Here is a 46,150-nt window from a genome sequence, read left to right on the forward strand (position 1 = left end):
CCGCGGTCGCCGACGAACTGGCGGCGCTGCGGGTCGCGCTGGAACTCCGGGCCCCGCCGCGGACGCTGTATTGCCGGGTCGACCCGCCGCGCTTCGAGCAGGCGCTGACCAACCTGCTGCGCAACGCCGCCCAGGCTAGTCCCGGCGGGCGCGTGCGGCTGAGCTGGTGGCGGCAGGCCGACGAGCTGCTGCTGCAGGTCGAGGATGACGGTCCGGGCATCGCCGACACGCATCGCGGCGCGCTGTTCGAGCCCTTCTTCACCACCAAGCCGGTGGGCGAGGGCAGCGGCCTGGGCCTGGCGGTGGCGCATGGTGTAGTCGGCGAGTGCGGCGGGCGCATCGAACTGGTGGAAGGCAGCCTGCCGGGTGCGGCGTTTCGCATTGCACTGCCGCTGAGCGAAGAGGAGTCGGAACATGAATGAGTTGGTCGCCGAACGGGTCCTGCTGGTCGAGGATGACGACAGCCTGCGCCAGTTGCTGGTCGAGGAGCTGGAAGACCGCGGCCTGCAGGTGCGCGCGCTGGCCAGCGCGGAAGAAGCGGTGGGCTCGCTGGAAAGCTGGGAGCCGGCACTGGTGGTCAGCGACCTGCGTCTGCCCGGTGCCGACGGCATGGCGCTGCTGCGGCGGGTCAAGGCGATGCAGGCGGCACCGGCGTTCCTGGTGATCACCGCGTTCGGCAGCATCCAGCAGGCGGTGGCGGCGCTCAAGGAAGGCGCCGACGAATTCCTCACCAAGCCGCTGGATCTCGAGCACTTCGCCCTCGCCGTCGAGCGTGCGCTGGAGACCCGCCGCCTGCGCGACGAGGTGCGGCGCTTCCAGCAACTGCTCAGCGACGACCGCTTCCACGGCATGCTCGGCCGCAGCCGGGTGATGCGCGGGCTGTTCGACCAGATCCGCCAGCTGGCGCGGGCCGAAGGGCCGGTGCTGGTGATCGGCGAGAGCGGCACCGGCAAGGAACTGGTGGCGCGGGCGGTGCACGCCGAGAGCGAGCGCGCCGGGCGGCCGTTCCTGGCGATCAACTGTGCCGGGTTGCCGGCCGAGCTGCTGGAAAGCGAATTCTTCGGTCATGTCGCCGGCGCCTTCACCGGTGCCAGCCGCACACACAAGGGCCTGTTCCAGCAGGCCGACGGCGGCACGCTGTTCCTCGACGAGATCGGCGAGATGCCGCTGCCATTGCAGGCCAAGCTGTTGCGCGTGCTGCAGGAAGGCACCATCCGCCCGGTGGGCGCCGAGCGCGAACAGACGGTGGACGTGCGCATCATCGCCGCCAGCAACCGCCCCCTGGAAACCGAGGCCGGGCGCGAGGCGTTTCGCGAGGACCTGTTCTTCCGCCTGGAAACCTTCATCCTCCAGGTGCCGCCGCTGCGCGAGCGCGAGGAAGACCTGGAACTGCTCGCCGCCGCCTTCGTCGCGCATTTCGCCGCGCGCGGCGGGCGCCCGGTGCGCGGGCTGTCGCGCGCGGCGCTCGAGCAACTGCGCCGCTATCCCTTTCCCGGCAACGTGCGCGAGCTGCAGAACGCCATCGAGCGCGCCGTCACCTTCTGCCATGGTCGCAGCATCGAGCTCGAGCACCTGCCCAGCCGTATCGCCGGCTACCGCGACGACAGCGCGCGCCACGCCGGTGCCGAATTGCTCGCCCAACTCAGCGACGGCCCGTTGCTGCCGACCCTGGATGAGCTGGAGCAGCGCTACATCGAGTACGTACTCGAGCAGGTGGATGGCAACAAGCGCCGTGCCGCGGCCCTGCTGGGCATCGGCCGGCGCACGCTGTACCGGCGGCTGGGCGAGCGGGAGGAGGGTTGAGGAATGAGCGCGGAGTTCCTGTAGGAGCGCCAGGCGCTCGAATCGCGGCGCGCCGGCTGGGTGTCAGTGTCATCTGAGCCGCGTTAGCTGAGAGCCGCCTCGGGTGGTAAAGCGCGAATTCGGCGCTACGCTCAACCTGCGTAGGCGCCGTTGTCGTTTCCGAATCGACAGGGCCCGCAGCGTTCCCCCGGGGCGCGGCACGGATGCCGTCGTGGCCGTGCCGAAACCTCCCAGAACAACAATAACGACCGCCCGACGAGGTGGTCCCTCTCGCCGAGGTGCGTATATGAACAGCCTTTCCCTGACATTGATCGCTTCGCTCACCCTTGTAACCGCGAGCGCCAGCGCCGCGCCGACCAGCGACGAAGCGCTGGAACGCATGCGCGCGATGAAGACCACCGGCCAATCGCTGGACATGAAAACCGTGGCGCAGGACGGGCCCACCGCCGACGCCATCCGTGAAAACCTCAAGCGCATCAAACTGCCCGACGGCTTTCGCATCGATCTCTACGCCATCGTCCCGGATGCCCGCCACATGGCAGTGGGGCCGTCCAGCGGCGTGGTCTTCGTCGGCACGCGCAAAACCGATCTGTGGGCGGTCACCGACCGCACCAAGAACCGCACGGCGGACGAAGTGAAACGCTTCGCCCCGGCGATTTCCTTCACCCAGCCGGGGCCCTGCTTCAGCCCGGACGGTTTCCTCTTCGTCGCCGAGCACAACCGCGTGCTGGTCTTCCCCGCCGCGGAGTTCTTCTACGAGGGGCCGGACGTGGCGGCGGACATCGTCGTGCCGACCGGCGAGCTGATCCCGCGGGAGGAGGAAAGCTACAACCACGGCGCGCGGGTCTGCGCCATCGGCCCGGACGGCAAGCTGACCGTCTCGCTCGGGCAGCCGCACAACGTGCCGCCCAAGGACAAGCTGGATCTCTACGCCCAGCACGGCATCGGCGGCATCGTGCGCATGGAGCGCGACGGCAGCAAGCGCGAGGTGTTCGCCAGCGGCGTGCGCAACTCGGTGGGCATCACCTATCACCCGACGACCAAGGAGCTGTGGTTCACCGACAACCAGGTCGACGGCATGGGCGACGACATCCCGCCGGGCGAGATCAACCATGCACCCAAGGCCGGCCTGCAGTTCGGCATGCCCTGGTACGGCGGCGGCCAGGTGCGCACCAACGAGTATGCCGACGACACGCCGCCCGAAGGCCTGACCTTCCCGGTGGTGGAAACCGTGGCTCACGCCGCGGACATGGGGCTGACCTTCTATACCGGCAAGATGTTTCCCGAGCAGTACCGCGGCGGCCTGTTCAGCGCCCAGCGCGGCAGCTGGAACCGCACCGTGCCGGCCGGCGCGCGGGTGATGTTCACCCCGTTCGCCGCCGACGGCAGCGGCCCGTCCGGCGAAACCGTTCCCTTCGCCGAAGGTTGGCTGGACGAGGACACCGGCGAGTACTACGGTCGCATCGTCGACGTCGCCCAGCTCAAGGACGGCTCGCTGCTGGTCAGCGACGACACCGCCGGTGCGATCTATCGCATCTCCTACCAGGGCAACTGAGCCGTCGCGCCGCCCGCTCAGCAACCCTGGGCGGGTGGCGCCTACCTCGAGGAGAACGCCATGCCGATTGCCGGATACGACCGCCAGCGGTTCCGTCGCTATGCGCTACTGGCACTGCTGTGCCTGGCCTGGCCGGCGCAGGCGGACCTCGCCGAGGGCAAGGCCCGGGCGAAGATGTGCGCCGCCTGCCATGGCATCGACGGGCTGAGCAAGGTCGCCGACGCGCCGAACCTGGCCGGCAACGGCGAGCTCTACCTGAGCCGCCAGTTGCAGGCGTTCCGCTCCGGCGAACGCAAGCATCCGCAGATGAGCGTCATCGCCGCTGGCCTGAGCGAGCAGGACATCGCCGCGGTGGCGGCCTGGTATTCGGCGATCAAGGTGAGCGTCGAGCTGCCGGAATGATGCCGGCGCGCGGCTGCTGGAGCGGAATCAAGACCCTTGGGCGCCGGCCGCACAGGCCGAACGCCCTTCGGCCCGCCTAGCGGCCGGCCAGTCGGCTCTGATAATGCGGCGAACGCGGGCCGCTGAGAATGCCGTTGGGAATGCCTGCGCTGAGCAGGCGACGGCTGGTGATGCCGGCTATTTCATGGCCACGGTCACTGAGCGTGTTGACGATCTGATTGACCGCGGCGGTGATGAGCATGCCCACCAGACCGCCACTGCTCTGGTTCTGGTTTTCCGCCGAACTGGCCAGTGCCCGGCCCTCCCAGAGCAGTTGGCCGCTGCGCAGGTCGATGAGCTTGCCGTGCGCTTCCACCGCGACTTCGCTGGTCAGCACCTTGTAGCTGCTGCCATAGCGCGTGATTTCGATATAGAGCGCCGCGTCCGCGCCGAAGATCTCCCTGAGCTTGGCCGGCGGGGCCATGTGCATCTCGTCGGCGTTCATCAGGCCGTTCTGCTTGAAGGTTTCGTCCACTACTGCGACCGGCAGCACGTAGTAGCCGGCTTCGGCGAGTGGGTAGGTCACCTGCGAAAGCACACTGTAGCTGGCCTTGATATCCGGTGATCGGTTCACCGGCGGCAGCACCAGAATGGAAGCGGGATTGCTCCGCTCGAACGCGGTGTAGTCGTATGGCGTCGGGGTGGCGCACCCGCCCAGCAGGCCGAGTGCGGCAAGCACCAGCAGGGTTCTCAGACCGATGTTTGACGTCATGACCTCTTACCTCTCGAAGTTGCGCATCAGGAAGTCCATGTACGCTGCGGACTCGGGAAACAGGGTTTTTTCCGTCTCGAACTGCTGCCTGACCTGATCGGCCTTGCCGACTTCGGCGTAGAGCATGCCGAGATGGGCGTGGAAGCCGGGTGCGGGAATCTCGTCGCGGGCGCGGGCTTGCTGAAGACTGGCTTCCAGCGCAGCGATCTGCTCGTGAGGGCCTTTCTCGTTCTTGAAGTGTTCGTAGACCTGCTCTTCGTAGCCGGTCCAGTGGTAGAGGGGTTTGGGCTGGCTGACGCAGCCCGCCAAAGCGCTGAGCAACGCCAGGGCGATAGTGGCCGCGCCGGCTCTGAAGGTGAGGCTCATCGGGGTCTTCCTTGAGGAGGGGGGTTATCGAACGGGACGCCAGGCGCCGCTGTCCACGCCGGACACCAGGTTGTTGACGGCTTCGCGGATGGCCAGGTCCAACACCTTGCCGTTGAGCGTGGAGTCGTAACTGGCCGTGCCACCGAAACCGATGACCTCACGGTTGGACAGGCTGTACTCGCCAGCGCCCTGCGCGGAGAAAATCACTTCGGATGTGCTGACATCGACGATGTTCAGGTTGACCTTGGCGTAGGCGATTTGCGATTTGCCACGCCCGAGAATGCCGAACAGCTGATGGTCACCGACCTCCTTGCGGCCGAATTCGGTGACATCGCCGGTGACGACGAAATCGGCACCGCGCAACTGTGCGCGCTTGTTGGCGATGGCGCTTTCCTGGGCGATCTCGGACATGTTGTCGCGGTCGAGCACGTTGAAACGGTTCGATTGCTGCAGGTGGGTGACCAGAATGGTCTTCGCCTGGCCGCCCAGGCGATCGACACCATCGGAGAACAGGCCGCGCATGTAGCTGGAGCGGTTGTCGAACTTGCCGACCGCGATCGGGCTGCGCTGACCGTGATAGACGCTCTGGGCGGAGGTCACCTTGGCGACTTCGAGGGTGCGCGACTGTTCGCTGGCGCAGCCGCCGAACAGGAGGCTCAGACCCATCAGGGTCGCGGCTATTGACTGCTTCTTCATATGAGACTTCTCGAGGGAAGGAGATGGCGATAGCGAACTGCGCGCTGTCCGAAGTCGTGCGCGGCGGCTGCGATTGGTGCCGGGGAATGTTGAGCAAGGTCGCGGGCGCGAACGCGCAGGAAATAGGTGTTCGGATGCATCCATGTCCGCCGAGTCGGTGTTGACGCCAGCCCGACGGTGATCGCCGGGCATGTTCAGGAACGCTGCATTGCCTTGCAGGGTACCGGGGCGGGAAGTGTACAAACGCGAAGGGCAATGTGCCAGCACTGGAATGGCGGCGAGTGGTAGATGTCACGGATCGGGGCGCATACCTGGCTGCGGCGACCGGCGGTTGCGATGATTGGTCGCAGACCGTCGGCCGGTGGTGGATTCTTGAGCCAGACTCCTAGCACCGAGCAGCACCGAGCAGCACCGAGGAGGCCATCGCATGTCCTTGAATATTCCCTTTCCCCACCGGCCCCGGGCCGGCCAGGCGCTGGCCGAGCGGCTGGCGCAGGAGCGCGGCGCAGCAATGCGGCTTGCGCCGAAGCGGGAACAGGCCCTGCCCATGAGCTGCAGCGACGCGAGCGGGCTTGTCGCGGTGATCGGCCGCGCCCCGCAATCCAGGATCGTGCCCTGGTGGACGACGGCCTGGCCCTGGAGCAGTTGCCCGGCCGCGTCGTCCGCCTGCATCAACCCCACGACCTGTATGCCATCGGGCGCCGGTACGTGAACATCGACCAGGCGTCCGACCGGCAGGTGATGGACCTGCTGCAACGCGTCTGGGCCAAGGGAGGAGAATCTGCATGAGCCAATACCCGTCGACACCGATGCGCTTCACCCTCGGCAAGGCCCGCCTGCATGGCGACCTCTGCGTGCCGCAGGGCGCCACCGGCCTGGTGGTGTTCGTGCACGGCAGCGGCAGCAGCCGGCACAGCCCGCGCAATCAGAGCGTGGCGTGCTACTTCAACGAGCTGGGCCTCGGCACGCTGCTGTTCGACCTGCTCACCGCGGACGAGCAGCCGATCGACGAGATCACCCGCCAGTTGCGCTTCGACATTCCCTTGCTCGGCCAGCGCCTCAGCGGGGTGGTGGACCAATTGGGCAACGAGGCGAGCCTGCGCGGCCTGCGCATCGGCCTGTTCGGCGCCAGTACCGGCGCCGCAGCGGCACTGATCACCGCGGCGTCGCGCCCGGCGGACATCGACGCCGTGGTTTCCCGCGGCGGCCGCGTCGATCTGGCCGACCAGTCGCTGGCGCGAGTCAAGGCCGCCTCGCTGTTCATCGTCGGTGGCCGCGACCTGGAGGTACTGGAACTGAACCGCGAAGCCGCCGCGCGACTGCAATGCGTACATCAACTGGTGATGGTGCAGGGCGCGACCCATCTGTTCGAGGAACAGGGCACGCTGGAGGCGGTGGCGCGGCTGGCGGGCGACTGGTTCCTGCGCCACCTTTCCCGCCATGCCGATTGAACCGCGCAGCGCCACGGGTCCGCGCGCTTCGGCCGCTGCCGTTCGGCGCTGCGCGACGGCAGGCCGGCAGCGTTCGATGAGGGTCATGACGAAATCTGTCGTACCGCGCTCATCGCATTCCCCATCGGCAAGCCCAGCGGCAATCTGTTGAAACAACGGATCGCCGCCGGCGGTTGGACAGCGGCGAACTCTTGGCCTCGACTTGCAACAAACAACGGAATGACCGGAGGAAGACGATGGATCAGGCCGCAGTACGTCGCGCATGTGCCGACGGGCTTCGCTGGACGCTCCTGCATGCCGCGCTCTGGGCGCTGTTCGCTGGCGGGCGCGGCTGGACGCTGGGCATCCCGACGGTGGCGCTGGCCGTCGCCCTGAGCCTGTGGCTGGGGCTGCGGCCGCCGACCATGCGCGCGGCAGCCTTGCCCGCGTTCCTCGGCTTCTTCCTCAAACATATGTGGCTCGGCGCCTGGGACGTGGCGCGCCGCGCCTTGCAGCCGCGTTGCCCGCTGCAGGCGGCCTGGCACGAGGTGCCCCTGGGCGATTCGTCGCCGCGCCAGCGCCTGTTGCTCTCGGCCATGGTCGGCCTGCTGCCCGGCACGCTGGCGTCGCGTATCGACGGCGATTGCCTGCGCATGCACGTGCTGGACGAACGCCTGCCCTGGCGCGCCACCGTCCATGAGCTGGAGGACCATCTGCAGCGCCTGCTGGGCGGGGCGGGCCGTTGATGGCGCTGTTCTCGGCTTTGCTGTTGCTGACCCTGGTGATCGGCCTCGGGCGCGTGCTGCGCGGTCCGAGCCGGGTCGACCGGTTGCTGGCGATCCAACTGCTCGGCACCACCGGCACCGCGTTGCTGCTGGTGCTGGCGCAGTGGCAGGCGGCGCCGGCATTGCGCGATGCGGCGTTGGTGCTGGCGCTGCTGGCGGCGATGGTCAGCGCGGCGCTGGTGCAATTGCTGCGGCGCAGCCGGCATGACTGAATGGCTCGCCGTGCTCAGCTGGCCGCTGCTGGCCGGCGGCCTGCTGTTCTTCGCCGCCGGCAGCATCGGCCTGCTGCGCTTTCCCGATGCGGTCAGCCGGCTGCATGCGCTGACCAAGGCCGATACCCTCGGCCTCGGCCTGGTGGTGGCCGGGCTCGCGCTGCGCGCGGACGATCTGCTGGAGGTCGGCCAGATGCTGCTGATCTGGCTGCTGGTGCTGGCCTCGGGCGCGACCGCCTGCCAGTTGCTGGCGCGGCAGATCGAGGAGCCTCCGGCCGATGACTGACTGGCTGCTCGATGGCATGCTCGGCCTGCTGCTGCTCGCCCTTGCCGGCGGCGCCCTGCACGTGCGCCAGCTGTATGCCGGGGTGTTGCTGTTCATCGCCTTCGGCCTGGTCCTGGCGCTGGTCTGGGCGCGGCTGGGCGCGGCCGACCTGGCGCTGGCCGAAGCGGCCATCGGCGCCGGGCTGACCGGCGTGCTGCTGTTCGCCGCGCTGGCCCGCCAGCCGCTGGAGGGCAGCGAGCCGCACCTTTCAGGGCGTCGCCGGCTGGCGGCCGTGCTGGTGCTGCTGCCGCTGCTGATCCTGCTGCTGCCGCAACTGGCGCCGCTGGCCGAGTTGCGGCCGTCGCTGCCGGCGCGTATCGACGCAGCCATGCCGCACAGCGGCGTCGGGCATCCGGTGACGGCGGTCCTGCTGAATTTCCGTGCCTGGGATACGCTGCTGGAGCTGACAGTGCTGCTGCTCGCGCTGCTCGGCGCTCGCCAGCTGGGCCCCGCGCGGCTGCAACTGAGCGAACCCTGGCCGTTGCTGCAGGCCTGGGGGCGGGCGTTGGCGCCGCTGCTGGTGCTGGCCGGCGGCTATATTCTCTGGCGCGGGTCCGACGCGCCGGGTGGCGCTTTCCAGGCCGGCGCGCTGCTGGCGGCGGGTATCGTCCTGCTGCGCCTGGCCGGCGCGCTGCCGGCGCTGCGCTGGACGTTCTGGCCGCTGCGTCTGCTGGTTCTGCTCGGCCTGCTGCTGTTCGTCGCCGTGGCAGCGTTCGGCGCCTGGCTCGGCACGGGCTGGCTGAGCTATCCGACGGGCTGGGCCAAACCGCTGATCCTCGTCGTCGAGGCGGCGGCGACCCTGTCCATCGCCGCCAGCCTGAGCCTGCTGGTGATCGGCGACCAGCCGGAGCCGCGCCCATGAGCGCCACCGCGTTCTGGATCGGCGTCGGCCTCGCGCTCTGGCTGCTCGGCCTGCACGGGTTGCTGGTCCTGCGCCATCCGCTGCGGCGGATCATCGCCATCAACCTGATGGGCAGCGGCGTGTTCCTGGTGATGATCGCCCTGGCGGCGCGCAGCAACCCGATCGACCCGCTGCCGGTGGCACTGGTGGTGACCGGGCTGGTGGTCGCGGTCAGCGCCACGGCGCTGGCGCTGCGCCTGGCCGGCGCGCTGGCGCGGCGGCAGGGGGCGGACGAATGAATGCGGCGCTGCTCAGCCTGCTGCTGCCGCTGGGCGGTGCGCTGCTGCTGATTCTGCTGCGTCCGCGCCACGCGGGACGCTGGGTGATCGCGCTGACCTTCGCCAGCCTGCTGGCCGCCGCCATGGCCTTGCAGGTGGCGATGGAGCAGGGTGTGCAGCAACTGCGGATCGGCGGCTGGGAAAGCGGCCTGGCGATCCGCTTCCAGCTCACCTCGCTGGCGGCGCTGCTGCTGGTATTCAGCGCCGGGCTGCACCTGCTGGTGGCGCTATACGCGGCGCGCATCCCCCATGCCGCCGGAGGCGAGGATTTCTGGCCGCTGGCCTGCCTGCTGCACGCGGCGCTGGCGGCGTTGTGGCTGTCGGCGGATCTGTTCAATCTCTACGTGTCGCTGGAGCTGCTCAGCCTGGCGGCGGTGGCGTTGGTAGCCCTGGCCGGGCGCAAGGCCTGGCGGCCGGCGCTGAACTACCTGCTGCTGTCGCTGGCCGGCTCGCTCGCCTACCTGCTCGGCGTGGCGTTGCTCTACGGACGCTACGGGCTGCTGGACATCACGCTGCTGGCGGCGCTGGCCGAGGCCGACGCCGCGACCCGCCTGGCGCTGCTGCTGATGAGCCTGGGGCTGATGCTCAAGGCCGCGCTGTGGCCGCTGCACCTGTGGCTGCCGCCGGCCCATGCCGCGGCACCGACCGCGGTCAGTGCGCTGCTGTCGGCGCTGGTGGTCAAGGGCCCGCTGTACATCCTCTGGCTGCTCTGGAGCGAGATCGCGCCGGCGCCGCTCGGTCGCGAAGCCGGCCCGCTGTTCGGCGCGGCCGGCGTGCTGGCGCTGATCGCCGGTGGCTGGTCGGCCCTGCGCGCGCCGCGGCTGAAAAGCCTGGTGGCCTATTCCACCGTGGCCCAGCTCGGCTATGCGCTGCTCGCCCTGGGCCTGCTGCTGCATCTGCAGGAGCCGCGCCTGCATGCGGCGTTGTGGCTGTTCGTGCTGGCCCACGGGCTGGCCAAGGTGTCGATGTTCCTCGCCGCTGGCGAGCTGCAGACGATTCTCGGCAGCACCCGCGTGCAGGGCATGAAAGGCGCCAGCCAGAACGTGCCGATCGCGCTGACGGCGTTCGCCGTGGCCGGCGGTAGTCTGATCGGCCTGCCGCCCAGCGGTGGCTTCCTGGCCAAGTGGTTGCTGCTGCAGCCATTGTTCGAGCGCCCGCAACACTGGCCATGGGCACTGGGCGTGCTGTTCGGCACGCTGATGTCCGCTGCCTACGTGTTCCGCGTGCTGGCCCACGGCTTCGACCGCGCGCGGCCGAACCCGCCGAGCATCCACGCCGACCGCCTGGCGCAATGGCTGGCGCTGCTGCCGGCGCTGCTGGTATGGGGGCTGGCGCTGATCAGCGAACCGCTGCTGCTCTGGCTCGGCGGGCTCGGTCGATGAACTGGAGCAGCCTGCTGCCGCTGGGCATCGTGCTCAGCTCGCTGCTGCCGGGGCTGGTGATCTTCGCCCTGCGCGAGGAGCAGCAGCGCCTGCGGGTTGCGCTCAATCTCTTCGGCGTGACGCTGAAGCTGCTGCTGGTCGGCAGCATGCTCTACGGCGTCAGCCAGGGCGCGGAGTTCCGCTTCAGCGTGCCGCTGTTGCCCGACGCACCGCTGGTACTGCAGGGCGATGCGTTGTCGTTGCTGTTCGTCGCGCTGTCGTCGCTGCTGTGGGCCGCAACCACCGTCTATGCCATCGGCTACCTGGAGGATTCCCCGCTGCGCTCGCGCTTCTTCGGCTATTTCAGCCTGTGCGTCAGCGCGACGGTGGGGCTGGCGTTGGCGGGCAACCTGGTCAGCTTCCTGCTGTTCTACGAGATGCTGACCCTGGCCACCTTCCCGCTGGTGGTGCACCGCGGCACGCCGGAGTCGCTGCGCGCGGGGCGGGTCTACCTGGCCTACACGGTGGGCGGCGGCGCGCTGGTGCTGATGGGCGTGGCGCTGCTGCACAGCCTGGCCGGCACCCCGGACTTCCAGGCCGCCGGCTATCTGCTGGAGCAGGTGGGCGAGCAGGATGCGGCGCTGCGCGTGGCGTTCGTCCTGCTGATCCTCGGCCTCGGGGTGAAGGCGGCACTGATCCCGCTGCACGGCTGGCTGCCCCAGGCGATGGTGGCGCCGGCGCCGGTCAGCGCGCTGCTGCATGCGGTGGCGGTGGTCAAGGCGGGGGCGTTCGGCATCGTGCGGGTGGTCTACGACGTGTTCGGCGCCGAGGCGCTGACCCGTCTGGACCTGACCGGCCCGCTGCTCTGGCTGGCGGCGGCGACCATCCTCTATGGCTCGCTGCGTGCGCTGCAGCAGCAGGAGCTGAAGAAGCGCTTGGCCTACTCGACCATCAGCCAGGTGTCCTACGTGACCCTTGGCGTGGCGCTGCTCGGGCCGATCGCCGCGGTCGGCGGGCTGGTGCACCTGGTGCACCAGGGGCTGATGAAGGTGACGCTGTTCTACTGCGCCGGCAACTTCGCCGAGACCCTCGGTATCCACCGCATCCGCGAGATGGACGGGGTCGGCCGGCGCATGCCCTGGAGCATGGCGGCGTTTTCCGTCGGCGCGCTGGGGATGATCGGCATCCCGCCGATCGCCGGCTTCATCAGCAAGTGGACCCTGGGCCTGGGCGCGCTGCAGGTCGGACAGGACTGGGTGCTGCTGGTGCTGCTCGGCTCGGCGCTGCTGAATGCCGCCTATTTCCTGCCGCCGCTCTGGCGCGGCTGGTTCGCCGAGCCGGCGCACTGGCACGAGGACCGCTGGGCCGGCGAGCGCTTCGAGACTCACTGGATGCTGCTCCTGCCGCCGCTGTTCACCGCGCTGCTGTCGCTGCTGGTCGGGCTGCTGGCCGCCACCGCGCTGAGCCCGCTGGGCTGGAGCCAACTGATCGTCGAGCGGGAGTTCGCCCTGTGAGCGCCTGGCTGTGGTTGCTGGTGCCGCTGGCGCCCCTGTTCGCCGGCGCGCTGTTGCCGCTGTTGCGGGCGCGGCTGCTGCCGTGGCTGTGGCTGAGCTGCCTGCCGGCGCTGCTGGTGGTGTGGCAGCCGCCGCCGACGCTGGAGCTGCCCTGGCTGTGGGAAGGCGTGCGCTGGGGCGCGGGCGACCAACTGACCCGCGCCTGGCTGGGCTTCACCGCGGTGCTCTGGGGTTGCGCCGCACGCTTCGCCAGCAGCAGCCTCGACGATGCCAGGCGCCTGCGCTTCTGGTCGTTCTGGCAACTGGCGCTGGCCGGCAACCTGCTGCTGGTGATCGCCACCGATGCGCTGAGCTTCTATCTCGGTTTCAGCGTCATGAGCCTGTCGGCCTACGGGCTGATCGTCCACCGCGGTGGGCCGGGGCCGCGCCGCGCCGGGCGGCTCTATCTGCAGTTGGCGATCTGCGGCGAGATGCTGCTGCTGGCGGGGTTGCTGCTGCGCAGCCACGCCAGTGGCAACACGTTCGACTTCGCCAGCTGGCAGGCGCAGCCGATCGACGGCCTGACCCTGGCGTTGCTGCTGCTCGGCCTGGGCCTCAAGGCGGGTTTCTGGCCGCTGCACGTGTGGCTGCCGCTGGCCCATCCCGAAGCCCCGGCACCGGCCAGCGCGGTGCTTTCCGGGGCGATGCTCAAGGCCGGCATCCTCGGCCTCTGGCGCTGCCTGCCGGAGGCCGATCCGACGCTCGCGGCCTGGAGCGCGCCGCTGCTGGCGACGGGCCTTTTCGGTGCGCTGTATGCCGCCGCGCTGGGCCTGTGCGCCGGCAAGTCCAAGGCGGTGCTGGCGTATTCCTCGGTGAGCCAGATGGGCTGGATGCTGATGATCCTGGCGCTGGCCTGGAAGCGCGGCGAGCCGGCCGCGGCGCTGCCGGTGCTGCTGCTGTTCGGCGTGCATCACGGCCTGGCCAAGGGCGCATTGTTCCTGGCTGCCGGCATGGTCCACGAAGGCCGGCTGCCGCGCTACGCCTGGGCACTGCTGTGGCTGCCGGCGCTGACGCTGATGGGCGCGCCGTTCACCAGCGGCGTGGCGGTGAAATACCTGCTGAAGGATGCCTGGCAGCAAAGCGCCTTCGCCGCCTGGGCGCCCTGGCTCGTCGCGGCCGGCTTGGCCACCGCGCTGCTGTTGCTGCGCGCGCTCTGGCTGATGCGCCGCGACCAGCGGCAGGCCCCGGCGCACCGGCCGCCGTCTGCGCAATGGCTGCCCTGGGCGCTGCTCAGCGTGGCGCCGGTGCTGCTGCCGTGGATCTGGCCGGCGTTGCGCGAACCCTTGCTGGCCGGCTGGTATCCGGGCGCCCTCTGGGCGGCGCTGTGGCCGGTGCTGGCGGCGCTGGGATTGGCCGGCCTGGCGCTGCGGCGCGACTGGCGCTTGCCGCAGCGCCTGGAGAAACGGCCGAACCTGGCATTGCGGGGCTCGCTGGCGCTGACCCGGCTGTTGCGCCATCCACCGTTGCCGGAGCCGACGCTATGCCTCGACAAGGCTCGTTGGCGCCGCCGCGAACGGCGCTGGAACCGGCTCTGGGAAGGCGGCACGCTGACCATCAGTGCCTGGTTGCTGGTGGGACTGCTGTGGCTGGGATGGCTGTGGTGAGCAGGCGTGAGGGAGCCGCTATGGCGCCGGGTGGGCTTGCCGCGGGATGCTCCGTTGCACGCTGTCGTTTCAATCGGCCCTGAGGCGGATCCGGAAGGCGGCGCCGCCGAGTGCCGATTCGCCGAGGCTGAGTTCGCCGCCGTAGCTGTCGAGAATGTCCTTGACCACCGCCAGGCCGATGCCTTGGCCGGGATGCCGGGCGTCGAGGCGTTCGCCGCGGCGGAGGATACGCGCGCGCTGGTTGGTCGGCACGCCGGGGCCGTCGTCCTCGACGTCGAGCAAGAGATCGCCGTCGCTGCTCGCCGCGCTGATGCGCACATGCCCCAGGCACAGGCGGTAGGCGTTCTCCAGAAGGTTGCCGAGCAGCTCCATGAGCGCGCCCTGTTCCATCGGCACCAGACAGTCCTCCGCCAGCTGCAGTTCGACCTGCACCTGCTTGTCGCGGTAGACCTTGTCCAGCGTACTGCACAGGCTGTGCAGCAGCGGTTGCAGCGCGACGCGATGGCGTACCAGACCGCTCTTGCCGAGGCTGGCGCGCTGCAGCTGGTAGCCGATCTGCTGGCTCATGCGTTCGATCTGCGCGTGCATCACCTGGGCCTGCTCGCGGCTCTGCGGCTGCCCGCAGAGGCTTTCGCCGAGGCCCTGCAGCACGCTGAGCGGGGTTTTCAGGCTGTGCGCCAGGTCGCCGAGGGAGTTGCGGTACTGCTCGCGCTGGCGCCGCTCGCCGTCGAGCAGGCGGTTCAGCGAGCGGGTCAGGCGCAGCAGCTCGCGCGGGTGCTGCTCGCTGAGGTGTTCGCGGCGGCCGGATTCCACTTCGTCGAGCTCGGCGCTGACCCGCCTGAGCGTGCGAAAGCCCCAGGTCAGGCCGAGCCAGAGCAATGCCAGCAGCACCAGCAGGCCGCTGCCGAGCCACAGGTAGAGCTGGCGGCGAAATTCCTCGTAGAGGCTGCGGTATTCGCTGGTCGGCTGCATGGTGACGAAGCTGAATGCCGTATCGCGGTTGCCGGGCAGATGCAGCTCGACGTCGTAGACGAAGTATTCCAGGCCTTCGGCGTCGCGCACGCGGAGGAACTCGGTGACCCCGCCCTGGTAGCGCGGGCGGTAGTCGACGCGTTCGTCGGCCGCCGAGCGCGAATGCCAGAGCAGTTCACCGCGCTGGTCGAAGATGAAGCCGAGCAACTGCGCGTCCGGCAGGTCGAATTCCTCGTCCGGCAGCCGTTCGGGCATTTTCAGTCGGCCGCCTTCCAGTTGTGCCGCGCTGATCAGGGTGCTGGCATCGGCCGCCAGGCGCTGCTCGATGACCTTCTCGAAGGTCAGGCTGAATGCGCCCTGCAGCGCTGGCAGCAGCGCCAGCATGAACAGCACCGCCAGGCTGGCGGCGCCGAGCATCAGGCGCAGGCGCAGCGACATGGCACCGCCGAGGCGGGCCTGCAGCCAGCGCCGGCTCATCGGCAGCGCTCGGTGAACAGGTAGCCGAGACCGCGCACGGTTTCGATGGGCTTCATCGCACAGCGGGCCTCCAGCTTGCGCCGCAGTCGGCCGACCAGCACCTCGATCACGTTCGGGTCGCGCTCCTCGTCGCCGCTGTAGAGCTGTTCCATCAGCCGCTCCTTGGCCACCACCTGCTGCTGATGGCGCATCAGGTATTCGAGGATGCGGTATTCGTAGGCGGTCAGCGCCAGCGGCTCGCCATGGGCGGTGGCCTGCTTGCGGTTGAGGTCGAGCTTCAGCGGGCCGGCTTCGATGCTCGCCTGGGTGAAGCCGCAGGAGCGCCGCAGCAGGGCGTTCAGGCGCGCCTCCAGCTCCTCGAACTGGAACGGCTTGACCACATAGTCATCGGCACCGGCGGCCAGGCCTTCGACCTTGTCCTGCCAGTTGCCGCGCGCGGTGAGAATGAGGATGGGGAAGTTCCTGCCACGGCTGCGCAGCTGGCGGATCAGGTCCAGCCCGCTGATGCCCGGCAGGCCGAGGTCGATGACGGCGAGGTCATGGTTGAATTCGTGGCTCTGGTACAGGGCCTCTTCGGCGTTGGGCACGGCATCGACGACGTGCCCGCTCTCGCCGAGGCGGGTCTGCAAGTGGTGGCGCAGCAGCGCCTCGTCTTCCACCACCAGCATCTTCATGGCTCTGCTCCCCGTGCGAACGGCCGGGTGCTGGCCCGGCCGTCATTCAGCGTTTCTGTCAGAAGTGATAGTTCAGACCCAGATAGGCCTGCTTGCTGCTGTGCACGTCGATCGAGCCGAGCTTGCCGACGCCGCGCTCGGCCACTTCGGTGCCGGCGTTGCTGCGCAGGTAGCGGTAACCGGCCTCGACCGAGACATTCTCGGCCAGCGTCTGCAGGATACCGGCCTGCAGGCCGACCAGGTAGCCGATGTCGCTGTCGCGGCTGTAGCCGCGGGATTCGTTCTCCAGCTTGGTCAGGCCGGCGCTGGCGCCGCCGAACAGGCGGGTGCTGTCGCCCAGCGGGAGGAACAGGTCGTAGCTGCCGATCAGGTTCTGCTGGCGCAGCTTGAGGGTGCTGCCGTAATCGTCGGAGACGTTCTCGTAGGTCAGGTAGTAGCGGTTCTCGTCGGTCATCTGGCCGGCTCGCACGCCCCAGGTGCCGCTGTTCTTGATGACGTCATCGAAGTGGTCGCGGCCCATGTTCTGTTTCAGCGTGCCGGAACGGTCGATGTTGACGGTGCTTTCGCCCCAGGTGATGCCGGCGAAATTTTCCGCGGCATGGGCGCCGAGGCTGAAGAGGCCGAGGGACGTGGCGAGGGCCAGGGTGTGCAGCTTTTTCATCGGTGACTCCTGTTCGGACAGCGGGATTGACGGTCCCTAGCCTGAACGGTTGCCACTGAACGTCGGCTGAACTCGGGCTGAACCTGCGCTGAACGAGCGCCTGATGGTCTGCCGCTGGTCATCTGGCGCGAAACGGGGAAGCCGCCGTCAGGCGATCTGCTCCGGCAGGTGCTGCTCGCTCTGCTCGTCGTCGCTGCCGGTGTCATCCGGGTAGCTGCGCAGGATCGCCGGCTGCTCGGCCTCGTCGATCCACCACTGCAACTCGGCTTCGACCCGGCTGTCGGCGGCGATGCCGAGTCGGTTGCGCAGCGGGCATTGCGGCGCTTCGCCGGCGACCAGGGTGCCACTCTGGGCGGTCTGGCTGTTGCCCGCGGCGCCGCTGGAGCGCACCAGGAGGCGAAAGCGCACCCGCTGGCCGCTGCCCTTGAAGCACAGTGCGAGGGCGAGCCGCCGGGTTTCGATCGGCTGCAGTTCGAGGCTGGCTTCGACGGGGGTGGGGGTGGCGGCCAGCAGCCAGGTGGCGAGGGTCATTGTCAGCATCCGTTGCGCTTCCGTGAATGTTCGTCCTGCAAGTCCCTGTGCGCGTCTCGCCCCGCTATCGCTGGGTGATGCCGGCGCTGTTGCCGCTGCCGCTCTGGTGGATCGTCGCGACGCCCGGAGTATAGCTATAGGGGTCCACCGGCATGCTCTGGCGGATATGGGCCTGGTTGGCGCTGCCCTGCTGGGTGATGGTGGCCTGGTGCGCCTCGTAGACCTGCTCGATGCTGGCCAGGTTGTCGCTGCCGCTCTGCACCACCGCGGCACGGCTGGAGGCATACGACTGGTCGATCGCGACGCTGTTGCGGCTGCCGCTGGACGAGCCGACGATGCTGCCGCCGTAGCCGCTCTGGTCGACGTCGAGGCGGTTGCCGTCGCCGCTCTGGGTGAAGTCCAGCTCGTTGTGGTAGGCCGTCTGGCGGATCTCGGCGCTGTTGAGCGTACCGGCTTGCAGCAGGGCCAGGCGATTGCCGTCGCCCTGGGCGATGTTCGCCAGGTTGGCGGTGCCGTGTTGCTCGACGTTCAGCGCCGAGCCTTCGTAGTAGGTCTGCTGTGCGAAGGTCAGCGAGTTGTCGACGCCGGTCTGCGTGACCCGGGCCACGGCGAAGCCGGTCTGGCTGGCCGACAGCTGGTTGGCCGTGCCGGTGCTGCTGGCGCTGAGCTGGTTGGCGCGTCCGCTCTGTTCGATGGCGGCGATATTGGCGTCGCCCAGTTGGTGCAGGCTGGCGACATTGAAGTAGCTCTCGCCGGCCTGGGCGATGCTGGCCATGTTGTAGTGGCCGATCTGGCTGACGCGGGCCTGGCTGGCGTCGACGACGTCGCCCTGGTAGATCACGGCGTGGTTGCCGGTACCGATCTGTTCCAGCTCGACGCTGTTTTCCGCCAGCGCGGCGGTGCTGCCGAGCATGACGATGATGGCGAGCGGCGCGGACTTGAACATGGAGCTCTCCTAGCGGGATTGCACGATGTCGATGCGCTGGCTGGTGCCGTACTGGCTGACGGCGCCGCGCAGGCCGTCGCCGACCTGCTCGATCCGCGCACTGTTGTAGGCCCCGTACTGGCTGATCGAGGCCTGGTTGTCGCGGCCGATCTGGCTGATCGCGGCGAAATTGCCCTGGCCGACCTGCTCGATGACCGCCAGCAGGTTGTCGCCATGCTGGAGGATGAAGGCTTCCTGCGCGCTGCCCTGTTGCAGCATCCGCGCCTGCAGCGCCTGGCCGTTCTGGGCCAGTTCGGCGATGTTGCCCGCGCCCTGCTGCAGCACCTGGGCCCGTTGCGCGGTCGGCAACGGCGTCGCCAGCCCGGCTGGGGCCGTATTGTCGAACGGGCCCGCATCCGGCGCCAGGTCGCCATTGTCCAGCAGGTCGGCGGCATGCAGCCACGGGCCGGTCAAGGCGGCGAGAAGGACGACGATGCGGGTGGCGCATGACAGAACCACGGCAGCCTCGCTACATGCCTGGATGAGTGAGGCCGATTCTTGGCGGTACGGGGCGTGCTGAACATCCGTCGAAGGATGCAAAACACGCGGTTTCGCCAATACGTGGGGATTAATGCTGCGTTGGCGGCGGTTTTCAGCGGGGGCGCAACTGGCCGAAGCGGGCGTCTGGCCCGTTCGGCGGTTGCAACCCGCCCGTTCCGCAATCGCCGCGAGGGCATGCAATCCACATGAATGTGGTGAATGCCGCAGGCCGCCGGGAGCGGACGCGGCCTCCCACCGGTTCGGTGCGCTCCGGCCCGACCTCGGGACGATGCTTTTCGTTGGGGTTTCGTGACGTTCAGGCGCGGCAGGACTCGTCCCAATCGAGGCGGCTGCGCAGCAGGTAGGCCGCCTCGGCCCGATTGGACGCGCCGATCTTGCGCAACAGGTTGTGGATGTGGCTCTTGATGGTATGCGGGCTCAGGCACAGCTGTTCGGCGATTTCGGCGTTGGACAGGCCCTTGCCGGCCAGACTGAGGATCTCCCGCTCGCGCAGGGTCAGGCTGGCCTTGGTCTCGGCGAGCTGGCGCATCCGCCGCCATTGCCCGAGCAGGCGCTCGGTGAGCACGCGCGGCAGCCAGTCGCCGCCTTCGAGCAGCACGCGGATGCCTTCGAGCAGGTGTTCGCGGGTGGCGTGGCTGTAGAACACGCCGCGAATCACCGGGTGCTTGTCCACCAGTTGCTCGGCCTGTTCGGGCACGATATTCACCAGCGCCACCGGCGTGTGCTCGTCGAGCTGGTCGATCAGGCTGGAGATCTGTTCGGCCTGGGTGTGCCCGGCATCGACCAGGAACAGGTCGGCGCCGCGATGTTCGCCGGCTTCCAGCCCGGCGAGGGAGACTTCGAGTTGCGCCTGCTCGCCGAGAAAATGGCGAAAGAACAGCCCCAGCAACTCGTTGCCGGTGAGCAGGGTGACAGTTGGCGAGGGTGGGTCCCGCGTAAGATCCGCATCCATGTTCGGTACCTAGGCAGTCGGGCCTGATTGATTAAAAAGTTACTAAACGACCAGCACCTTGCAGCGAAGTTCAGCTACGCATCGGCGAACGGGCATTATCCCGGGGCGCATGTGCATGGCCCGACCGTGACCGGTGTTTTTTGCCGTGGTGCCTGCGCGTTTTTGCGCCTAAGGTAATGCGCATGACTGCCACTTCTCGCGTGCCACGCGAACTCAGCCTGCGCGCGCTGATGACCGGCTTGCTGCTGGGTGCCCTGCTGGCGCCATCGAATGTCTACTCGGGGCTGAAGATCGGCTGGTCGTTCAACATGTCGATCATCGCCCTGCTGATCGGCTTCGCCTTCTGGCGCAGCCTCGCGGCCGGGTTCGGCAGCCCGCGCTGGAGCCTGCTGGAAAGCAATATCAACCAGACCACCGCCTCGGCCTGCGCCTCGATCGTTTCCGGCGGGCTGGTGGCGCCGATCCCGGCCTATACGTTGCTCACCGGTCAGCAATTGGACAGCACGCCGCTGATGGCCTGGGTGTTTTCGGTGAGCTTTCTCGGCATCTGGGTCGCCTGGTACCTGCGCCCGTCGCTGATCGTCGAGAGCGGATTGCGCTTTCCCGAGGGCATGGCGACACTGGCGACCCTGCAGCAGATCTACAGCCACGGCGCCGAAGCCGGGCGCCGCCTGTGGGTGCTGGGTGGTGCGGCCGCGCTCGCCGCTGGCGCCAAGCTGAGCGATATCTTCCTCTGGTCGCTGCCGCGCTGGGCACCGTCGGCGCACCTGGAGCGCCTGACCTTCACCTTCGAGCCGTCACTGCTGTTGCTGGGCTTCGGCGGCATCATCGGCCTGCGCGTCGGCCTGTCGCTGTTGCTCGGCGCCGTGCTGGCCTGGGGGCTGCTCGCGCCCTGGCTGCTGGCCGAAGGGCTGGTGCGGCTGCCGCCCGCCGCGCCGGGGCCGCAATTCGCCGTACTCATCGAATGGCTGCTGTGGCCGGGCGTCAGCCTGATGGTCTGTGCCACGCTCACGTCGCTGGGGCTGCGCCTGTGGCGTGGGCGCAGGGCGCCGGCGCGTGGTTTGCCGCGGCTGCCGCGGCCGGCCGGGCTGCCCGCCTGCGGCCTGTTGCTGGCGGTGGTGCTGGTGGTGTCGCTGCAGGTCAGCCTGTTCGGCATCGATCCGTGGCTGGCGCTGCTGTCGATTCCACTGGCGCTGCTGTTGGCGGTGGTCGCCGCGCGGGTGGTCGGTGCCACCGGGATTCCGCCGATCGGCGCCATCGGTCAGTTGTCGCAACTGGGGTTCGGCGTGCTCGCTCCGGGGCAGGTGCCGGTCAACCTGATGAGCGCCAACACGGCCGGCGGGGCGGCCGGGCAGTGCACCGATCTGCTCAACGACTTCAAGGTCGGTCATGTCATCGGCGCGGCGCCAGGTCGGCAACTGGTTGCGCAGTGCCTGGGCATCCTGCTCGGCAGCATGGTGGGCGTGCTGGTCTACCGGGTGCTGATCCCCGACCCGCAGGCGATGCTGATCAGCACCGAATGGCCGGCGCCGGCGGTCGCGACCTGGAAGGCGGTGGCCGAGGCCCTGACCGGCGGGCTGGGCGCGCTCGCGGGCGATATCCGCTGGGCGATGCTGGCCGGGGCGCTGTGCGGCGTGCTGCTGGGTGCGCTGGAAGGATTGCTGGCGGAACGGCGGCTGCGCTGGCTGCCGAGCTCCGCGGCGCTCGGCCTGGCGTTCATCATCCCCGCCTCGATCTCGCTGATGATGACCGGCGGGGCGTTGCTCGCCTGGCTGTTCGCCTCGCGCTGGCGCACTCTCGGCGAACGCTTCGTGATCGTCGCGGCGGCGGGACTGGTGGCTGGGGAAAGCATGGCCGGCGTCGGCGCCTCGTTGTGGCAGTTGCTGCGCTGATACCGGGCCGGCATCGGCGTCATGTTTTGCAATGCCTCGTCGCGAAACCCTTTGCGCCGCCTGCTGCCGGATTCTGTGTACACCTGATAAAAGCAGGAGACGATCATGAACATCGACAAGATTGCCGCATTGATCTTCGCCGGGCTGCTGTCGAGCACGGCCTTCGCCGCCGGTGGCAGCGGCACGTCCGACGACGCCACCCATGATTCCATGGAGCACGGCACCATGGAGCAAGGCTCGATGGGCGGTACGGGCAGCGGTACCGGCATGGGCAGCATGCCGGATAGCGATGGCGGCACGACGACCGAGCCGGAGCATGCCGACACCGATGCCGACCTCGATACCAGTGCCGACGACGCATCACGGGGTGAGCAGGGCACCACCGGCACGGGCGGCGAAGGCGGCGCGCGCGGCGCCTACTGATCCGCTAGCCCCACGCTGAAGGCCAGGCCGGCCCGGCGGGCATCGAGTGCGCCGGGCCGCTTGTGTTCGCGTTGCGGCATCGCGTCCGCCGCGCTGAAACCTTCCCGGCGGCGGTTTGCCAAACCCGGTGAAGCTCCACGATCGGAGGTGTCGCATGTCAGCGCTGCGTTGCTGTGTCCTGCTCGTCGCCCTGGCGGGCAGCCAGGTGGTCTCTGCCGGAGGCACCGGGCCGACCCATCCGGAGAAGGCTCGTCAGCATCCGCTGGACAGCAGCGAGCCGCGGCAGGAGGTCATCGAGCGGCCGCGTGACGACCCGCAGGGAAGTGGGGTGCCAGCGGTGCCCGCGGGGCAGGCGCCGAGCGAGACGGATGGGCCGCCCTTGCCCGATCGGGAAGAAGGCTCGGCGGTGCCTGACGCGCGGGCTGGGGAGCGGCGAGGGGCGGGTAGTTAGGAGGCCTGCAAACGGTCATAAATATGTCCCACTTGCGTATTGCATGGGCGCCGTACGCTGTAGGTTGGGTTGAGGAGCGAAGCGACGTAGCCCAACATGTTCGTGCCGATCCCTGTTGGGCTTCGCTGCGCTCAGCGCCAACCTACCCGCGTGCGCCCGGCCCACCCTGCAAGGCTCCGAGCTTCCCCGGAACCGCTTGGAAACAGCTAACTCAGACATCGTCATGAAAAAGGGAGGCCGAAGCCTCCCTCCTTCACACCCTTCGTATCAGAACAACACCCGGCTACGAATGGTGCCATTGACATGCTGCAGCTTCTCCAGCGCCAGGTCGGAGTACTCCTTGTCCACGTCGATCACCACGTAGCCGACTTTCTCGTTGGTCTGCAGGAACTGGCCACAGATGTTGATGCCGTTGTCGGCGAAGACCTTGTTGATCTCGCTCATCACCCCCGGCACGTTCTGGTGGATGTGCAGCAGGCGGTGCTTGCCCGGGTGCGATGGCAGGGCCACTTCCGGGAAGTTGACCGAGGACACCGAGGTGCCGTTGTCGCTGTACTTGACCAGCTTCTCGGCGACTTCCAGGCCGATGTTGGCCTGCGCCTCGGCAGTGGAACCGCCGATGTGCGGGGTCAGGATCACGTTGTCCAGGCCACGCAGCGGGCTTTCGAACTCCTCGTCGTTGGAGCGCGGCTCCACCGGGAACACGTCGATGGCGGCGCCGATCAGGTGCTCGTCCTTGATCGCGGCGGCCAGGTGGTCCAGCTCGACCACGGTGCCGCGGGCGGCGTTGATCAGAATGCCGCCCTTCTTCATGGCGCGGATTTCCTTCTCGCCGATCATCCACTGGGTGGACGGCAGCTCCGGCACGTGCAGCGAAACGATGTCGCACATGCCCAGCAGCTCGTACAGCGAGCCGACCTGGGTGGCGTTGCCCAGCGGCAGCTTGGTCACCACGTCGTAGAAATAGACCTGCATGCCCAGCGCCTCGGCCAGCACCGAAAGCTGGGTGCCGATGGAGCCGTAGCCGATGATGCCGAGCTTCTTGCCGCGGATCTCGAACGAGTTGGCCGCCGACTTGATCCAGCCACCGCGGTGGCAGGAGGCATTCTTCTCCGGAATGCCGCGCAGCAGCAGGATGGCTTCGGCGAGCACCAGCTCGGCCACCGAGCGGGTGTTGGAGTAGGGCGCGTTGAACACCGCGATGCCGCGTTCGCGGGCGGCGTTGAGGTCGACCTGGTTGGTGCCGATGCAGAAGCAGCCGACGGCGATCAGCTTCTTCGCCGCGTCGAAGACCTCTTCGGTCAGCTGGGTGCGCGAACGGATGCCGATAAAATGGGCATCGGCGATCTTCGCCTTCAGCTCGTCGCCGGACAGCGCGGTCTTGAGGTATTCGATGTTCGAGTAACCGGCGGCCTTCAGGGTGTCGACGGCGTTCTGATGGACGCCTTCCAGAAGAAGGAACTTGATCTTGCTCTTATCGAGAGAGGTCTGGCTCATCTGCATTAAAACCTTTAAGGCCGGAGGTTATGACTGATGTGTCCAGCGAAGGCTGGCCGAACCGGCTGGAGCGGTGTCGGAAGTCTGCCGAGGCACGTTTCAAAGGGGGGCGTATGCTAGCATACGAGCCCCGCGAAACACCCCCACCCCTGTGCTGAAGCGTGCTCAGGGTGACCATGAATCGTATGAGAGTTCCCGTGATGACCGACTCCGCCCTGATCGATGAGCTGAAAACCCTGGTCGAACCCGGCAAGGTATTGACCGACGCCGATTCGCTGAACGCCTACGGCAAGGACTGGACCAAGCATTTCGCGCCGGCACCCTCGGCCATCGTCTTTCCCAAGAGCGTCGAGCAGGTCCAGGCCATCGTCCGCTGGGCCAACCAGCACAAGGTCGCGCTGGTGCCGTCGGGCGGGCGCACCGGGCTTTCCGCCGCGGCGGTGGCGGCCAACGGCGAAGTGGTGGTGTCCTTCGACTACATGAACCAGATCCTCGATTTCAATGCCACCGACCGCACCGTGGTCTGCCAGCCGGGCGTGGTCACCGCCGTCCTGCAGCAGTTCGCCGAGGACAAGGGCCTGTACTACCCGGTGGACTTCGCCTCCGCCGGCTCCAGCCAGATCGGCGGCAACATCGGCACCAACGCCGGCGGGATCAAGGTGATCCGCTACGGCATGACCCGCAACTGGGTCGCCGGGCTGAAGGTCGTCACCGGCAAGGGCGATCTGCTGGAGTTGAACAAGGACCTGATCAAGAACGCCACCGGCTACGACCTGCGCCAGCTGTTCATCGGCGCCGAGGGTACGCTTGGGTTCGTGGTGGAGGCGACCATGCGCCTGGAGCGCCAGCCGACCAACCTCACCGCGATGGTGCTGGGCACTCCCGATTTCGATTCCATCATGCCGGTGCTGCACGCCTTCCAGGACAAGCTGGACCTGACCGCCTTCGAGTTCTTCTCCGACCGCTGCCTGGACAAAATCCTCGCCCGCGGCGACGTGCCGGCGCCGTTCGAAACCCGCGCACCCTTCTACGCGCTGCTGGAATTCGAGGCCACCACCGAGGAGCGCGCCGAACAGGCGCTGGCGACTTTCGAACATTGCGTCAACGAGGGCTGGGTGATCGACGGCGTGATGAGCCAGAGCGAGCAGCAGTTGCAGAACCTGTGGAAACTGCGCGAGTACATCTCCGAGACCATCAGCCACTGGACGCCCTACAAGAACGACATTTCGGTCACCGTGTCGAAGGTGCCGGCCTTCCTCGCCGACATCGACGCCATCGTCACCCGCAACTACCCGGACTTCGAAGTGCTCTGGTACGGCCACATCGGCGATGGCAACCTGCACCTGAACATCCTCAAGCCCGAGGCGCTGTCCAAGGAAGAATTCTTCGAGAAATGCGCCGCGGTGAACAAGTGGGTGTTCGAGACCGTCGAGACGTACAACGGCTCGATCTCCGCCGAACACGGCGTCGGCATGACCAAGCGCGATTACCTCCAGTACAGCCGCTCGCCGGCCGAGATCGAATACATGAAGGCGGTCAAGGCCGCGTTCGACCCGAGCGGCATCATGAACCCCGGCAAGATCTTTAATTAAAGCCGCAAGCTCCAAGCCGCAAGCCGCAAGAAAAAGCAGGACGCGCGCTCACTTGCAGCTTGAGGCTTGAGGCTTGCAGCTACGGAGCAATCCTATGACCTACAAGCACATGTACACCGACGGCACGCCGATCCACTACCCGCTGGGCAAGGTGGTGTGCATCGGCCGCAACTACGCCGAGCACGCCCGGGAATTGAACAACCCGGTGCCCACCGAACCCTTGCTGTTCATCAAGGCCGGCAGCTGCACCGTGCCGCTTGAAGACGGTTTCAAGATTCCGACGGATCGCGGCGCGGTGCATTACGAGGCGGAAATCGCCGTGCTGATCGGCAAGCCCTTGTCGCGCAAGCCGAACGAGGAAGAGGTCCGCGACGCCATCTCCGGCTTCGCCCCGGCGCTGGACCTGACCCTGCGCGACGTGCAGGCCAGGCTCAAGGAGAAGGGCCATCCGTGGGAGATCGCCAAGAGCTTCGACGGCGCCTGTGTGCTCGCGCCTTTCGTGCCGGGCGATGCGGTGGAAGATCCGAACGACATCGGCATCCGCCTGAGCATCAACGGCGAGATCCGCCAGGACGGCAACAGCAGCCAGATGCTCAATGCCATCGTGCCGCTGCTGCAGCACATCGCCGGGCACTTCAGCCTGCAGCCGGGCGACGTGGTGCTGACCGGTACGCCGGCCGGCGTCGGCCCGCTCGAACAGGGCGACCAACTGGTGCTGGAGCTGGTCGGGCTGTCGCGGTTCGAGAGCCGCGTGTTGTGATCCGGCGCGGCGGGACGATCCCGCCGCGTTTCGCGTTTCCTCTGCGGGCGGCGCTCGTGGTGTAATCCGGTTCCTTTCGCCGGAACGATTCGAATGCCCATCGCTACCCGTACTGCCCGCTGGCGCCTGCTCGGCTACGCTCTGCCGTTGTTCGTCCTGGCCATGGTTCTGGTCGCCGGCCGCCTGCTGCACTGGGACGATCAGCTGCGGCTGTACTGGGACGAGCGTTCGGTCAGCCCTGAGCAGCGCGCCGCGGGCATCTGGCTGCCGGACTACGAACTGGTGCTGGAAACCGCCCTGGCCGGTCTGGAGAAGGACGAAACCTCCGGACTGACCTGGAATCCGCTGACCGGCACGCTGTTCACCGTGACCGGCAGGAATCCGCAGCTCGTCGAGTTCACGCCCTCCGGCGTGATCCTGCGTCGTATCGTCCTGAACGGCTTCGCCGATCCGGAGGCGGTCGAGGCGCTGGACGACGGGCGTCTGGCGATCGTCGATGAGCGGCGGCGCCTGGTGGCGGTGTTCCGCCTCGAGCCGGGCGTGGAAAACCTCGAACTGGACGACCTGGCCACGTACGACCTCGGCTTCGCCGATGCCGGCAACAAGGGCTTCGAAGGCCTGGCCTGGGATCCGCTTGCCCAGCGCCTGCTGCTGGCCAAGGAGCGCGATCCGCTGGGGTTGTTCGCGCTGCCGTTTCCCGGCGAGGACGGCGCCGTCGGCGCGCTGGAGGCGCTGCCGAGTCAGCCGTTGCTGGTGCGCGACCTCTCTTCGCTGGCCATCGACCCGCGCAGCGGTCATATGCTGCTGCTCTCCGACGAGTCGCGGCTGCTGGTGGAACTCGATCTGCAGGGCAAGCCGCGCAGCTTCATCAGCCTGTTCGGCGGCCTCAACGGGCTGGTACAGGGCATCGACCAGGCCGAAGGCGTGGCGATGGATGCCCAGGGCAACATCTACGTGGTGGGCGAGCCCAACCGCTTCTACGTGTTCAGCCGCCGGCCGAAACCGGCCCGCTGAGGGTGTCGGCGCGATCTTTACCCAAAGCTGACGAATCGTTACCCAGCCCTGACGCTCGCCGACACGCCGAATCCTTATAGTGGCGCCTCCCGAAGTGGCCGCCTGGCGCGGCTGGAGTCACCCATGCCACTCACACGCAAACATTTGCTGTCGTTCGTCCTCCTGGCCGCCGTCGTCGCGGGTGGCTGGCTGGCCTACCGCCAGCTGTACGCACCGGCCCCGGGGGCCGGGCTGCTGACCGCCGAGGTCCGTCCGGCCAACATCGAGCAGACGGTGGTGGCCACCGGCACCCTGGAAGCCTTCAACCAGGTCAGCGTCGGCGCCCAGGTGTCCGGGCAGGTCGAGGCGCTGCACGTCGATTTCGGCGACCAGGTGAAGGCCGGCGACCCGATCGCCGAGATCGATTCGCTGCCGCAGCAGAACGCCCTGGCCAACGCCAAGGCCTCGCTGGCCAACGTCAAGGCCCAGCGCGCCGCCCAGCAGGCCATGCTCAAGCAGGCGCAGCTGGCCTTCGAACGGCAGCAGAAGATGCTCGCGCAGAATGCCAGCGCCCGCGGCGACTACGAGGCCGCTGAGGCCGAGCTGGCGTCGACCCGCGCGCAGATCGTCGCGCTGGACGCACAGATCGAACAGGCGCAGATCCAGGTCTCCACCGCCGAGCTGGACCTGGGTTACACCCGCATCACCGCGCCCATCGACGGCACCGTGGTCGGCATGGTGGTCAAGCAGGGGCAGACGGTCAATTCCAGCCAGTCGGCGCCGACCCTGGTGAAGATCGCCCAGCTCGACCGAATGACGGTCAAGGCCGAAATCTCCGAAGCCGACGTGGTCAAGGTCAAGCCCGGCATGGACGCCCGCTTCACCATCCTCGGCGAGCCGGACAAGCCCTACCGGGTGACCCTGCGCATGATCGAGCCGGCGCCGGCCTCGATCAACACCAGCGACAGCACCTCCAGCAGCTCCACCAGCAGCACCGACAGCGCCATCTACTACCTGGGCGCGCTCGATGTGCCCAACGAGGACGGCCGGCTGCGCATCTCCATGACCGCCCAGGTGAGCATCGTGCTGGACAGCGCCCGGGACGTGCCGAGCATTCCCTCCTCGGCGCTGGGGCGCGCCGGTCGCGACGGCCTCTACACGGTGCAGGTGCTGAAAGCGGATGGCAGTGTCGAGCCGCGGCGCATCCGCATCGGCCTGGAAGACTCGATCAATGTGCAGGTGCTCGAGGGGCTGGAGCTGGGCGAGAAGGTCGTCCTCGGCGATGCGTCCGCCGGTTCCAGCACGGTGATGCGCGCGGGCCGCGGCCCGGCGATGAGGTTCTGAGATGAGCGCACCTCTTCTGGAACTGCGCGGCCTGCGCCGGGAATTCCCCGCCGGCGAGGAGACCATCGCCGTGCTCGAGGACATCGACCTGACCATCGAGCGTGGCGAGATGGTCGCCATCATCGGCGCCTCCGGCTCGGGCAAGTCGACCCTGATGAACATCCTCGGCTGCCTCGACCGGCCCAGCGCCGGCACCTACCGGGTCGCCGGGCGCGAAACCGCGCGGTTGTCGCCGGACGAGCTGGCCGAGCTGCGCCGCGAGCACTTCGGCTTCATCTTCCAGCGCTACCATCTGCTGGGCGATCTGGACGCGGTGGGCAACGTCGAGATTCCTGCGATCTATGCCGGCGAGGACACGGCCAGCCGCCGCGCCCGCAGCATCGAACTGCTCACCCGCATGGGCCTGGGCGAGCGCCTGACCCACAAGCCGTCGCAGCTGTCCGGCGGCCAGCAGCAGCGCGTCTCCATCGCCCGCGCGCTGATGAATGGCGGCGAGGTGATCCTCGCCGACGAACCCACCGGCGCGCTGGACAGCCACAGTGGTCAGGAAATGCTCAAGCTGCTGCGTGAACTGCACGCGGCCGGGCACACGGTGATCATCGTCACCCACGACCTGGCCGTGGCCGAGACCTGCGACCGCCTGATCGAGATCAGCGACGGCCGCATCATCGCCGACCGCCGCCGCCCGGCGGCCGGCGCCACGCCCATCGTCGAACCCGAGGCGGCGACCCCGGCACGCGCCTGGCGCGCCGACCTCGGGCGTTTCGGCGAGGCGCTGCGCATGGCCGTGCTGGCGATGCTGGCGCACAAGCTGCGCACCTTCCTGACCATGCTCGGGATCATCATCGGCATCGCCTCGGTGGTCTCGGTGGTGGCGCTGGGGCAGGGCTCCCAGCAGCAGATACTGGCCAACATCAGCGCCATCGGCACCAACACCGTCGATGTGTTCCCCGGTTCGGGCTTCGGCGACCGCCGCTCCTCGCGGGTGCAGACCCTGGTGCCGGCGGATGCCGAGGCGCTGGCCGGGCAATCCTTCGTCGACAGCGTCACGCCCTCGGTGTCCAGCTCCGGGACCCTGCGCTATCGCGAGCAGGCGCTGACGGCGTCGATCAGCGGCGTCGGCGAGCAGTTCTTCCGCGCCAAGGGCTACACCTTCGCCCAGGGCAAGGCGTTCGACGTCCGCGACGTGCGCGATTCGGCGCAGAGCGTGGTGATCGACGACAACACCCGCAAGAAGCTCTTCCCCAACGGCGACGCCCTGGGCCAGGTCGTGCTGCTCGGCAACGTGCCGGCACGCATCGTCGGCGTGCTCGATCCGATCCAGAGCAACTTCGGCGGCAGCGACCAGTTGCGCGTCTACCTGCCCTACACCGCGGTGATGAACCGCATGCTCGGCCAGTCGCACCTGGAGAGCATCACCGTGCGCATCGACGACACGGTCTCCAGCGACGCCGCCGAGCAGGGCATCATCCGCCTGCTGACCCGCCGCCACGGCGTGCAGGACTTCTTCGTGGTGAACACCGATACCATCCGCCAGACCATCGAGAAGACCAGCCAGACCATGACCCTGCTGATCTCGATGATCGCGCTGATCTCGCTGGTGGTCGGCGGCATCGGCGTGATGAACATCATGCTGGTCTCGGTCACCGAGCGCACCCGCGAGATCGGCGTGCGCATGGCGGTCGGCGCCCGGCAGAGCGACATCCTCCGGCAGTTCCTGATCGAGGCGGTGCTGGTCTGCCTGATTGGCGGCGCGCTGGGCGTGCTCGGCGCGCTGGCCTTCGGCGCCGTGTTCAGCCGCTTCACCAGCGAATTCAGCCTGGTGTTCTCCAGCGGCTCGATCGTCGCCGCCTTCCTCTGTTCCACCGTGATCGGCCTGGTGTTCGGCTTCCTGCCGGCGCGCAACGCCGCGCGCCTGGACCCTGTCGATGCCCTCTCGCGAGAATGACGCCGTGAACCGACCCCTGCTGCCCCTCGTTTTCGCCCTGGCCCTGGCCGTTTCCGGCTGTGCCAGTCTGAGCAGCGACTACCAACGCCCGACGACCCAGGTGCCGACCAACTGGCAGCAGCTCGCCGAAAGCCAGGCTGGTGCCAACGCCGACTGGTGGAAGGCGTTCGGCGATCCGACGCTCGACCGCCTGGTGGATGGAGCCCTGGCGCGCAACAACAGCCTGGGCAATGCTTTGCTCAATGTCCGTCGCGCCCGCCTGCAGGCCGGCCTGGCCCGCGATGCGCAATGGCCGCAGGCCAGCGCCGGGCTGTCCGCCGACCGCACCCGCGCCCTGCGTGGCGAGGGCAGCACCGCCCACAGCTACTCGCTGACCGGCTCGCTGGGCTGGGAAGTGGATTTGTGGAACCGCCTGGGCAGCGCCACCGACGCCGCCGAACTGGAAACCCTGGCCACTGCCGAGGACCATGCCGCTACCCGCCTGGCGCTGATCGGCACCGTCGCCGAGCTGTACTGGCAACTGGCCTACCTCAACGAACGCCTGGCCGCCAGCGCCGCCAGCATCGACTACGCCCGGCAGACCCTGGCGCTGGTGCAGACGCAATACGACGCCGGCCAGTCCTCCGCGCTGGAACTGGCCGAGGCGCGGCAGAGCCTGGAAACCCAGCTCGCCGCCGACGTCGCCCTGCGCCAGGAGCAGGTGGAACAACGCAATGCCCTGGCCGTGCTCTACGACGGCGCGGTGCCGGCCTTCGAGGCGCCGGCGAGCCTGGCTAGAGCCGAATTGCCAGCGGTGGCCGCCGACTTGCCGGCGTCCCTGCTGAGCCGCCGTCCCGACCTGCGCGCCAGCGAGCTGCGCCTGCGCGCGAGCCTGAAGAGCGTCGATGCGACCCGCGCCAGCTACTATCCCGATCTGTCGCTGACCGGCACCCTCGGCTACTCCAGCAGTGCCCTTGGCCAGTTGCTGCAGAACCCGGTCGGCGCCCTCGGCGCCGGGCTGACCCTGCCGTTCCTCCAGTGGAACCAGATGCAGTTGCAGGTGGACACGGCGCGCACCGACTACGCGATCGCCGCCAACGACTTCCGCCAGGGCCTCTACGAAGCCCTCGCCGAGGTGGAGAACACCCTCGCCGGGCGCCGCCACTACGCCGAGCAGGAGGCGAACCGCCAGCGCGCCCTGGACGCCGCCCGCGAGGCTGAGCGCATCTACCGGGTGCGCTACGAATCCGGCGCCGAAAGCCTGCAATCCTGGATCACTGCCCAGCAGACCCGGCGCAACGCCGAGATCACCCTGGCCGAGAATCGCCTGAACCAGTTGCTCAACCACATCGCCCTGGCCCAGGCCCTCGGCGGCGGCGCCGAACGGCCGGTAGATGCCGAGGCGTTGTTGAGCGAAGGTCGGGGGTAAAGCAGCTGGAAGCCTGAAGCTGGAAGCTGGAAGAGAAGAAAAGGCTCCATCCTCCGCTGTCGCAGCGGTAAGCGTGCTTTTCGTAGGAGCCCGCTTGCGGGCGATCGGCGCTGCACAGCATCGCCCGCAAGCTGGCTCCACAGGGGGTACACCCGATAGCGTGAATCCCGCCTGACGCTTTTCCAGCTTCCAGCTTCCAGCTGTTAGCGCTTCAGCGTCTTCACGCCGTCCTGGGTGCCGAGCAGCAGGATGTCGGCCGGGCGTGCGGCGAACAGGCCGTTGGTCACCACGCCGACGATATTGTTGATCTGGGCTTCGACGTCCGGCGCGAAGCCGATCATCAGGTTATGCACGTCGAGGATGACGTTGCCGTTGTCGGTGACCACGCCGTCGCGGTAGACCGGATCGCCACCGAGCTTGACCAGTTCGCGGGCCACATGGCTGCGCGCCATGGGAATCACTTCCACCGGCAGCGGGAAGGCGCCGAGCCGTTCGACCAGCTTGCTGCCGTCGGCGATGCAGATGAAGGTGCGCGCCACCGCCGCGACGATCTTCTCCCGGGTCAAGGCCGCACCGCCGCCCTTGATCAGCTCGAGGTGCTTGTTGGCCTCGTCGGCGCCGTCGACGTAGAACTCCAGCTCGCTCACCGAGTTCAGGTCATAGACCGGGATGCCATGCTGCTTCAGGCGCTCGGCGGTGGCCTCGGAGCTGGCCACGGCGCCATCGAAGAAACCCTTGTGTCCGGCCAGCAGGTCGATGAAGAAATTGGCGGTGGAACCGGTGCCAACGCCGATGATGCTGCGGTCGGTGAGCTTGGGCACGATGTGGTCGACGGCGGCCTGGGCTACGGCCTGCTTGAGCTGATCCTGGGTCATGGAAGGGTCCGGGCGGGGAAAGACGAGTTGCCGATTATAGCCCCGCGCCGCCGGTGGGTCTCGTCCTCCGGGCTGTACCGGCATTCCGGCGGCGGATTGCCGGTGGTCGAGGGGTTTTTCGCGGAGTAGACTCGGTGAATTGCCCGTAACGCCCGCCAAGATAGCCAGAATGCTCGAATACTACGTCAAGAAGATCCTCACCTCGCGCGTCTACGACGTCGCCATCGAAACTCCGCTGCAACCGGCCCGCCAGCTTTGCGAACGCCTCGGCAACCAGATTCTGCTCAAGCGCGAGGATCTGCAGCCGGTGTTCTCGTTCAAGGTGCGCGGCGCCTACAACAGGTTGGCGCAGCTTTCGCCCGAGGAACTGGCGCGCGGCGTGGTCACCGCTTCGGCCGGCAACCACGCGCAGGGTGTGGCGCTGGCGGCCAGGCAACTGGGCATCAAGGCGACCATCGTCATGCCGCGCACCACGCCGGAACTGAAGGTGCAGGGCGTGCGCGCCCGCGGCGGCAAGGTGGTCTTGCACGGCGATGCGTTTCCCGAGGCGCTGGCCTACTCGCTGAAGCTGGTGGAGGAGAAGGGCTACGTCTACATCCACCCCTACGACGATCCCGACGTGATCGCCGGCCAGGGCACCGTGGCGATGGAGATCCTGCGCCAGCACCAGGGTCCGATCGACGCGATCTTCGTCCCGGTGGGCGGCGGCGGGCTGGTGGCCGGCATCGCTGCCTACGTGAAATACCTCTATCCGCAGACCAAGGTGATCGGCGTCGAGCCGGACGATTCCAACTGCCTGCAGGCGGCGATGGCTGCCGGCGAGCGGGTGGTGCTCGAGCAGGTCGGGCTGTTCGCCGACGGCGTGGCGGTGGCGCAGATCGGCGAGCACACCTTCGACATCTGCCGGCGCTACGTCGACGAGGTGATCACCGTCAGCACCGACGAGATCTGCGCGGCGATCAAGGACATCTACGACGACACCCGCTCGATCACCGAGCCGGCCGGCGCGCTGGGCGTGGCGGGCATCAAGAAGTATGTCGAGCGCGAGGGTATCGCCGGCCAGGTGCTGGTGGCCATCGATTCGGGCGCCAACGTCAATTTCGATCGGCTGCGTCATGTCGCCGAGCGCGCCGAGCTGGGCGAGAAGCGCGAGGCGATCATCGCCGTGACCATCCCCGAGCAACCGGGCAGCTTCAAGGCCTTCTGCGAGGCGATCGGCAAGCGCCAGATCACCGAGTTCAACTACCGCTACCACACCGACCGCGAGGCGCACATCTTCGTCGGCGTGCAGACCCATCCGGAGACCGATCCGCGCGCGGCGCTGGTGGAGGGCCTGCGCGAGAAGGGTTTCCCGGTGCTCGACCTGACCGACAACGAGCTGGCCAAGCTGCACACACGGCACATGGTCGGTGGCCATGCGGCCGGGGTCAGTAACGAAATGGTGCTGCGTTTCGAGTTTCCCGAGCGCCCCGGTGCGCTGTTCAACTTCCTCAACAAGCTGGGCGGACGCTGGAACATCTCCATGTTCCACTACCGCAACCATGGCGCCGCCGATGGCCGCGTGGTCGCCGGGCTGCAGGTTCCGGAGCAGGAGCGCCACCTGCTGCCGGCGGCGCTGGACAAGATCGGCTACCGCTACTGGGACGAAAGCGACAACCCTGCCTACAAGCTGTTTCTCGGTTAAGCGGGCAGGAAGGAAAGCCAATGGAACACTATCTGACGCTGAGGATCGTCCATGCCGCTACGGCGGTACTCTTGCTGCTGGGCGTGATCGTGCACCTGCTCATGCTGTGGAAGGCCGGGCGCGGCGGCGACCAGGCCGTATTGCAGCGCAAACTGCAGCGCACCCGTAGCCTGTCATTGCCGTTGCTTGCGGTGATCGGGCTGTCGCTGCCGGTGACCGGCTGGTGGCTGGCGCATCTGGCCGGCTGGCCGCTGGGGCAGCTGTGGCTGCTGGCCAGCTCCGTGCTGTTCCTGGCGCTGATCCCGCTGACGCTGCTATTGGCGGGGCGCCTCGCCGCCTGGCAGGCGCCGGGCAACGCCACGGCCGCGCGAAACGCCGGGGCCTACGCCGTGCTGGTGCTGGTCGTGCTGATCGCAATCATGGCGCTGATGGGCGCCAAGCCGGTCTGATGCGCATCCTGCTGGTGGGTGGCGGCGGCTTCATCGGCCGGCACCTGCTGCGCAGCCTGGCCGCCGACGGCCATGATCTCATCGCTACCTCCCGCGCCGGTTCCGGCCAGCCGTTGCCCAGCGTGCGCTGGCTGGTGCTCGACCTGGAGCGGCTCGCCCTCGATCCCGGCAGCTTCGCTTGGCCGGCCGGCGTCGACCTGCTGATCAACGCCGCCGGCCTGCTCGACAGCGATGCCGAGCGCCTGGCCCGCACGCAGGATCTCGGTGCCCGCCGCCTGTTCGATCTCGCCGCCGCCGGCGGTGCTCGAATCCTGCAGTTTTCCGCGCTGGGCGCCGGCGCGCAGCCGGATGTGCCGTTCCTCGCCAGCAAGGCCGCGGCCGATGCCTATCTGCTCGGGCTGGGCGTTCCGGCGGTGGTCCTGCGGCCTTCGCTGGTCCTGGGTGGGGGCGGGGCCAGCAGCGCCTGGTTCGCGCGCCTTTCGCCCTGGCCGCTGATTCCGCTGCTCGATACCCGTGCGCGGGTGCAGCCGCTGCATGTGGACGACCTGGTCGCCGCCGTGCTGGCCCTGCTGCGCCATTGGCCGTCGGCGCCGATCGTGCTGCCGCTGGTGGGGCCGCAACCGATGACCGTGCCGCAATTGCTCGACCAGCTGCGCGCGGCGCAGGGCTGGCGGCCGGCACGCTACCTGGCGCTGCCCGGCATGCTCGCGCGGCCCCTGGCGCGAATCGGCGAGGGTCTCGGCTGGCGGGCGCTGAACCGGCAAACGCTGGGCCTGGCCGGGCGCGACAATCTCGCTTCGCCGGAGCCCCTCGCCATGGCCTGCGGCTACCGTGCCGCGCCGCTGCAGAGCCGGCTGGGCGACTGGCCAAGACGCGCGGAAAGCGTCGCGGCGACCCTGCGCCCGCTGATGCTGGCGGTGCTGGCGTTGCTCTGGCTGGGAACGGCGGCGGTCTGTCTCGGTCCAGGCTATGAGTGGGGCCTGCGCATCATGGCCGAACTGGGCATACGGGGCACTCCGGCAGCCGTGGCGGTGGTCGCTGGCGCGCTGCTCGACGCGCTGCTCGGCATCGGCCTGCTGTGGCGCCGCTGGCGTCGTCCGGCACTCCGTGCACAGCTCGGGCTGATGCTCGGTTACATGGCGATCATCAGTCTGTGGTTGCCGCATTACTGGTTCGATCCGTTCGCGGCGGTCGGCAAGAATCTGGTGCTGCTGGTCGCCACGCTCTGGCTGCTGTTGAGCGAGCCCTCGCCTCGGGAAGGCGAACGATGAGTCTGTACCTTGCGCTCAAGACCCTGCATATCCTCTCGGCCACCGTGCTGTTCGGCACCGGGCTCGGTTCGGCCTATTACAGCTGGCGCGCCTGGCGCAGCGGGCGTATCGAGGTGATCGCCGTGACCTTCCGCCACCTGGTGTTCGCCGACTGGGCCTTCACCGCCACCACGGCGGTGCTGCAGCCCGTGACCGGCCTGGCCCTGGCGCACCTGGCCGGCTTCGACCTGACCCAGCCCTGGCTGCTCTGGAGCATCGCGCTCTATGTGCTCGCCGGCGCCTGCTGGCTGCCGGTGGTGTGGCTGCAGATCCGCGTGCACAAGCTGGCCGAGCAGGCGCTGCGCGAAGGCACGCCGCTGCCGCCGGCCACCTACCGCTACATGCGCTGGTGGTTCGCCCTGGGCTGGCCGGCGTTCATCGCCTTCATGGTGATCTTCTATCTGATGGTGAGCAAAGGCATGTAATGGCCACAGCGGCAAGGAAAGCACCGAGGGATGTCGTGGCCGTGGCGCTGGTCACGGCGCTGTGCCTGACCGGCGATTCGATGCTCTACATCGCCCTGCCGATCTACTGGCGCGAGGCCGGGCTGGACGCGCTCTGGCAGGTCGGCGTGCTGCTCGCGGTCAACCGGCTGGTCCGCCTGCCTTTCAATCCGCTGATCGGCGCGCTGTACGCACGCATCTCGTTGAAGACCGGCCTGCTGGTCGCGGTCGTGCTCGGCGTGGTCACCACCGCCGGCTACGCGCTGGCCAGCGGGTTTCTCGCCTGGCTGGCGCTGCGTGCGCTCTGGGGCGTGGCCTGGTCGTTCTTCCGCATCGGCGGACTGTCGGCGGTGGTTTACTGCGCCGCCGACGATCAGCGCGGGCGGGCCATGGGCCTGTACAACGGGCTGTACCGCCTGGGTAGCCTCGCCGGCATGCTGATCGGCGGGCTGCTGGTGCCGGTGTTCGGCCTGCCGGCGCTGGCGCTGGCCTTCGGCGCGCTGGCGCTGCTCGGCATCCCGCTGTTGCTGTTGGGCTTTCATCCGCCGGCCGGGCACGAAAGTGCACCCAAGGCGACGGCGAGCCGGCCGACGGCGGCCGCCGCGATTCCGCGTCATTGGCGGCGCATCGTGTTCAACGGCTTCAGCATCGCCCTGCTGGTGCAGGGCGTGCTGGCCGCCACCCTCAGCGCGCTGATCGCCCATCTCTACGGGCCGCAGGTCGAACTGCTGGGCGTACTGCTCGGGGTCACTGCGCTGTCCGGCCTGCTGCAGGCGGCGCGCTGGAGCTGGGAAACCTGGCTCGGCGGGCGGATCGGCGCGCTCAGCGACGGCCCACGCGGGCGCCTGCCGCTGCTGGTGGCGGCGCAGGCGGCGATGGCGCTGGGGTTCGGCAGCCTGGCCCTGAGCCTGCCGCTGGCGCTGTGGTTGCCGTTGTGCCTGCTGGTGATGCTGCTGTGCACCGCGCTGACCACCCTCGGCGATGCCCTGGCCGCGGATGCCGCGCGCCAGGGCGACGTGGTGCGCTCGATGACGCGCTACTCGATCGCCCAGGACCTGGGCGCCGCGCTCGGTCCGGCGCTGGCCTTCCTGCTGCTGACGACCCCGGGCGGCTTCGCCTGGCTCTATGGGGGTGGGGCGCTGCTGCTGGCGGGGCTGGCCGCGCTCTGGTGGGCCACCCTGCGCGACCAGCGCCAGGCCTCAGCGTAGCGAAACGATCTGCCAGCCGCGCGCTTCGGCGATTGCGCGCAGGGTCGGGTCCGGGTCCACCGCCACCGGGTGGCTGACGCGCTCGAGCAGCGGCAGGTCGTTGCGCGAATCGCTGTAGAAGTAGCTGTCGTCCAGGGTCTGCCCATTTTCCGCGAGCCAGCGCTCGATGCGCGCCACCTTGCCTTCCTGGAAACAGGGGATGTCGGTGAGGCGTCCGGTGTAGCGGCCATCCTGCATGCCGCATTCGGTGGCCAGCAGGGTGTCGACGCCCAGCCGTGCGGCGATCGGGCCGGTGATGAAGCGGTTGGTGGCGGTGATGATCACCACCCGGTCGCCGGCTTCGAGGTGCTGGCGCAGCAGCGCTTCGCCCTTGGCCAGCACGATCGGCTCGATGAAGTCACGCATGAATTCCGCGTGCCACTGCTGCAGCTGCGGCATTTCGCTGCGGCCGAGCAATTCCTGGCAGAAGTTCTGGTAGGCGTGCACGTCGAGGGTGCCGTTGAGGTAGTCCTGGTAGAAGGCGTCGTTGCGCGCCTTGTAGCTGGCGGCATCGACGATGCCGCGCTGGCACAGGTATTCGCCCCAGGCGTGATCGCTGTCACCGGCCAGCAGAGTGTTGTCGAGATCGAATAGGGCCAGACGCACGGATGGTTTCCTCGGGGTTGTGGGGCAGCGCCAAGCATAACGGTTGGAGCGCCTGCGCGGCAGCCTCGTCGAAACGGAGCGCCGAGGCTCTCCCGCGCCGGATGGCCGCTTGCCGTGCTTTCGGCTCGTTGCGGTTTTGTGGAACAATGCCATGACATGCGTTGCGAGGTTGTATGCCATGATCGATTCGGATGGTTTTCGCCCCAATGTCGGCATCATCCTGACCAACGATTGCGGTCAGGTGCTGTGGGCCAGGCGGATCAATCAGGATGCCTGGCAATTTCCGCAGGGCGGGATCAATGCCCGTGAAACGCCGGAAGAGGCCCTGTTTCGCGAACTCAACGAGGAAGTCGGCCTGGAGGAGCAGGATGTGAACATCCTCGCCTGCACCCGCGGCTGGTTGCGTTATCGTTTGCCGCAGCGCCTGGTGCGTACCCACAGCCAGCCGCTGTGCATCGGCCAGAAACAGAAATGGTTCCTGCTGCGCCTGACCGGTGCCGAGGAGCGGGTCCGCATGGACCTGACCGGCAAGCCCGAGTTCGACGGCTGGCGCTGGGTCAGCTACTGGTATCCGCTGGGGCAGGTGGTCACTTTCAAGCGCGAGGTCTACCGTCGCGCACTTAAAGAACTCGCCCCGCGTCTGCCGGTGCGGGACTGAGACGGGGAGAAAGCCTCTGAGCATGCTCGGCACGCTGCGCAAGATCGTCCAGGAAGTGAACGCCGCCAAGGACCTCAAGGCGGCGTTGGGCATCATCGTGCTGAGAGTCAGGGAGGCCATGGGCAGCCAGGTCTGCTCGGTCTATCTGCTCGATCCGGAAACCGAACGCTTCGTCCTGATGGCCACCGAAGGTCTGAACAAGCGCGCCATCGGCAAGGTCAGCATGGCGCCCAACGAGGGCCTGGTCGGCCTGGTCGGCACCCGTGAGGAGCCGCTCAACCTCGAGCACGCCTCGGAACACCCCCGCTATCGCTATTTCGCCGAAACCGGCGAGGAACGCTACGCCTCGTTTCTCGGCGCGCCGATCATCCACCATCGGCGGGTGATGGGCGTGCTGGTCATCCAGCAGAAGGAGCGTCGTCAGTTCGACGAGGGCGAGGAAGCCTTCCTGGTCACCATGAGCGCCCAGCTCGCCGGGGTCATCGCCCACGCCGAGGCGACCGGCTCGATCCGCGGGCTCGGCCGCCAGGGCAAGGGCATCCAGGAAACCCGTTTCGTCGGCATCCCGGGCGCGCCGGGCGCCGCGGTGGGGACCGCCCTGGTGGTGCTGCCGCCGGCCGATCTGGACGTGGTGCCGGACAAGACCGTCGACAACATCGACGCCGAGCTGACCCTGTTCGAGGCGGCGCTGGAGGCGGTGCGCGCCGACATGCGCGCGCTCTCGGAAAAACTCGCCACGCAGATGCGCAAGGAAGAACGCGCGCTGTTCGACGTCTACCTGATGATGCTCGACGACTCCGCCCTCGGTGGCGAAGTGGTCAAGGTGATCCGCACCGGCCAGTGGGCCCAGGGCGCGCTGCGCCAGGTGGTCAACGAGCATGTACGGCGTTTCGAGATGATGGACGACGCCTACCTGCGCGAACGGGCGTCGGACGTCAAGGACATCGGCCGGCGCCTGCTTTCCTACCTGCAGGAGGCCCGCCAGCAGACCCTGACCTACCCCGACAAGACCATCCTGGTCAGCGAGGAACTGTCACCGGCGATGCTCGGCGAGGTGCCCGAAGGCAAGCTGGTGGGCATGGTCTCGGTACTGGGTTCGAGCAATTCCCATGTCGCCATTCTCGCCCGCGCCATGGGCATTCCCACGGTGATGGGCGCGGTGGACCTGCCGTATTCCAAGGTCGATGGCATCGAGTTGGTCGTCGATGGCTACCGCGGCGAGATCATCACCAACCCCGGCAAGGTGCTGCGCGAGCAGTACGAGGTGCTCGCCGAGCAGGAGCGCCAGCTCTCCGAGGGGCTCGACGTGCTGCGCGAGCTGCCCTGCGAGACCACCGACGGCCATCGCATTCCGCTGTGGGTCAACACCGGGCTGCTCGCCGACGTGGTGCGCGCGCAGGAGCGCGGCGCCGAGGGCGTCGGCCTGTATCGCACCGAAGTGCCGTTCATGATCAAGGAGCGCTTCCCCAGCGAAAAGGAGCAGATGGCCATCTACCGCGAGCAGCTGGAGGCCTTCCACCCGCTGCCGGTGACCATGCGCAGCCTCGACATCGGCGGCGACAAGTGCCTGCCGTACTTCCCGATCAAGGAAGAGAATCCCTTCCTCGGCTGGCGCGGCATTCGCGTCACCCTCGACCATCCGGAAATCTTCCTGCTGCAGACCCGCGCGATGCTCAAGGCCAGCGCCGGGCTGAACAACCTGCGCATCCTGCTGCCGATGATTTCCGGCATCCGCGAGCTGGAGGAGGCGCTGCACTTGATCCATCGCGCCTGGTGCGAGGTGCGCGACGAAGGACTCGACGTGCAGATGCCACCGGTGGGGGTGATGATCGAAGTGCCGGCGGCGGTCTATCTGACCCGTGAGCTGGCGCGGCTGGTGGATTTCCTCTCGGTCGGCTCCAACGACCTGACCCAGTACCTGCTGGCCGTGGACCGCAACAATCCGCGCGTCGCCGATCTCTACGACTATCTGCATCCGGCCGTGTTGGAGGCGTTGCAGCGGGTGGTCAAGGAAGCACACGGCGAAGGCAAGCCGGTGAGCATCTGCGGCGAGATGGCCGGCGACCCGGCGGCGGCCATGCTGCTGTTGGCGATGGGCTTCGACAGCCTGTCGATGAACGCCACCAACCTGCCCAAGGTGAAATGGCTGCTGCGCCAGATCAGCATGGATACCGCCCAGCAACTGCTGGCCCGGGTCATGCTTCTCGACAGTCCGCAGGTGATTCACAGCACCATACAGCTGACCTTGCGCAATCTCGGCCTGAGCAAGCTGATCAATCCCTCCGCGGCGGTCTGAGCAGCCGTCCGCCGCCGCTCAGCCGAGCGGCGGATGGCGATGGCGCACCTCGCCCAGCGGGCCTTGTGGGCCGAAGCTGCGTTCGACGATTTCCAGCGACCCGTCGGCCCGGCGGATCAGCGCGGTGCTGGCGCGGGTGCCGTATTCCGGGCTGGCGATGAAAATGCTCGACAGTCGCCGTTCCCACTCCAGCGATACCCCGGTACGCGGCAATTCATGCTCGGCGGCCGGCTGCGCATCGGCGAGCAGCTTCAACAACGGCACCGGGTCGGGCTGTTCAAGCAGGCTGGCCAGGGCCGTGCGCGCCCTCGTCAGTTTCGGCCAGGGTGTATCCAGGCCTGCGTTGGACAGCCCGTAGAGGCCGGGCGCGAGCGGCTGCGGCTCGCCCGTGGGCGAGTGCAGGTACCAGAGCTGGCGGTCGTCGCCGACCAGCAGGTTGAAGCCGGTATAGTCGCAGCGCCTGCCTGCCAGTTCGGCCAGATAGTCGCCGGGCGCCAGCTCGCCACGCAGGTAACGCTCCGGCAGTTCGCCGCGCGAACGCCGGCCGAGCGGCTGGCCGGGGGCGCGGATATTGGTCAGCGCGGCGAAACGCCCGCCGGTCGTGACGCCCATCCAGGTGCCGCCGGCCTGCAGGTCGCGCCCGCCGATGATCCGGGGCGCATCTTCCCAGCACCCCAGCGGCAGGCAGGGGCGCGCATGGTATTCATCGCGGTTGGCGGCCACCACCAGCGGCAGCGCATGCCCGGGGCGCCAGGCGAACACGATCAGGCACATGGGAACTCAGCTTGAAGCTCGAAGCAGTAAGCTTGAAGCCAAGCGACTGTTTCGGCAACCTCACCAGCTTCCAGCTTCCAGCTTCCAGCTTCCAGCTTCCAGCTTCCAGCTTCCAGCCTCCCGCCCGATTTTCAGCTACCATGCCGCCTTTGTCTTGCGGGATGGGTGCACATGGAGTTTCTGCTGTATCTGCTGCTGGGTGGGTGCGCCGGCGTGCTGGCCGGTCTGTTCGGTGTGGGTGGCGGAATGATCATCGTGCCGGTGCTGGTCCTGAGCTTCACCGCGCACGGGTTTTCGGAACAGGTGCTGACCCACCTGGCCGTCGGCACCTCGCTGGCGACGATCGTCTTCACCTCGATCAATTCGATCCGGGCGCACCACCGCAGGGGCGCGGTGCGCTGGCCGATCGTGCTGTGGATGACCGTTGGCATCCTCTTTGGCGCCGCGCTCGGTTCGCTGACCGCGGCGGCCATCCAGGGCCCGCTGCTGCAGAAGATCATCGGCGTGTTCGCCATCCTCATGGCGATCCAGATGGTGCTCGACATCAAGCCCAGGAGCTCGCGCGGCGTGCCGGGCCGGCCGGGGCTCACCGCGGCCGGCGTGGTGGTCGGCTGGGCCTCGGCGATCTTCGGTATCGGCGGCGGTTCGTTGACGGTGCCCTTTCTCTCCTGGCGCAGCGTGCCGATGCAGCAGGCGGTGGCGACCTCGGCGGCGTGCGGCCTGCCCATCGCCATCGCCGGTGCGTTGAGTTTCATGGTGGTCGGCTGGAACGATCCGCAACTGCCGCAGTGGAGCTTCGGCTTCGTCTACCTGCCGGCGCTGCTCGGTATCGCCATCACCAGCATGTTCTTCGCCCGCATCGGCGCGAATCTCGCGCATCGGCTATCGGCCAGGGTCCTGAGACGGCTGTTCGCTCTGCTGCTGCTGAGCGTTGGCATCAATTTTCTGATTTGAGGAGACGCGGATGCTGCCCTACCCGCAGATCGACCCGGTGGCCGTCGCCATCGGCCCGTTACAGATTCACTGGTATGGCCTGATGTACCTGGTCGGCATCGGCGGTGCCTGGTGGCTGGCGTCGTTGCGGGTGCAGCGCTTCGCCCCCGAATGGCCCAAGGACAAGCTGTCCGACCTGGTGTTCTGGGTGGCCATGGGCGTGATCGTCGGCGGGCGCCTGGGCTACGTGCTGTTCTACGACCTGGCCGCCTACATCGACCAGCCCAGCCTGATCCTGCAGGTGTGGAAGGGCGGCATGTCGTTCCATGGCGGCCTGATCGGCGTATTGCTGTGCACCTGGATCTTCGCCCGGCGCAACGGCAAGCGCTTTTTCGAGCTGATGGACTTCATCGCGCCCTTCGTGCCGATCGGCCTGGGCGCAGGGCGCATCGGCAATTTCATCAATGCCGAGCTGTGGGGCAAGGCCAGCGATGTGCCCTGGGCCATGGTGTTCCCGACCGATCCGCAGCAACTGGCGCGGCATCCGTCGCAGCTCTACCAGTTCGCCCTGGAAGGCGTCGCGCTGTTCGTCATCCTCTGGTTGTATTCGCGCAAGCCGCGGCCGACCATGGCGGTCTCCGGGCTGTTCGCGGTGTGCTACGGCATCTTCCGCTTCATCGTCGAGTTCGTCCGCGTGCCGGACGCGCAGCTCGGCTACCTGGCGTTCGGCTGGCTGACCATGGGCCAGGTGCTCTGCGTGCCGATGGTGCTGCTCGGCGCCGGGATGATCGCCTGGGCCTATCGCCGCGACGCCGCCAAGGCTCCGGCCTGACGCGCCGTTGCACTCGGCTCGTCGCAGCGTGCGCGACAAGCCGGGCCCGGCCTTTTACTATTCGCGCAGCCTTTTCACCGCGCCCCGGCGCCTGCTTCGAGCCCATCGATGAAACAGTACCTCGACCTGATGCGCCACGTGCGCGAACACGGCACCTTCAAGAGCGACCGCACCGGCACCGGCACCTACAGCCTGTTCGGCCAGCAGATGCGCTTCGACCTGGCCGCAGGCTTTCCGCTGGTCACCACCAAGAAGTGCCATCTGCGCTCGATCATCCATGAGCTGCTGTGGTTCCTCAAAGGCGAGACCAACATCGGCTACCTGAAGGAGAACGGTGTCTCGATCTGGGACGAGTGGGCCGACGAGAACGGCGATCTCGGCCCGGTCTATGGCTACCAGTGGCGCAGTTGGCCGGCGCCGAACGGCGAGTCCATCGACCAGATCGCCAAGCTGCTGGCGATGATCAAAAAGAATCCGGATTCGCGCCGGCTGATCGTCTCGGCCTGGAACCCGGCGCTGGTCGAGCAGATGGCGCTGCCACCGTGCCACGCGCTGTTCCAGTTCTACGTCGCCGACGGCAAGCTCAGCTGCCAGCTGTACCAGCGTTCGGCGGACATCTTCCTCGGCGTGCCCTTCAACATCGCCAGCTATGCGCTGCTGACGTTGATGGTGGCGCAGGTCTGCGACCTCGAGCCGGGCGAGTTCATCTGGAGCGGCGGCGACTGCCACCTGTACGCCAACCACTTGGAGCAGGCCGACCTGCAGCTGTCGCGCGAACCGCTGCCGCTGCCGACGATGAAGCTCAACCCCGAGGTGAAGGACCTGTTCGCCTTCCGCTTCGAGGACTTCGAACTGGTCGGTTATGAGGCGCATCCGCATATCAAGGCGCCGGTAGCAGTCTGAACTTTGGTCGGGTTCGGCCTCGCGGATAACCTGACTGTCACATTTGCCGTATAGACTCGACCCCTCAGGGATTTTCGAGGGGCATGACATGCGCAGGGTGGTGTTCAATCAGAAGGGCGGAGTCGGCAAGTCGAGCATCGCCTGCAACCTGGCGGCGGTCAGCGCGTCGCAGGGCTACCGTACGCTGCTGGTGGACCTGGATGCCCAGGCCAACTCCACCCACTACCTGACCGGGCTCACCGGTGACGCGGTGCCCACCGGCATCGCCGATTTCTTCAAGCAGGTACTGGCCGGCGGCAGCGCCGGCAAGAAGGCGCGCCCGCCGATCATCGAGACGGCCTTCGACAACCTGCACCTGGTCAGCGCCACCGCCGAACTGGCCGACCTGCAGCCCAAGCTGGAGGCCAAGCACAAGATCAACAAGCTGCGCAAACTGCTCGACGGTCTGGCCGAGGAGTACGACCGGCTCTACCTGGATACGCCGCCGGCGCTGAACTTCTATACCGTTTCGGCGCTGATCGCGGCCGACCGCTGCCTGATTCCCTTCGACTGCGACAGCTTCTCGCGCCAGGCGCTGTACGGCCTGCTGGAGGAGATCGAGGACTTGAAGGAGGACCACAACGAGACGCTCGAGGTCGAGGGCATCGTGGTCAACCAGTTCCAGCCGCGGGCGACGCTGCCGCAGCAGATGATCGACGAGCTGCTGGCCGAAGGGCTGCCAGTGCTGCCGGTCAACCTGATGAGCTCGGTGAAGATGCGCGAATCGCACCAGGCCTGCACGCCGCTGGTGTATTTCGACCCGCGGCACAAGCTGAGCCAACAGTTCGTCGAGCTGCACGACCTGCTCGAAGGGCGCGGTTGAGTCGACGGGTAGGTCGAAGTCGATAAAAGCGCTGGAGGCGAGAGGCTGGACGGGAAAAGCGGCGTAGGGCCGCAGCCCGTTGTTGCGCGACGTTGAATGCTTGTAGGAGCGGGCGGACACGCGAGTTCATGCCCACGATGCTCCTGAGTGGCCGGGATTCGCGAGCATGGCTCGCTCCTACGGGAGATCGTGCGG

General features: G+C 67.9%; 47 protein-coding genes. 33 read left to right on the top strand and 14 right to left on the bottom strand.

Features of this window, described 5'->3' with window-relative positions; all coding sequences use genetic code 11:
- The 4 genes from IN820_RS22635 to IN820_RS11545 all read left to right on the top strand — a co-directional run.
- On the top strand, window positions 1–422 hold a 422-nt coding region (locus tag IN820_RS22635), incomplete at its 5' end, for a sensor histidine kinase (RefSeq protein ID WP_235989141.1).
- Entirely contained in the window at window positions 415–1,803 is a 1,389-nt protein-coding gene (locus tag IN820_RS11535; protein WP_193681116.1) for a sigma-54-dependent transcriptional regulator, read from the top strand. The genes IN820_RS22635 and IN820_RS11535, both read left to right, overlap by 8 nt.
- Window positions 1,804–2,089: 286 nt before the next feature.
- Window positions 2,090–3,358, top strand: coding sequence for a PQQ-dependent sugar dehydrogenase (locus IN820_RS11540; protein ID WP_193681117.1), 1,269 nt, complete (start codon window positions 2,090–2,092; stop codon window positions 3,356–3,358).
- A 60-nt stretch (window positions 3,359–3,418) separates the two neighbouring features.
- Complete coding sequence (locus IN820_RS11545) at window positions 3,419–3,760, top strand: c-type cytochrome (RefSeq protein WP_193681118.1); 342 nt, start codon at window positions 3,419–3,421, stop codon at window positions 3,758–3,760.
- A 76-nt stretch (window positions 3,761–3,836) separates the two neighbouring features.
- Here IN820_RS11545 and IN820_RS11550 read toward each other — a convergent pair whose 3' ends face one another.
- Genes IN820_RS11550 through IN820_RS11560 form a run of 3 tightly spaced genes read right to left on the bottom strand, consistent with a single transcriptional unit; the run spans window position 3,837 to window position 5,573 of the window.
- Complete coding sequence (locus tag IN820_RS11550) at window positions 3,837–4,511, bottom strand: DUF799 domain-containing protein (RefSeq protein WP_193681119.1); 675 nt, start codon at window positions 4,509–4,511, stop codon at window positions 3,837–3,839.
- A gap of 6 nt (window positions 4,512–4,517) precedes the next feature.
- Window positions 4,518–4,877 carry a DUF4810 domain-containing protein gene (locus IN820_RS11555; RefSeq protein ID WP_193681120.1) on the bottom strand — a complete coding sequence of 120 codons (360 nt, stop codon included), beginning with the start codon at window positions 4,875–4,877 and terminating at the stop codon, window positions 4,518–4,520.
- A 24-nt stretch (window positions 4,878–4,901) separates the two neighbouring features.
- On the bottom strand, window positions 4,902–5,573 hold the full coding sequence (locus IN820_RS11560; RefSeq protein WP_193681121.1) for a CsgG/HfaB family protein: 672 nt from the start codon (window positions 5,571–5,573) through the stop codon (window positions 4,902–4,904).
- Window positions 5,574–6,191: 618 nt separating this feature from the next.
- Here IN820_RS11560 and IN820_RS11565 point away from each other — a divergent pair.
- The 10 genes from IN820_RS11565 to IN820_RS11610 all read left to right on the top strand — a co-directional run bounded on the left by IN820_RS11565 (window position 6,192) and on the right by IN820_RS11610 (window position 14,022).
- Complete coding sequence (locus IN820_RS11565) at window positions 6,192–6,362, top strand: hypothetical protein (RefSeq protein ID WP_207793601.1); 171 nt, start codon at window positions 6,192–6,194, stop codon at window positions 6,360–6,362.
- The gene (locus tag IN820_RS11570) at window positions 6,359–7,024 is read left to right on the top strand and encodes a dienelactone hydrolase family protein (RefSeq protein WP_193681122.1); all 666 of its coding nucleotides are present in this window, start codon (window positions 6,359–6,361) and stop codon (window positions 7,022–7,024) included. Before IN820_RS11565 ends, IN820_RS11570 begins: the two co-directional genes overlap by 4 nt.
- Before the next feature lie 236 nt (window positions 7,025–7,260).
- Window positions 7,261–7,749: a Na+/H+ antiporter subunit E gene (locus IN820_RS11575; protein ID WP_193681123.1), complete on the top strand. Its 489-nt coding sequence runs from the start codon at window positions 7,261–7,263 to the stop codon at window positions 7,747–7,749.
- Entirely contained in the window at window positions 7,749–8,000 is a 252-nt protein-coding gene (locus tag IN820_RS11580) for a monovalent cation/H+ antiporter complex subunit F (RefSeq protein WP_193681124.1), read from the top strand. The genes IN820_RS11575 and IN820_RS11580 overlap by 1 nt, the downstream gene beginning before the upstream one ends.
- Window positions 7,993–8,286: a cation:proton antiporter gene (locus IN820_RS11585; RefSeq protein WP_193681125.1), complete on the top strand. Its 294-nt coding sequence runs from the start codon at window positions 7,993–7,995 to the stop codon at window positions 8,284–8,286. Before IN820_RS11580 ends, IN820_RS11585 begins: the two co-directional genes overlap by 8 nt.
- Window positions 8,279–9,187: a hydrogenase subunit MbhD domain-containing protein gene (locus tag IN820_RS11590; RefSeq protein ID WP_193681126.1), complete on the top strand. Its 909-nt coding sequence runs from the start codon at window positions 8,279–8,281 to the stop codon at window positions 9,185–9,187. The genes IN820_RS11585 and IN820_RS11590 overlap by 8 nt, the downstream gene beginning before the upstream one ends.
- Complete coding sequence (locus IN820_RS11595; RefSeq protein WP_193681127.1) at window positions 9,184–9,465, top strand: NADH-quinone oxidoreductase subunit K; 282 nt, start codon at window positions 9,184–9,186, stop codon at window positions 9,463–9,465. The genes IN820_RS11590 and IN820_RS11595 overlap by 4 nt, the downstream gene beginning before the upstream one ends.
- Complete coding sequence (locus IN820_RS11600; protein ID WP_193681128.1) at window positions 9,462–10,886, top strand: complex I subunit 5 family protein; 1,425 nt, start codon at window positions 9,462–9,464, stop codon at window positions 10,884–10,886. Before IN820_RS11595 ends, IN820_RS11600 begins: the two co-directional genes overlap by 4 nt.
- Window positions 10,883–12,379, top strand: coding sequence for a complex I subunit 5 family protein (locus tag IN820_RS11605; RefSeq protein WP_193681129.1), 1,497 nt, complete (start codon window positions 10,883–10,885; stop codon window positions 12,377–12,379). The genes IN820_RS11600 and IN820_RS11605 overlap by 4 nt, the downstream gene beginning before the upstream one ends.
- Window positions 12,376–14,022, top strand: a complete 1,647-nt coding sequence (locus IN820_RS11610; protein ID WP_193681130.1) for a complex I subunit 5 family protein — start codon at window positions 12,376–12,378, stop codon at window positions 14,020–14,022. Before IN820_RS11605 ends, IN820_RS11610 begins: the two co-directional genes overlap by 4 nt.
- Window positions 14,023–14,091: 69 nt before the next feature.
- Here IN820_RS11610 and IN820_RS11615 read toward each other — a convergent pair whose 3' ends face one another.
- The 7 genes from IN820_RS11615 to IN820_RS11645 form a co-directional block, all read right to left on the bottom strand.
- On the bottom strand, window positions 14,092–15,471 hold the full coding sequence (locus IN820_RS11615; RefSeq protein WP_193681131.1) for an ATP-binding protein: 1,380 nt from the start codon (window positions 15,469–15,471) through the stop codon (window positions 14,092–14,094).
- A complete protein-coding gene (locus IN820_RS11620; protein ID WP_193681132.1) occupies window positions 15,468–16,145 on the bottom strand; it encodes a response regulator in 678 nt (225 codons plus the stop codon). The genes IN820_RS11615 and IN820_RS11620 overlap by 4 nt, the downstream gene beginning before the upstream one ends.
- A gap of 58 nt (window positions 16,146–16,203) precedes the next feature.
- A complete protein-coding gene (locus IN820_RS11625) occupies window positions 16,204–16,806 on the bottom strand; it encodes an outer membrane protein (RefSeq protein WP_193681133.1) in 603 nt (200 codons plus the stop codon).
- Window positions 16,807–16,953: 147 nt separating this feature from the next.
- On the bottom strand, window positions 16,954–17,346 hold the full coding sequence (locus tag IN820_RS11630) for a hypothetical protein (RefSeq protein WP_193681134.1): 393 nt from the start codon (window positions 17,344–17,346) through the stop codon (window positions 16,954–16,956).
- Between the two features lie 55 nt (window positions 17,347–17,401).
- On the bottom strand, window positions 17,402–18,283 hold the full coding sequence (locus IN820_RS11635) for a hypothetical protein (protein WP_193681135.1): 882 nt from the start codon (window positions 18,281–18,283) through the stop codon (window positions 17,402–17,404).
- A gap of 9 nt (window positions 18,284–18,292) precedes the next feature.
- Window positions 18,293–18,781: a curli production assembly protein CsgB gene (locus IN820_RS11640; RefSeq protein ID WP_313026159.1), complete on the bottom strand. Its 489-nt coding sequence runs from the start codon at window positions 18,779–18,781 to the stop codon at window positions 18,293–18,295.
- A gap of 337 nt (window positions 18,782–19,118) precedes the next feature.
- Window positions 19,119–19,703 carry a response regulator transcription factor gene (locus tag IN820_RS11645; protein ID WP_193681160.1) on the bottom strand — a complete coding sequence of 195 codons (585 nt, stop codon included), beginning with the start codon at window positions 19,701–19,703 and terminating at the stop codon, window positions 19,119–19,121.
- A 254-nt stretch (window positions 19,704–19,957) separates the two neighbouring features.
- Between IN820_RS11645 and IN820_RS11650 the strand changes: the two genes are divergently transcribed.
- Complete coding sequence (locus IN820_RS11650) at window positions 19,958–21,667, top strand: OPT/YSL family transporter (protein ID WP_235989142.1); 1,710 nt, start codon at window positions 19,958–19,960, stop codon at window positions 21,665–21,667.
- A 105-nt stretch (window positions 21,668–21,772) separates the two neighbouring features.
- Window positions 21,773–22,090 (top strand): hypothetical protein, encoded by a 318-nt coding sequence (locus tag IN820_RS11655; RefSeq protein WP_193681137.1) that lies wholly within the window; start codon window positions 21,773–21,775, stop codon window positions 22,088–22,090.
- A 718-nt stretch (window positions 22,091–22,808) separates the two neighbouring features.
- Here IN820_RS11655 and serA read toward each other — a convergent pair.
- Window positions 22,809–24,038 carry a phosphoglycerate dehydrogenase gene (serA, locus tag IN820_RS11660; RefSeq protein ID WP_193681138.1) on the bottom strand — a complete coding sequence of 410 codons (1,230 nt, stop codon included), beginning with the start codon at window positions 24,036–24,038 and terminating at the stop codon, window positions 22,809–22,811.
- Window positions 24,039–24,238: 200 nt separating this feature from the next.
- Between serA and IN820_RS11665 the strand changes: the two genes are divergently transcribed.
- The 6 genes from IN820_RS11665 to IN820_RS11690 all read left to right on the top strand — a co-directional run bounded on the left by IN820_RS11665 (window position 24,239) and on the right by IN820_RS11690 (window position 32,083).
- On the top strand, window positions 24,239–25,630 hold the full coding sequence (locus IN820_RS11665) for an FAD-binding oxidoreductase (RefSeq protein ID WP_193681139.1): 1,392 nt from the start codon (window positions 24,239–24,241) through the stop codon (window positions 25,628–25,630).
- A gap of 94 nt (window positions 25,631–25,724) precedes the next feature.
- A complete protein-coding gene (locus IN820_RS11670) occupies window positions 25,725–26,390 on the top strand; it encodes a fumarylacetoacetate hydrolase family protein (protein ID WP_193681140.1) in 666 nt (221 codons plus the stop codon).
- 93 nt (window positions 26,391–26,483) lie between these two features.
- A complete protein-coding gene (locus IN820_RS11675) occupies window positions 26,484–27,404 on the top strand; it encodes an SdiA-regulated domain-containing protein (protein WP_193681141.1) in 921 nt (306 codons plus the stop codon).
- Window positions 27,405–27,527: 123 nt separating this feature from the next.
- Window positions 27,528–28,727, top strand: coding sequence for an efflux RND transporter periplasmic adaptor subunit (locus IN820_RS11680; RefSeq protein ID WP_193681142.1), 1,200 nt, complete (start codon window positions 27,528–27,530; stop codon window positions 28,725–28,727).
- 1 nt (window position 28,728) lies between these two features.
- The gene (locus IN820_RS11685) at window positions 28,729–30,675 is read left to right on the top strand and encodes a MacB family efflux pump subunit (protein WP_193681143.1); all 1,947 of its coding nucleotides are present in this window, start codon (window positions 28,729–28,731) and stop codon (window positions 30,673–30,675) included.
- A 4-nt stretch (window positions 30,676–30,679) separates the two neighbouring features.
- Window positions 30,680–32,083, top strand: a complete 1,404-nt coding sequence (locus tag IN820_RS11690) for an efflux transporter outer membrane subunit (protein ID WP_193681144.1) — start codon at window positions 30,680–30,682, stop codon at window positions 32,081–32,083.
- 203 nt (window positions 32,084–32,286) lie between these two features.
- On the opposite strand, the gene rpiA is transcribed toward IN820_RS11690, so the two are convergent.
- A complete protein-coding gene (gene rpiA, locus IN820_RS11695; protein WP_193681145.1) occupies window positions 32,287–32,958 on the bottom strand; it encodes a ribose-5-phosphate isomerase RpiA in 672 nt (223 codons plus the stop codon).
- 160 nt (window positions 32,959–33,118) lie between these two features.
- Between rpiA and ilvA the strand changes: the two genes are divergently transcribed.
- From ilvA to IN820_RS11720, 5 genes are read left to right on the top strand one after another with little or no spacing between them, the layout of a single operon-like run.
- On the top strand, window positions 33,119–34,642 hold the full coding sequence (gene ilvA, locus IN820_RS11700; RefSeq protein WP_193681161.1) for a threonine ammonia-lyase, biosynthetic: 1,524 nt from the start codon (window positions 33,119–33,121) through the stop codon (window positions 34,640–34,642).
- Between the two features lie 20 nt (window positions 34,643–34,662).
- Complete coding sequence (locus IN820_RS11705; protein ID WP_193681146.1) at window positions 34,663–35,091, top strand: DUF2269 family protein; 429 nt, start codon at window positions 34,663–34,665, stop codon at window positions 35,089–35,091.
- Complete coding sequence (locus IN820_RS11710) at window positions 35,091–36,362, top strand: SDR family oxidoreductase (protein WP_193681147.1); 1,272 nt, start codon at window positions 35,091–35,093, stop codon at window positions 36,360–36,362. Before IN820_RS11705 ends, IN820_RS11710 begins: the two co-directional genes overlap by 1 nt.
- A complete protein-coding gene (locus IN820_RS11715; protein ID WP_193681148.1) occupies window positions 36,359–36,826 on the top strand; it encodes a DUF2269 family protein in 468 nt (155 codons plus the stop codon). The genes IN820_RS11710 and IN820_RS11715 overlap by 4 nt, the downstream gene beginning before the upstream one ends.
- Window positions 36,826–38,052: an MFS transporter gene (locus IN820_RS11720; RefSeq protein ID WP_193681149.1), complete on the top strand. Its 1,227-nt coding sequence runs from the start codon at window positions 36,826–36,828 to the stop codon at window positions 38,050–38,052. Before IN820_RS11715 ends, IN820_RS11720 begins: the two co-directional genes overlap by 1 nt.
- Here IN820_RS11720 and IN820_RS11725 read toward each other — a convergent pair.
- Window positions 38,044–38,697 carry a histidinol-phosphatase gene (locus tag IN820_RS11725; protein ID WP_193681150.1) on the bottom strand — a complete coding sequence of 218 codons (654 nt, stop codon included), beginning with the start codon at window positions 38,695–38,697 and terminating at the stop codon, window positions 38,044–38,046. The genes IN820_RS11720 and IN820_RS11725 overlap by 9 nt on opposite strands.
- A gap of 178 nt (window positions 38,698–38,875) precedes the next feature.
- On the opposite strand from IN820_RS11725, the gene IN820_RS11730 reads away from it, so the two are divergent.
- Both IN820_RS11730 and ptsP read left to right on the top strand, forming a co-directional pair.
- A complete protein-coding gene (locus IN820_RS11730; RefSeq protein ID WP_193681151.1) occupies window positions 38,876–39,355 on the top strand; it encodes an RNA pyrophosphohydrolase in 480 nt (159 codons plus the stop codon).
- 22 nt (window positions 39,356–39,377) lie between these two features.
- Window positions 39,378–41,651 (top strand): phosphoenolpyruvate--protein phosphotransferase, encoded by a 2,274-nt coding sequence (gene ptsP, locus IN820_RS11735; protein ID WP_193681152.1) that lies wholly within the window; start codon window positions 39,378–39,380, stop codon window positions 41,649–41,651.
- An 18-nt stretch (window positions 41,652–41,669) separates the two neighbouring features.
- Here ptsP and IN820_RS11740 read toward each other — a convergent pair whose 3' ends face one another.
- Complete coding sequence (locus IN820_RS11740; protein WP_193681153.1) at window positions 41,670–42,425, bottom strand: NRDE family protein; 756 nt, start codon at window positions 42,423–42,425, stop codon at window positions 41,670–41,672.
- Window positions 42,426–42,596: 171 nt separating this feature from the next.
- Between IN820_RS11740 and IN820_RS11745 the strand changes: the two genes are divergently transcribed.
- The 4 genes from IN820_RS11745 to IN820_RS11760 all read left to right on the top strand — a co-directional run bounded on the left by IN820_RS11745 (window position 42,597) and on the right by IN820_RS11760 (window position 45,955).
- Window positions 42,597–43,379: a sulfite exporter TauE/SafE family protein gene (locus IN820_RS11745; protein WP_193681154.1), complete on the top strand. Its 783-nt coding sequence runs from the start codon at window positions 42,597–42,599 to the stop codon at window positions 43,377–43,379.
- A gap of 10 nt (window positions 43,380–43,389) precedes the next feature.
- Window positions 43,390–44,190: a prolipoprotein diacylglyceryl transferase gene (gene lgt / locus IN820_RS11750; RefSeq protein ID WP_193681155.1), complete on the top strand. Its 801-nt coding sequence runs from the start codon at window positions 43,390–43,392 to the stop codon at window positions 44,188–44,190.
- Window positions 44,191–44,298: 108 nt separating this feature from the next.
- Entirely contained in the window at window positions 44,299–45,093 is a 795-nt protein-coding gene (locus IN820_RS11755) for a thymidylate synthase (protein ID WP_193681156.1), read from the top strand.
- A gap of 88 nt (window positions 45,094–45,181) precedes the next feature.
- On the top strand, window positions 45,182–45,955 hold the full coding sequence (locus tag IN820_RS11760) for a ParA family protein (protein ID WP_193681157.1): 774 nt from the start codon (window positions 45,182–45,184) through the stop codon (window positions 45,953–45,955).
- Window positions 45,956–46,150: the final 195 nt, after the last annotated feature.

Origin of the sequence: Pseudomonas lopnurensis (genome assembly GCF_015070855.1) — a bacterium.
Lineage (GTDB): Bacteria > Pseudomonadota > Gammaproteobacteria > Pseudomonadales > Pseudomonadaceae > Stutzerimonas > Stutzerimonas lopnurensis.

Bases quoted from the DNA above. Each gene is read 5' to 3' on its own strand.
- IN820_RS11535 (WP_193681116.1), top strand. From the start codon at position 415: ATGAATGAGTTGGTCGCCGAACGGGTCCTGCTGGTCGAGGATGACGAC.
- IN820_RS11540 (WP_193681117.1), top strand. From the start codon at position 2,090: ATGAACAGCCTTTCCCTGACATTGATCGCTTCGCTCACCCTTGTAACC.
- IN820_RS11545 (WP_193681118.1), top strand. From the start codon at position 3,419: ATGCCGATTGCCGGATACGACCGCCAGCGGTTCCGTCGCTATGCGCTA.
- IN820_RS11550 (WP_193681119.1), bottom strand. From the start codon at position 4,511: ATGACGTCAAACATCGGTCTGAGAACCCTGCTGGTGCTTGCCGCACTC.
- IN820_RS11555 (WP_193681120.1), bottom strand. From the start codon at position 4,877: ATGAGCCTCACCTTCAGAGCCGGCGCGGCCACTATCGCCCTGGCGTTG.
- IN820_RS11560 (WP_193681121.1), bottom strand. From the start codon at position 5,573: ATGAAGAAGCAGTCAATAGCCGCGACCCTGATGGGTCTGAGCCTCCTG.
- IN820_RS11570 (WP_193681122.1), top strand. From the start codon at position 6,359: ATGAGCCAATACCCGTCGACACCGATGCGCTTCACCCTCGGCAAGGCC.
- IN820_RS11575 (WP_193681123.1), top strand. From the start codon at position 7,261: ATGGATCAGGCCGCAGTACGTCGCGCATGTGCCGACGGGCTTCGCTGG.
- IN820_RS11580 (WP_193681124.1), top strand. From the start codon at position 7,749: ATGGCGCTGTTCTCGGCTTTGCTGTTGCTGACCCTGGTGATCGGCCTC.
- IN820_RS11585 (WP_193681125.1), top strand. From the start codon at position 7,993: ATGACTGAATGGCTCGCCGTGCTCAGCTGGCCGCTGCTGGCCGGCGGC.
- IN820_RS11590 (WP_193681126.1), top strand. From the start codon at position 8,279: ATGACTGACTGGCTGCTCGATGGCATGCTCGGCCTGCTGCTGCTCGCC.
- IN820_RS11595 (WP_193681127.1), top strand. From the start codon at position 9,184: ATGAGCGCCACCGCGTTCTGGATCGGCGTCGGCCTCGCGCTCTGGCTG.
- IN820_RS11600 (WP_193681128.1), top strand. From the start codon at position 9,462: ATGAATGCGGCGCTGCTCAGCCTGCTGCTGCCGCTGGGCGGTGCGCTG.
- IN820_RS11605 (WP_193681129.1), top strand. From the start codon at position 10,883: ATGAACTGGAGCAGCCTGCTGCCGCTGGGCATCGTGCTCAGCTCGCTG.
- IN820_RS11615 (WP_193681131.1), bottom strand. From the start codon at position 15,471: ATGAGCCGGCGCTGGCTGCAGGCCCGCCTCGGCGGTGCCATGTCGCTG.
- IN820_RS11620 (WP_193681132.1), bottom strand. From the start codon at position 16,145: ATGAAGATGCTGGTGGTGGAAGACGAGGCGCTGCTGCGCCACCACTTG.
- IN820_RS11625 (WP_193681133.1), bottom strand. From the start codon at position 16,806: ATGAAAAAGCTGCACACCCTGGCCCTCGCCACGTCCCTCGGCCTCTTC.
- IN820_RS11630 (WP_193681134.1), bottom strand. From the start codon at position 17,346: ATGCTGACAATGACCCTCGCCACCTGGCTGCTGGCCGCCACCCCCACC.
- IN820_RS11635 (WP_193681135.1), bottom strand. From the start codon at position 18,283: ATGTTCAAGTCCGCGCCGCTCGCCATCATCGTCATGCTCGGCAGCACC.
- IN820_RS11650 (WP_235989142.1), top strand. From the start codon at position 19,958: ATGACTGCCACTTCTCGCGTGCCACGCGAACTCAGCCTGCGCGCGCTG.
- IN820_RS11655 (WP_193681137.1), top strand. From the start codon at position 21,773: ATGAACATCGACAAGATTGCCGCATTGATCTTCGCCGGGCTGCTGTCG.
- serA (WP_193681138.1), bottom strand. From the start codon at position 24,038: ATGAGCCAGACCTCTCTCGATAAGAGCAAGATCAAGTTCCTTCTTCTG.
- IN820_RS11665 (WP_193681139.1), top strand. From the start codon at position 24,239: ATGACCGACTCCGCCCTGATCGATGAGCTGAAAACCCTGGTCGAACCC.
- IN820_RS11670 (WP_193681140.1), top strand. From the start codon at position 25,725: ATGACCTACAAGCACATGTACACCGACGGCACGCCGATCCACTACCCG.
- IN820_RS11675 (WP_193681141.1), top strand. From the start codon at position 26,484: ATGCCCATCGCTACCCGTACTGCCCGCTGGCGCCTGCTCGGCTACGCT.
- IN820_RS11680 (WP_193681142.1), top strand. From the start codon at position 27,528: ATGCCACTCACACGCAAACATTTGCTGTCGTTCGTCCTCCTGGCCGCC.
- IN820_RS11685 (WP_193681143.1), top strand. From the start codon at position 28,729: ATGAGCGCACCTCTTCTGGAACTGCGCGGCCTGCGCCGGGAATTCCCC.
- rpiA (WP_193681145.1), bottom strand. From the start codon at position 32,958: ATGACCCAGGATCAGCTCAAGCAGGCCGTAGCCCAGGCCGCCGTCGAC.
- IN820_RS11705 (WP_193681146.1), top strand. From the start codon at position 34,663: ATGGAACACTATCTGACGCTGAGGATCGTCCATGCCGCTACGGCGGTA.
- IN820_RS11710 (WP_193681147.1), top strand. From the start codon at position 35,091: ATGCGCATCCTGCTGGTGGGTGGCGGCGGCTTCATCGGCCGGCACCTG.
- IN820_RS11715 (WP_193681148.1), top strand. From the start codon at position 36,359: ATGAGTCTGTACCTTGCGCTCAAGACCCTGCATATCCTCTCGGCCACC.
- IN820_RS11720 (WP_193681149.1), top strand. From the start codon at position 36,826: ATGGCCACAGCGGCAAGGAAAGCACCGAGGGATGTCGTGGCCGTGGCG.
- IN820_RS11730 (WP_193681151.1), top strand. From the start codon at position 38,876: ATGATCGATTCGGATGGTTTTCGCCCCAATGTCGGCATCATCCTGACC.
- ptsP (WP_193681152.1), top strand. From the start codon at position 39,378: ATGCTCGGCACGCTGCGCAAGATCGTCCAGGAAGTGAACGCCGCCAAG.
- IN820_RS11740 (WP_193681153.1), bottom strand. From the start codon at position 42,425: ATGTGCCTGATCGTGTTCGCCTGGCGCCCCGGGCATGCGCTGCCGCTG.
- IN820_RS11745 (WP_193681154.1), top strand. From the start codon at position 42,597: ATGGAGTTTCTGCTGTATCTGCTGCTGGGTGGGTGCGCCGGCGTGCTG.
- lgt (WP_193681155.1), top strand. From the start codon at position 43,390: ATGCTGCCCTACCCGCAGATCGACCCGGTGGCCGTCGCCATCGGCCCG.
- IN820_RS11755 (WP_193681156.1), top strand. From the start codon at position 44,299: ATGAAACAGTACCTCGACCTGATGCGCCACGTGCGCGAACACGGCACC.
- IN820_RS11760 (WP_193681157.1), top strand. From the start codon at position 45,182: ATGCGCAGGGTGGTGTTCAATCAGAAGGGCGGAGTCGGCAAGTCGAGC.